Consider the following 56782-nt stretch of genomic DNA (forward strand, 5'->3'; position numbering starts at 1 on the left):
CTCGGTAAACAAATCCATGATCAACGACAAGGCCACCGCCGTCACCACCGCCCCAGCCAATCCCTGCACCGCGCGCGCTGCCAGCAAAAAGCCCTGTGTGCCGGAAAGGCCGCAGGCCAGCGACGCCAGTGTAAAAAGTGCAATCCCGATCAGGAACAAGCGCCGGTGCCCATACAGGTCGCCGAGGCGGCCGCCCAGCAGCAGGAAGCCGCCAAAGGTCAGCATGTAGGCGTTCACCACCCAGGCCAGCGAAGTATCTGAGAAACGCAGGTCGGTCTTGATCGATGGCAGCGCGACGTTGACGATTGTGGTGTCGAGCACGATCATCAGCACGCCAAGGCACAGCACGATCAGCGCCAGCCAGCGACGGTCGTGATGCGCGCCTGCACCGGCGTGATGAATGGAAGGGTTACTCATGGCCAGTCTCTCCAAAGATGGCGGGCTCTGTTCTGCAAGAGGCAACGAGCCACGGATTCAGGGGCCTCGCTAGCTAATCGAACAGCTACTGCCAAAATCGACATGGCCGTTCCACGATGTTTATTCAGCCACGCTGCCAATTCACCAACACGATGCCACTCAGGACCAGCAGCGCGCCGAACACAAATGGCAAGCCGATCGGATCGTCCAGCAACAACACGCCAAAGCTGACGCCGAACAATGGTGTCAGGAATGAAAACACGGTCAATCGCGACGCCAGGTAACGGCGCAGCATCCAGAACCAGGTCAGGAAACTGCCGAAGGCCACGATCAGCGACTGGAACACCAGGCTGGTCCACATGATGCCGCTCAGCGGCGCCACTGCGGCCTGGCCGGTGAGTAGCGCCAGCAGCGGCAAGGTCAGTGCGGCGACAGTCAGTTGATACCACAGCGTCATGCTGGGTGCGGCATTGGACAGCACGCTACGCTTGATCATGATGGTGGTCGCCGCCCAGAACACAGCCGCCAGCACGCCGAGCGCATCGCCGATCAAGGTGCGGCTGAAACCGGCGCCGGCTTCGAAGCCGCCGGCAAACGCCACAGTGATGCCGATAAAGGCCGCCAGCACACCCAGCCATTGGGTCAGGCCGAAACGTTCGCCCGGCACCAGCCAGTGCAAGCCGAGCACGGTGAAAATCGGCGCGGTGTAGACGAACACCGACATGTGCGAAGCGGTGGTGTAATTCAAGCCGATCGACACGCACAGGAATTCACCGGCGAACAGCAGGCCAGTGGCCAAGCCCGGCCAGAAGCTGCCGTCGGTCAGCGAGAATTTGCTGCCGCGCCACCACATCAGGCCGCTCACCAGCAACGCCGCCACCGCCGAACGCAAACCGTTCTGCAAGATTGGCGAAATACTCGGCGCCGCCACCTTAATCGCCACCTGCTGCAATCCCCAACAGGTACACAGGATCAACATCAGGCTCATGGCCAAGCCGTCGAGCGGCTTGCGGGAGGTAGGCATATTGCTATCTTTCGGAAACGGCGCGGCGCTTCATGATTGAAGCGGCGGCGCGCCAATGGTTTGTCATAAATGTCATTTTACTCAGCGCCGATTTGTCCCTATCATCAGCGTGATTGGCCGACGCATTGCAGCCTTAACGGCAAGATGCATCCGATCTGTAAGAGCTTGAATCCCGATTGCAAGGAGTACGCTTGAAAGTAGCCGTCTTTATTCTTCGGAGCACATCAACATCTGGCGGAGTCCATCATTATAGATAAGCCAGCACATGAGTTGTCGCCTAGTCCGACCTTTCCGCATCGCCCCCGCAAACTTTTACTGTTAAGTGTCTCCGCCGGCGCCGGCCACATGCGCGCCGCTGAAGCGCTCAAGGCCCACGCGGCAATCGAATTTCCGGATACCGAAGCGGTACACCTGGATGCCATGGATTTCGTGCCGGCCGGTTTTCGCGCGGTGTACACCGATCTCTACCTGCACCTGGTTAACCGCCATCCGGCGCTGTGGGGCTATGTCTATCAAAAAAGCGACACCGCGCTAAGCAGTTCACCCGGCCAGAAATTACGGCGCGCAATCGAGCGCATCAGCACCCGGCCATTGCGCGCGGCGATCCGGGCGGCGGCGCCGGACGCCATCATCTGCACCCACTTCCTGCCGGCAGAATTGCTGGCGCGGGAAATCGGCAAGCAGCGCGTGACCTGCCCGGTCTGGGTGCAAGTGACCGATTTCGACCTGCACAGCATGTGGCTGCAGCCGCACATGCACGGCTATTTCGCCGCCACCGAAGAAATCGCCTATCGCATGCGCACCCGCGGACTGGCCGCCGATGCGGTGCACGTAACCGGCATTCCCATCATGCCGGGCTTCGGCTATCCGCTGGAACGGCAACGCTGCGCCGCGCTGTTCGGTCTTGATCCGCAGCGCAAGACCATATTGATGATGTCCGGCGGCGCCGGCATCGGCGGCCTCGACAAGACCGTGCAGCGGCTGCTGACGTTACCCGGAGATTTCCAGCTGGTGGCGCTGGCCGGCAAGAATGCGGCAATGCTGGCCAGCCTGCAGGAACTGGCGGCGGCGCATCCGGGCCGGCTGTTCCCGTTCGGCTTCACCAGCCAGGTCGAGCAACTGATGGCCTGCGCCGACCTGGCCATCACCAAGCCAGGCGGCCTGACCACATCCGAATGCCTGGCAATGGGCGTGCCGATGATCATCCATTCGCCGATCCCGGGCCAGGAAGAGCGCAACGCCGATTACCTGCTGGAACAAGGCGCTGCACTGAAAGCCATCGACCTGACCGCGCTTGAATATCGCGTGCGCCAACTGCTGCAGCAGCCGGAGTTGCTGCAGCGCCTGAAACAACGCAGCCTGGCATTGGGAAAACCCGATGCTGGCCGTAGCGTATTACAAACCGTACTGAGCAAACTATGACGACATCTTTCCGCCGCCTGTTCGGCATGCTTTTTTGGGCAGTTCTGACCGCCTTCTTTTTCGCCAACGTCGAAATCCAGATCGAAGGCGCCGCCGGCTGGGCCGCCAACTTGCCGACCTGGCGCATCGAGCATCACTGGCTGCTCGACATCTTCTGGGGCGGCCGCGCCATGACCGGCTACCACGCGTGGATCTTCCCATTCATCGCGCTGATGTTCCACTATCCGATCTGGTTCAACGGCAGCTGGGACTGGCGCGGCGAATGTCGCATCATGGCATCCATCATGACCTTCTGGATCAGCGAAGACTGGCTCTGGTTTGTCCTCAATCCGGCTTACGGGCTGGCGCGCTTCAATCCGGTCGACGTGCCGTGGCACAAGCACTGGCTGGGCGGAGTACCGGTCGATTACTGGATTTATTCGGTGGTGGCAATCGTGTTGCTTTGGCTGGCGGAACGCAAACCGCGTTCGGTGCAAATAGCGCTGAGCCGCAGCTAGCCTGGTGATCGATATGTGAATCTCTGGTTCTGTATAGAAGTAGAGATTCACATAGGTATTGTAAAAACAATTGGAACTTGGTAAATTGCGCTCCCGTTCCAAGTTTGAAATGTTGTTAATGCTGATCAAAAAAAGTGCAAAAAACGCGTCTCTCTCGCAAAAAAATACGTCTCTCCCTTTGGAAAATGGGTCTGATCCGCGCTTGCCGCGCTACCTCCAGGTCCGTGACGATCTGCTGCAAAGAATCACTTTGCGTAGCTGGGCCGCCGATGAAGCGCTGCCGTCCGAAGATAAATTGGCCGCTGAATATGAAATCGCTGTCGGCACCATGCGCAAGGTGCTGGACGCGCTGGTCACCGATGGCGTTGTCGATCGTGTGCGAGGACGCGGCACCTTTGTCGCGCGCGCTGCCGAACGCTCCTCGATGCTGCGTTTCGTGCGCCTCCACGGCAAGACCAAAAATCCGCTGCCGACAGCACAAATCCGTTCGATGACAACCGAGGTGCCACCCGCCGCAGTGGCCGACAAACTCAAACTCAAGCCGCGCGACAAGGCGCTGTATCTGCATCGCACCCGTTCCTTGGACGACGAAATCGTGCTGTCGGAACACATCTGGCTGCCGTTGGCGCGCTTCAGGAAGCTACAAAAATATCTAAAAAGCAACTCTCCGGCGTCCCTGTATCCGGTCTATGAGAGTGAATGCGACGTGCTGGTCTCGCGCGCCATCGACGACCTGACGGCGAAGCCGCTGAACCGCGCCAATGCTGCCGTGTTCAAGCTGAAAACCAAGACCGTGGCGATCTGCGTGGAGCGGCTGATGCTGGATCACGCCGGCGAACCGGTTGAATGGCGCACATCCTTTGTCCCGGCGGAGCGTTTCCAGTACACGGCGGAAGTCCGCTAATCATTAGCACGGCAGAGGATGACGGGGCAGGGGATAACCCGGCTGCACGCCATCCGCGCCAGCGGTCGATTCACGACGTATTCCGGCATTTCGTCGCTTTCCGCTACTCCCGCATCTGCAGCGACCAGATAATCGCTGCAGATCAATCAACGGGAGTACAACATGCTGGCACAAATCATTTCACACACACCACTTTGGGTCTGGGCGCTGCTGGCCTTCCTGGTCTATCGCGGCCTCCTGGCCAGCGTCGACCGTGAAGTCACGCTGAGAAAGATATCCGTCATCCCTCTGGTGATGCTGGCGCTGTCCTGGCAGGGTATGTCGGCGATTTTCGGCATCACGCCGCTGACCGCGCTGTGCTGGTGCGCCAGCGCTGCCGTCGCCGCAGCCCTCAACTGGCGTCTGTTCCGCAGTGACCGTGTGATTCCTTATCCGGAACGCGGCGTGTTGTTCCAGCGCGGCAGCTGGTTGCCGCTGGTGTTGATGATGGGGATTTTCGTGACCAAATACACGGTTGCCGTGCTGATCGCGGTCCAGCCGCAGCTGGCGCACGAAAGCGCTTTCGTCGCAACGGTGTGCGCACTGTATGGCATATTCAACGGCATGTTCATCGGCCGCCTGCTGCGCGTCATTACGCTGTATCGCGAAGCTGAAATGAGCGGCGCTGCCTATCGCGGGCAAGTTGGCGGCTGATCCGTAGCTGGCCAAGTCAAAAAAAATGCCGACCGGATAAGCGGTCGGCAAACACATCCCCCATAGGATGCAAAACTACTCAAATCTACGTGGGGCAACGCTCTCAGCAGCAGCGTCCCACCCGGCCATTGCCGCCATAACGGGCTTCCTGGCGCTCCTTGAAAAACTCTTCGTAACTCATCATCGGTTCACCGGGATGGGTGTTCTCCATGTGCGTGACGTAAGTGCCGTACTCAGGCAAACCCACCATCAACCGCATGGTTTGCCCGAGATAGCGTCCCGCTTTCGACAGTTCTTCCAGCATGCTTGGCCTTTCAGGCTGACGGCAGGGCGCTTGCCGGCAGCGATTCGAATGGCGTTTCCTTGGTGCTCGGCTTGTTGACTGCGCGCGCCGCCAGCACCGTCTTGATGCCAAACCCGAGGATGCTGAGCAGCACCAGGATGAAGAAACCAGCCAGGCCAGCATCCAGGTAATCGTTGAAAATCACCTGCTGCATCTGCGCGACCGACTTGGCCGGCGCCAGCAATTTGCCGTCCGCCAGCGCCGCCTGGTATTTCTCGGCATGCGCCAGGAAGCCGACGCGCGGATTGGCGTCGAACATCTTTTGCCAGCCGGCAGTCAGCGTGCAGATCAGGATCCAGATGGTCGGCAGGATGGTGACCCAGGCGAAGCGGTCGCGCTTCATCTTGAACAGGACGCAAGTCGCCAGGATCAGCGCAATCCCCGCCAACATCTGGTTGGAAATGCCGAACAGCGGCCACAGCGTGTTGATGCCGCCCAGCGGATCGACCACGCCCTGGTACAGGAAATAACCCCAGCCGGCGACGCACAATGCGGTTGCGATCAGGCTGGCCGGCACCGAATCGATCTTGCGCATGGAAGGCACGAAGGTGCCGAGCAGGTCTTGCAGCATGAAGCGGCCGGCGCGGGTGCCGGCATCCACCGCGGTCAGGATGAACAGCGCCTCAAACAGGATCGCAAAGTGGTACCAGAACGCCATCATGACTTGTCCACCGCCGATGCTCGACAGGATGTGCGCCATGCCGACCGCCAGGGTCGGTGCGCCACCGGCGCGTGAAATGATGCTGTGCTCGCCGACATCCTTGGCCACCTGCGCCAGCATTTCCGGCGTCACGTAGAAGCCCCATTGCGACACCGCCTGCGCAGCCGAGTCAACCGTCGTGCCGATCAATGCCGCCGGACTATTCATCGCGAAATACACGCCCGGCTCGATGCAGGAAGCAGCGATCAACGCCATGATGGCGACGAACGATTCCATCAGCATCGCGCCGTAGCCGATGAAGCGCGCGTGGCGCTCGTTTTCCAGCAATTTGGGCGTGGTGCCGGATGCGATCAGCGCGTGAAAACCGGACACTGCGCCGCAAGCGATGGTAATGAACAGGAAAGGAAACAGGCTACCCGACCAGACCGGGCCGGAGCCATCCATGAACTGGGTGAAGGCCGGCATTTTCAGCGTCGGCGCGACGAACACGATGCCCAGCGCCAGGCCGACGATGGTGCCGATCTTGAGAAAGGTCGACAAGTAATCGCGCGGCGCCAGCAGCAACCACACCGGCAGCACCGAAGCGATGAAGCCGTAACCGATCAGCATCCAGGTCAATTCCTTGCCGGTAAAGGTGAACATCGCAGACAGCACCGGATGGTCATGCACATACTGGCCGCCGACAATCGCCAGCATCAGCAGCACAAAGCCGATCAGCGAAATCTCGCCGACCCGGCCCGGGCGCAGGTAGCGGGTGTAGACGCCCATGAACAATGCAATCGGGATGGTCGCCGCCACCGTGAACGTGCCCCACGGCGATTCCGCCAGCGCCTTGACCACGATCAGCGCCAACACCGCCAGGATGATCACCATGATCATGAACGTGCCGAGCAACGCGATCACGCCAGGAATCGGCCCCAACTCAGACTTGATCAGGTCGCCAAGGGAGCGGCCATCGCGGCGGGTCGAGATGAACAGCACCATCAGATCCTGCACCGCGCCGGCAAACACCACGCCGGCCAGGATCCACAGCATGCCTGGCAGATAACCCATCTGCGCCGCCAACACCGGACCGACCAACGGGCCGGCGCCGGCAATCGCCGCAAAATGATGGCCGAACAAGACGTTCTTGTTGGTCGGCACATAATCCAGCCCGTCGTTGTATTTGTACGCGGGCGTCATCCGGGTGGCGTCGAGGCCGAGCACCTTGTCGGAAATATACAGGCTGTAGAAACGGTAGGCGATCAGATAGACGCAGACTGCGGCAATCACGATCCAGATGGCGCTGATGGATTCGCCGCGCTGCAGGCCGATATAGCCAAACGCGAATGCACCGAGCAGGGCCAGCGCAAGCCAGCCCATTTTTGAAAATAGACGATTCATTGTTCTCCTCCCAACCGGGAATGAATTTGTGGAATATTGTTTTTATTGATAGAGGGTGATTTGCCAGGACGCAAAAACTCCCCCAAATGTAGCCGGCCAAGTATTTGGCATATGCGGGTTGGGAACAAGCGAGGAACTACGCAGCATTTCTAGGTAGGACTACGTATACGCAGGCATACGCACGCACACGCACGTGTACGCGGCGCTCGATGCGCGTCCGGCGACCAAGGGATTTTGTGGATTCCGATGCGTTTCCGAGTAAAGTAGCGCCATGAAATTACGGCAAAAAATCATCTTCCTGGCGATCGTCCCGCTGATCCTGGCGTTGTGCGCCATCGCGCTGGCGGTGCGGCACCAGGCGATCTCGCTCGGCCAGCAGCAGCGGGCGACGATCCAGGCCGCTTACCTGGCCAGCAAGGAAGCCGAGCTGAACCACTATGTCGCGCTGGCCACGCGTTCGATCGCGCATCTGTACGATTCCGGCCGCAACGACCAGGCCACGCTGGACCAGGCCAAGGCGATCCTGGCCAAACTGTCGTACGGCGACGATGGTTATTTCTTTGTCTACGACATGCAGGGCAATAACCTGATGCATCCGCGCCAGCCGGAACTGGTTGGGCGCAACCTGTGGGACATGAAAGACGCCAACGGCAGCCTGACCATCCAGCACCTGATCGAACGCGCCCGCAACGGCGGCGGCTTCGAGCGCTATCTGTGGACCAAGCCGTCCAGCCACCATGTCGCTCCCAAGCTCGGCTATGTCGTGCCGCTGCCGAAATGGGGCTGGATGCTCGGCACCGGCATCTATCTGGATGATGTCGACGATGCGCTCAACAAGATCGATACCCAGGTCTCCGGCAATATCCTCAGCACCATGTGGTGGATCGCCGGCATCGCCATCCTCAGCGCGCTGGTGGTCGGCGCTTCCGGGCTGGTGCTGAATATCAGCGAACACCGGGTCGCCGACGCCAAGCTGAAGGTGTTGGCGCAACGCGTGGTGCGCTCGCAGGAGGAGGAACGCGCCAGGCTGTCGCGCGATCTGCACGACGGCATCAGCCAGTGGCTGGTGTCGATCAAGCTGCAGGTCGAGGCCGGCATCGCCAAGCTCGACAACGGCCCGCAGCATGCCGCCGCGGCCAGGACCAACTTCGAGCGCACCGCCGGCCAGCTCAACGATGTGCTGGGCGAAGTGCGCCGCATTTCGCACGACTTGCGGCCCGCCATCCTGGATGACCTGGGCCTGGCGGCAGCGCTCGGCCACCTGGGACAAGAATGGCAGGCGCACGCCGGCACCCCGATCGATTTCAGCGTCTCGGGCAACACCGACGACATGCCCACCGTGGTCAACACGGTGCTGTTCCGCATCGCCCAGGAAGCCCTGACCAATATTGCCCGCCACGCGCAAGCCAAGCAGATCGTCATGCACTTGCAGGACGATGGACAAGCAATTACGCTAACCCTGCACGACGATGGCGTCGGCTTTGACATGGCGCAGATCGACGGCAATCCGAAACGCGGCATCGGCCTGCGCAATATGGCGGAACGGCTGGAAGCGGTCGGCGGTAAACTGGAAGTGAGTTCATCGTCAGCGGGCACCACTGTGCTCGCCACAATTCCCCGATCCCAATTGAAAGCGGCGTAACGCTGCGCCTCACAGAAAAGAATCAATGTCCGATCAACCATCCACCAAAATCATGCTGGTCGACGACCACCCGCTGGTGCGCGACGGCCTGCGCGCACGGCTGGAGGCGGTGCCGCATTTCGACATCGTGGCCGAGGCCGGCAGCGCCGAAGAAGCCTTGCAGCGCGCCGGGCAGCAGCCGATCGACCTGATCCTGATGGATATCAACCTGCGCGGCAGCATCAACGGCATCGACCTGACCGCCCGTTTTCATGTGGACTTCCCGGAAATCGCCGTGCTGATCCTGAGCATGCACGACAAGACCGAGTACCTGATGCAGTCGGTGCAGGCCGGCGCGCGCGGCTATGTACTCAAGGACGCACCTGGCAAGGACATCGTGCACGCGATCGAAACGGTGATTTCAGGGGGGATCTATTACAGCGCCGCGCTGGCGCAAAAACTGGCGCGGCCAATGACGCCGGGCCAGTTGCTGACTGCGCGCGAAAGGCAGGTGCTGCAGCACATCGCGAACGGCGAATCGAACAAGCAGATTGCTCGCGAACTGGACCTGAGCGTGCGCACCGTCGAAGCGCACCGGCTCAACATCAAGCGCAAGCTGGATATCGACGGCCAGGCGGAATTGATCAAGTTTGCGGTGGAAAACAATTTCCGATAAAAGCCGATCCGGCCACGCCGCTCCTGCAACCGGGTTTTATCCCAACCGGCCTTCGGCCGCCAGTTCACGAATCACACGCACCGTGTCGATATCGGCTTCCTGATAGGCGGAACGCCGGAATTCGTCGTAAAACTCCTGTTCGGCCTGGGCCGCCGGCTGCAACTCAACGGCGTCGTCTTCATACTCGAAACGCACAAACAGCATTCCCGACTCCGGTTCTTCGATCGTCATGATCAGGTTGGAACCGCCGATATCCTGCTGTTTCGGCACCTGGTAGCGCACCTGCAACTGCGGCAGGTAGCTGACGATGTCGCGCACGATGACTTTGCCATAGCGCAACTCTCGCGTGACCGACTGCATCGACTGTTCAGACAGCAGGCAGTCGTCGAGATGCTCGACAAACAACATTGGCTGTTCGGCGCGCATGACCAGCCCGCGCCACAATTGCTCGCGCGTCAGGGTGTCGATCAGCGGGTTGAGGGGATCGTTGATTTCGATCAGATGGCTGAATTTCATGGCATGTCCGGCAAATGGGTTGATGGCGAATTGTCCCATATTCGGCGGCCTAGCTGGGGCAAGACGGTAAGCAGGGTCGCAGCACTCCCACACTGTTAAAATACAGCGCTTTGCTCCTTCCGGCTTGTCGCTGTCTGTCACTTATGTCGTCTACCCCCAATTTCGGTCTGAATGCTCCCCAACGGGAAGCCGTCAAGTATCTTGACGGCCCCTGCCTGGTGCTGGCCGGCGCCGGTTCGGGCAAGACACGCGTGATCACGCAGAAAATCCAGCACCTGATCGAAGATTGCGGCTACGACGCCAAACATATCGCGGCGCTGACCTTTACCAACAAGGCCGCCACCGAAATGCAGGAGCGGATCGCCAAGCTGCTGAAGGACCCGAAACAGGCCAAACACATCACGGTCAGCACCTTCCACTCGCTGGGGGTCAAGATCCTGCGCCAGGAAGCGCGTGAACTGGGCCTGAAAGACCGTTTTTCGATCATGGACAGCGACGATTGCTTTTCAATCGTGCAAGACCTGGCGATCACCACCGACAAGCAACTGATCCGCCGCATCCAGACCGCCATGTCGTTATGGAAGAACGGCCTGATCGATCCCGAGCAGGCCATCAATCAGGCCGTTACCGAAGACGAAGCCCAGGCCGCGCGCATCTACCGCAGCTATGTGGCGACGCTGGCGGCCTACCAGGCGGTCGATTTCGATGATCTGATCCGGCTGCCGGTGGAACTGTTCCGCAGCAACGAAACGGTGCGCGACAAATGGCAGCGCCGCCTGCGCTATCTGCTGGTCGATGAATATCAGGACACCAACACTTGCCAGTACGAACTGGTCAAGCTGCTGGTGACCGGGCTCGGCAAGAAACCGATGTTTACCGCGGTGGGCGACGACGACCAGGCGATCTACGCCTGGCGCGGCGCCACCATCGAAAACCTGAAAACCCTGCAGGTCGATTTCCCCGACCTGAAAGTCATCAAGCTGGAACAGAATTACCGTTCCTCCACCCGCATCCTGCAAGCCGCCAACGCGGTGATCGGCAACAACCCCAAGCTGTTCGACAAAAAGCTGTGGTCGGAACACGGCCTGGGTGATCCGATCAAGGTGATGGGCATGGAAGATGACGAGAAAGAGGCGGAGCAGGTGGCGATCATGCTGTCGGCACACCGCTTCGAGCGGCGCGCCAAGTTCTCCGATTACGCCATCCTGTACCGCGGCAACCACCAATCGCGAATTTTTGAAAAAGCGCTGCGGCGCGAACGCATCCCGTACACGATGTCGGGCGGTCAAAGTTTCTTCGACCGCGCCGAAATCAAGGACATCATCAGTTACCTGCGCCTGATCGCCAACGAAGACGACGATCCAGCCTTCATCCGCGCCATCACCACGCCCAAGCGCGGCGTCGGCCAGGCCACGCTGGAAGTGCTGGGCACAGTCGCCGGCCAATGGCAGTGCTCGCTGTTTGAAGCCGTTTTCAAGGGCGGCATTGAAGCCAAGCTGACCGACCGCCAGCTGTATCCGCTGCGCGAATTCTGCCATTTCATCAACCAGCTGGAAGCGCGCGCCAGCCGCGTCGGCCCGGCCGGCAGCGGCGAAAACGCGGCGGCGGTGCTGGACGACATGATGAAGGAAATCAATTACGAGCATTACCTGTACGACAGCTTCGACGACCGTGCCGCCCAAGGCAAATGGCAAAACGTGCTGGACTTCACCAACTGGTTGAAGGAAAAGGGCAACGGCGGCAAGGAAGGCGACGGCGACGAGCGCAATCTGCTGGAACTGACCCAGATGGTGGCGCTGATGTCGATGCTGGAAGGGCGCGACGAAGAACCGGATGCGGTGCGCATGTCGACCCTGCACGCCTCCAAAGGGCTGGAATACCCACACGTTTTCCTGATCGGCGTCGAAGAGGGCATCTTGCCGCACAAGGGCGATCCGGACGCGCCGCCCGAGACCATCGCCGCCCGCATCGAGGAAGAACGGCGCCTGATGTACGTCGGCATCACACGCGCCCAGCGCAGCCTGCATGTCAGCTGGTGCAAGAAGCGCAAGCGCGCCGGCGAATCGATCCATTGCGAGATATCGCGCTTCGTCAAGGAAATGCGGCTCGACGAGGGCGACGCAGTGCCAACCGAAGCCGAACAGATCACGCCGCAGAACCGCCTGGCCAGTTTGAAGGCATTGTTGCAGAAGCCGCGAGCGGCGTGAGATGATAGGCAAGTCAGGACGTACCGCGAATCTTGCGGTCGGCCCAAAATGCATGCCGGTTCCAGCCTGTCCGGAACCGCAACACTTACTTCAGGAGTAGCACACCATGACCATCGACAATATCAAGGCATCACTGCAAAAGCTCCACACCACGCTGGAAAGCAACGGTACAGTCGATAATGAACTGAAGGAACTGCTGCAAAAGCTGGATATCGACATCCAGGACCTGCTCAAAAAAGATGCAGCAGACGCCGCCGCCAAGACGCCCGAACCCGATCTGCGCTCGGAACTGGTGGAACGCGCCCAAGGCATTTCGGCGCGGCTGGCAGTGAAACATCCACATCTGGAGCCGGTATTGCGCGAAATCGCCGATACACTGACCAATATGGGTATCTGATCATCCCGTCAATTTAACTTTGCAGGCTGGATTAGCCCAGCGCGACCTGGCCTGCAACTGCTGCTTCAAACTTCCCGTTTAACCGATTTGGGCACAGCATAATCGCCGCACGATGTGTGGCCATGAAGCCGTGCCTGCGATTGCTTTATTTTATTGGAACGCCATGTGGTTTAAAAATCTCCAAATTTTCCGAATTCCCGCTCCGTGGGCCATCTCAGCAGAACAATTGGAAGCCTTCCTGGCGCCGCAGGCTTTCGCCAAGTGCAGCAGCCTGGAATTGCAAAGCCAGGGCTGGCTGTCGCCGCGCGAGAACGGCATGCTGGTGCATACCGTCAATCGCCAGATGATGATCCTGCTCGGCACCGAAAAGAAACTGCTGCCGGCCACCGTCGTCAACCAGGTCACCAAGGCGCGCGCCGCTGAGATTGAAGAACAGCAAGGCTTTGCGCCAGGTCGCAAGCAACTCAAGGACCTCAAGGAACAAATCACCGACGAGCTGCTGCCGCGCGCGTTCAGCATCCAGCGCAATACCTGGGTCTGGATCGATCCGGTCAACGGTTGGCTGGTGATCGACGCCGCCAGCCCGACCAAAGCCGAGGAAATCCTCAAGCTGCTGCTCGCTTCGGTAGATAAATTGCAGATTTCCGGCCTGCGCACGGCGCATTCGCCGCTGACCTCGATGACCAACTGGCTGGCATCGGACGAAGCGCCACACGGCTTCACGGTCGACCAGGACACCGAACTGCGCGCCACCGGCGAAGGCAAGGCCACCGTCCGCTACGTGCGCCACACCATCGAAGCCGACGACGTCCGTCGCCACATCGCCGCCGGCAAGCAATGCACACGCCTGGCCATGACCTGGGCCGACCACATTTCCTTCGTCCTGACCGAATCGCTGGCCATCAAACGCATCGCGCCGCTAGACGTCCTGAAAGAAGGCAACGACACCAGCAGCAAGAACGACGACGAACGTTTCGATTCCGACATGATGCTGATGACCGGCGAACTAAGCAAGATGCTCAACGACCTGGTATTTGCATTAGGCGGCGAAGCCCAAGCCCTAAGCTAAGTTAGTAACGAGCTTTTAACAGCCGGCAAGGGGCTCTGCAGAAGCGTAGCGAGCCCGTCAATGTCAGCGCGAGGAGCGCAGCCGTACGAAAGTACGGTGAGCATCACAGCGTTGAGATTGCCGGGCGCAGTAGCTTATGCAGAGTCCAACTAGAACGCGCGGATGGTGGTGCCGTCGCTTGAGGTATCGAAACTATCAGGGCTGATCATGACGCGGTTGCGTCCAGCCGATTTGGCCGCGTACAGAGCCATGTCGGCGCGCTGGAATGCTGCGTCGATGGTTTCCCCAGGGCGGAAATCGGTAATCCCGATCGAAGCGGTCAGCACGATGCCTTGGCCGAACTTGCTCCAATCGTAGGCTTCCGTCTCGGCGCAGATGCGGTCTAGCGCAGTCACACCTTCACCGACCGTGGTGCCGGTCAGCACCAGTACGAATTCATCGCCGCCATAACGGGCAAAGTGGTCGCTCAGGCGCATCTCATTGCGCACGATCTCGACGAAGGTCTTGAGCACCATATCGCCGGCCGCATGGCCGAAATTATCATTGACCGACTTGAAGCCGTCCAGATCGAGGATGGCGATGCAGAACGGCGTACCGCCGCGCTGGAAGCGCTTCTGTTCGACCGCCAGGATTTCCATCAGTGAACGGCGGTTCTCGATATTGGTCAGTTCATCGCGCGTAGCCAGTTCCTGCACCCGCTTCATGGCCTGCACCAGCTGCTGGTTCTTTTCGGTCATCTTGCGTTGCATGCGGCTCAGCATGTTGGCCAGGTAGATGCAACGCCCCAGGGTCAGGATGAAGGACAGGCAGACCAGCAGTTGGCTGAAATTGGTGGCGACCGGGAAGCTCAGGTGTGAGCCCGTCACGCTGAAGGCCAGCACCAACGCCAGTGAACCGATCAGCCAGCTGACCACGTACCAGAAGGTGCTCAACCCCAGCACTCCGAAGCCGTAGATGATGAAAAAATTGATCAGGAACAGATAGCCGACATGCGGCGCCATGATCATGAAAGCGGTCTGCATCAGCAGCGCCGTCACCATCTGCGGAAACATCATGCTGGGATATTTGTAGCGGCGATTGACGCCGCTGCGGATCAGCAAATAGAAGATGCCATTGATGATCACCACCACCATGCCATACAGCAGCGCAATCTCCGGCTCGATCACGCCGGCGCGGGAAAATCCCCATAGCAGCAATGTATCCAGCAAGCCGCTCAAGGCGACGCGGGCAACCATGCCAAGCGCCATCGCGTTGAATTCTTTTGAACGTTGCTGTGTCATTTCCCCGATTTCCCGTAGGTTGCCATTTGTTTTTTTAGTTTGATTGGCAACAAGCAGCCACGCGTAACGGACAGCAATTCATTTTTTCAGCGAAATGGATGCGGGACATATTTCCATGCGAAAACATTAGCGCTCTATATTCTGGCATTCGCATGGATGCGGGATTGTTAAGTTATCTATCAAAATTATTGCGCTACAGATATTCTATAGCTTACTGACTATTTAAGTTACAACTTCCATCGATAGTAAACCCGCAGACGGGTGTCCGCATGGCGAAATGAAAACTTTTTTAGAGGCTGTTTTCCCGTTTAAAGGATTAAGGAAGCATGAGAGTCATTATTTTATTGTTAGTTGCCATCGGGATAGGCAGCTGGTACTGGAATCGTCAAAATACCATCGACGAAGAAAGCGTCAACCGCTTTTACGATACCGCCACCGAACACGTCCTGAACGGTCGCAGCAAGGCGCTGTGCGCGATGATGACCAAGGATTTTACCCGTACCGGGGTCAACTCCACCAGCCAGGGACGCATCCAGGAGAACGCCGACAAGGAAGAGTCTTGCGATAAATTCGACAAGATGTTCACCTCGCTGGCCCAGGCCGGACGGCAGACCGGCGGCCAGATGTCGACCAATTACCAGGTCTCGATCGACCATATCGAGATTGCCCCCGACCACAAGAGCGCCGAGGTGAAGGTGTCGACCCAGATCAGCATGGCAATCGGCCCGATCGGCCGGATCGCCGAAACCAGGGACAAGAGCACCGAAACGCTGGTGATCCGCAATGGCAAGCTGCTGTTGCAAAAATCGGAAGGAAGTTCGATCACGCGCACTATCGGCGATCGCTTTTGAGATGAATTGGACTTACAAATAAAAACGCCCGCTTGCGCGGGCGTTTTGTATTCTTGGCGGAGTGGACGGGACTCGCCTACATGCTGCAGGCCGCTGCTGCGCTTGCAAGCGCAGCCCTTCGAGTCCCGCCGGAAGCCGCGCAGGCGGCTTCCTCCACTCCGCAGAGCGATATTCCCGCACACGGGAATATGAAACTGGACGTATAAATAAAAACGCCCGCTTGCGCGGGCATTTGTATTCTTGGCGGAGTGGACGGGACTCGAACCCGCGACCCCCGGCGTGACAGGCCGGTATTCTAACCAACTGAACTACCACTCCTAAACTGCACTTCATTTACGATCGTTTGGCTACTTGGTGGGTGCTGAGAGGCTCGAACTCCCGACCTACGCCTTGTAAGGGCGCCGCTCTACCAACTGAGCTAAGCACCCAAAATGCACACTTAGTCAGCCAAACTTTCTTAGCGTATGTCACTACGCCTGAAGGGGGCAGATTGTACAACGGTTTTTTTAAATAAGCTAGCGCTTCGTCAAATTTTGTTTCGAAAAGTTTTTCGAAGCAGTGTATTTCGATGCGCCGGCCTGTTGATCCGCTCTTGCAACAAGCGCTCATCAACCCGGCAGAATTATATACAAAACCGCCGGTAAAAGACGATTAAAAGAGGATTAATTGCATATTTCCATTCGGAAATCGAAATTCTTATGATTACCGATAATTGATTTTTGCAACGGCGCTTGTCACACTGGGTAGAGGCCGCCACGATACCGGTAATGCCACGCCACGTTCGGAGACTGCAATGAATGCCAAGACCAGGATGGGACTGTATTGCGCGACAGCGGTGCTGATGAGTGGCTGCTCCGGCCTGCTGCCCGGAACCCGGCCGCCGATCGCCACCACCACGCCGGACGCCACCTCGACCGCCTCCACGCTGGACGATTACAAACGTGCGCTGGCGCAGCGCATCGTAGCGGTCAACTCGACCGCGGTTTATGTCGGACGGCCGCAAGCGCTGCTGCGGGCGGTGATCGTGGTCAAATATTATGTCGACGCCGACGGCCAATTGCTGCGCACCGAAATCATCCGCACCAACAAGGACCGCCGGGCGGAAACCAGCGCACTGACCGCCTTGCGTCGCGCAGCGCCCTTCCCCAAACCCGAAAGCAAATTCCTGCGGCGCGGCGAAGTCGAAATCGCCGAAAGCTGGCTGTTCAATGACGACGGCCGTTTCCAGTTACGTTCGATCGCCGAACAGCAGATGGACGAATAGGACAGCGCTGCTGTTGCCGGGCGTCACGACCTGCCTGACTTGCTTCCGCCGCGCTTCTCGCCTACCATCGGTCTACCAGCCGCAACGCCAGGAATGCCACCGTGTGACAACCCGTCACGCAGCGTTCGCACTTGCCACTTGCATTACTCCCACCTTTTTTCTGATGAGATCACAAAACAATGGATATCAAGCCGCCAATCACCATCTCCAGCTTTGACCTAGAACGGATTGAACAATTGCTGGAATCGGCCGCCTATCGCAACCTGCCGGGCCTTGACGCCTTGCAAGAGGAATTGCGCCGCGCTACGGTGGTCGATCCGGAACAAATTCCGCCAGGCGTGATTACGATGAATTCCGCGGTACGCTTCGTCGACGACACGACCCACACCGAATACGGCCTGACGCTGGCTTACCCGAGCCCGTCAAACCCGCCGGATGCCGTGTCGATCCTGGCGCCGGTCGGCAGCGCCTTGCTGGGCCTGTCGGTAGGTCAGTCGATTTCCTGGCAAGGGCCGGGCGGCCGTCCTTTGCAACTGCGGATACTGGAAGTCACCTACCAGCCGGAAGCCAACGGCGAATTCCACCTTTAACAGGAGGCAGGCGACAACTCGCCCCAGCGGGCGGAATCGTTGTCGCCGCTTCCCCTATTCCATCAGCCAGGTATCAGCGCGATTTGCCGGCCAGCGGCCGGATACCGACGCCGATACGCACTACATCCAGACAGGTCACCATGTTAAGCGCAGATTATCAACGCCCTTCCAAGCTTTACCGATATTCGGAACGGCAATGGCTGGAGCGCTCCCTTACACTCGGAGAATTCCGTTTGCGTCCGCCGGCAGAAAGCCTGCAGATCAGCAATCTGCATCATTCGCGCAGCACCGGCGTGCGGCCGATGCCGCAGTTGCTGACCCTGAGCATGAGCAGCAGCGACGATGCGGCCCTGTTTTCCGCATTTGCGCCAGCGGATTGCTGCCTGGTGATTCACGACACCGAGCAATTCGGCGAACTGATCCATCGCGCCGCGCAGCGGATCCTGCCGAACTGGGCCGGCATCGACGCTGCCGTGAGCTATGGCCAGAAAAGTCCGCTGGGAACGGCATTCACCAAGGGCAAACCCGAGGCTTCCCAGCACGAATGGCTGTTCGCCTGGCGCCCGGCGCAACCCACGATTGCGCTGCGGCCAATCGTTCTGCAGATAGGTAACATTGAAAAGATTGCCGAACTACGTGACAAGAAGTAGTACATTATTGCAATATTATTGCTCGCTCCCACAGACGGGGACAAAGCGCCGCCTCCCCTCCCTCTGCGTGATCGGGCAACCTGTCGCCGACCACTGGCCTTTTATTGGCAGACAAACATGAGAGCCTGTATCATCGCCGACATGACCTCGCCGACATCGGCAACCGCTTTCGTGCAAACCACGGAAACGACCTACGCTATTTGAACATGACGAATCAAGGAGTCCCACGATGTATCGATCCACTCTGAAAACCACCCGCAGCGACGTCCGTAGCCTGGTGAAGGACGCCCAGGAGTTATTCCTCGAAGCGGCTGCGACAACTGGCGAGAAAGCCGAAGACCTGCGTGAAAAAGGTTTGGAACTACTGGACGCAGCAGTGTCCAAGGCACAGGACGTGCAAGCTGCAGCAATCGAAACCAGCAAGGAAATTGCAGCAACCACCGATGAATACGTGCAGGAAAACCCATGGCGCGCAATTGCCATTTCGGCCGGCATCGGCTTGCTGGTCGGCCTGGTCATCTCCCGTAAATAATCGCAACATAACCTTCAGGCGCGCATGAATTCACAACAACCCAAGCAAGGCAGTCCGGGTCTGGTGTCCGGCCTGGTTGGCACCGCCAAGAACATGTTTGCGCTGGTGATCAGCCGCATTGAACTGGCCGCGCTGGAATTCTCCGAAATCGGCACTCACCTGCTCAGGCTGATGTTAGCCAGTGCGCTCAGCATTGTCGCGCTCTGGTTTGCACTGGCATTCTGGTGCGCCCTGATAGTGGTGTTGGCCTGGGATGCGCTGGGATGGAAAATCCTGCTGATCCTGGCGGCGCTGTTCACCATCGTGGCAATCGGCTGCGGCGTATATGTGCGCAGCGTGCTGCGCCAGGGTCGCCTCGGCCTGCCGGTCACCATGGCCGAACTGCGCAAAGATCGCGACGCCATACTTTGAGCGGAGAACCTCAGATGAATCGACACCCGCAAGCGGAAAGCCGCCTTTCGACCGCCGAACGCAAGCAGAAACTGCTGCAGGAAGGGGCCGAATTCCGCGCCGCCATGGTGAACTCGCGCGACGTCGTCCGCAACAGCCTGCACAGCCGTTCGCTGCTGGCCAACCTGTTTGGACGCGTCACCGGCGTAGCGTCTTCGGTCTTCGGCAAGCCAGGCAATCTCAATGCCGTCAACCTGCCGGCAATGCTGCCGCTGCTGCTCTCAGGCGCATCCTGGATTGCCAAGCGCGGCACGCGCAAACCTTTACTTGTCGGCAGCGCTGCCCTTGCGGCGATCGGCGCCGCCGTTTATCTCAGCAGTAGAAGTAGCAAGGCAACAAAAGATAGTGAACAGATGTAATCCCCAGCGAGGGATAAGGTATTTTTTCTGATGCTGTCTCATACCAAGATTTGAAAGGAAAGAACATGAACAAATTCAAGATTGGCGCCCTGATGTTGGCCGTCACCATGGCAACCGCAGGTTGCGCCAACATGTCGGAAACGCAACAGAGTACGGCGATGGGAGCCGGCGCAGGTGCTGTACTGGGCGGCCTGGTCGGCGGCATTGCAGGTCCGGGCGGCGCCAAGCGCACTGCTATCGGCGCAGGCATAGGCGCAGCAATCGGCGCGGTTGGCGGCAATATCTGGGGTCAACGCCAGCAAGAACAGAAAATGGCAATGGAACGGGCCACGGCTGGTACCAACGTCCAGGTCACCCAGACTGCCGACAACCGGCTGAAGGTTAACGTCCCGGCCGATACCGGCTTTGCTACCGGACGCGCCGACCTCAATCCGGCCCTGCGCCCGATCCTGGACCAGCTGGCAACTACGCTGGTACAGAGCCCGACCTCCCTGGTGGAAGTCTACGGCCATACGGATAGCACCGGTACGGATGCGATCAACGGCCCACTGTCGCGCCAGCGCGCACAGAATGTCGCCAGCTACCTGACCAGCCGCGGCGTTGCGCCGAACCGCATCACCATGGATGGCCTCGGCTCGACCCAGCCCCTGGTCGCCAATGATACGGCGGCCAACCGTGCGATCAACCGCCGCGTTGAATTGTTCGTCCGCGAACCAGCGCCTCAGCAAGGCCAGTCTCAGGCCTATTGATCTCTGTCTCGCAACCCGAAGTCTTGGGCAAAAAAAAGCCAGTCAATTTCTTGACTGGCTTTTTTTACGACCGGTTGCACTGCATTATTTTGCAGCAGGCTCCGAAGCCGCGCTGGCGGCAGCAGACGCAGCGGCGCTTGCTGAAGCATCAGCGGCAGCCGCCGGTGCAGCCGGAGCCGGCACTTCAGGTTCCTTGAATTTGCCGCCGGATTGATTGGCCATGTAGACCACCGCGCGCGCGACTTCGATATCGTCCAGGTCAGGATTGCCGCCCTTGGCAGGCATTGCCCGCAAGCCGTGCAGTGCATAACCGACTACCTTGTCATAGCCGTCAGCCAGACGTGGCCCCCAGGCAGCGGCATCGCCAACCTTAGGCGCACCAGCAACACCCGCGGCATGGCAGGCAGAGCAAGTCGACTTGAAAACCTCTTCGCCCGACAGCAATTGCTTCGGTGCGTTGACATCCTTGAAGGTGAAGCCGATATCGGCCACCGGTTTGATACGGGTATCGATCGCTTCCGCCGTCTGCCCCTCGGAGCCGGCGCCGACCTTCTTGCCGTTGGTGACGTACTGCACCAGCAAGACGATACAGATGATGGGGACCAGAAAGCCTGCCGCTATGGCAGCGATCAGTTGCTTTGGCGTCTTGATTGCGGATTGATGTTCTTCGTTATGTGCGTCGCTCATGATTTCCCCAGTGCAATTTTCAAAACCGAAAAGCCGGACCATCCGCACAAAAAACCGTTCAAACCGCCAGAACAGCGCACGATCCCTCGCCAAACCCTTGATTATAGTCGCAATAATTACCTTTTGGAACGGGAATCCTTTGCTTTGCATGGACGCGCGCGCAGAAAAACGGTATCCTTCATGCCTCTTCTCAGTTCCTCATACGCGGCTGTAGCTCAGTGGATAGAGTATTGGCCTCCGAAGCCAAGGGTCGCTGGTTCGATTCCAGCCAGCCGCACCAATACAATCAAGGCTCTTTGCTTGCTTGTCATCGTTTTTTCGACCCCCCTGCTAGTTGCAATAAATCCGGAAAATTGTATTTTCGATGCGCGCATAGCAATGCCTGATCAGCATCAAATTACCGTAATTTCTTAGAATAATTAATCCCTCGGCATCACACAATCGATGCCCAAAGATGCTGTGCCGCATACGCGCGCCAAGGCCGCCAGGCTTCGGCACGCTCGGTCAACTGCTTGGCATTGGGTCTGACACCTTCATGCTGCGCGATTGCCTGCATCAGGCCGACGTCCCCGGCTGGAAACGCATCGGTTTCGCGCAATTGGCGGATTGCGATGTACTGCGCAGTCCAATCTCCTATGCCCGGTAGTTCGCGCAACCTGAGGACTGCCTCCTCCAGACTGGCGCGGGTGTCGAACAACTGCGGATCTGCGACCAACGCCGCCGCTACGACGGACAAGGTTGCGGCACGGGTTCTTGGCATGCCCAGCGTTGCCAGATCGGCGGCGGCCACGCGTTCCGGCTGCGGAAAGACATGGGTCAGGCCGGGCCGGTCGGCGGCGAGTTGCGCCAACGGCTCGCCATATTGCTGCACCAGTTTCCCCGCCAGTTTGACTGCGGCAGTCACGGTTATCTGCTGACCGAGGACCGCACGCATCGCCAGCTCGAAACCATCCCAGGCGCCTGGCACCCGCAAGCCGGGACGGACAGCTGTCAGCCTGGACATCAGAGGATCTTCCGCCAACTGCCCGTTGATGACCTCGGGATCGGCCGCCAGGTCGAACACCCTGCGCAAACGGGCGATGATTGCCGAGAGCGACGCCAGCCGCGGAAAGCGGATCGTCACCTCAAGGGCATTGCCGGCGCCCGGCCGCACTGCCACTGTGCCATGTGCACCGTCGAGGCTGATGCTGCGGTAATAGCAGTCGTCGACGATACGCTCCAGGCCGGCAATCGCGCGCGCTTGCAAAAAGCCCAGCATGGCTGGCCAGTCGTAAGGCGGACGATAGCGCAGCAAGAGCGTTACCTCGCCTTGCGGGCCTGCCGATTGCTCCGGTTTCGTTGCGTGTCGCAAAGCACTTGGCGGGCGTTGATATAGTCCCTGGAACACTTCATTGAAGCGGCGCACGCTGCCGAAACCGGCTGCAAACGCAATCTCGGTGAATGGCATCCGCGTCTCATGAATCAGTTGCTTGGCCAACAGTACGCGGCGCGTCTGCGCCACGGTCACCGGCGCGGCGCCCACATGCTGCGCAAACAGGCGTCGCAGCTGTCGTTCACCGACGCCAAGACGTTCGGCCAGGGCCTCCATTCCGCTGTCATCCAGCGCGCCCATCTCGATTAGCGCCAACGCGCGCGACACGGTATTCGATACGCCGGTGTTCGAGACGCCACGCCATGCGCCGGAGTCTGGCGCGGCTTCCGGGCGGCAGCGCAAGCAAGGGCGGAAACCTGCTTCCTGCGCGGCGGCGGCAGTCGGAAGGAACATCACGTTTTCCGATTTTGCGGTGCGCGCCGGACAGATCGGGCGGCAATAAATGCCGGTGGTTTTGACTGCCACGAAAAAACGGCCGTCAAAGCGCACATCGCGGCTGGCCAGCGCCCGGTAGCAAGTATCGTGATCGAGTTCCATGCGGCATGATCGCGCCATTATTTTGCACTGTCTAGCGGTTTTCGGACATGGTCATGACGCCCCGGATGTCTTGATGGCGACGTCCGAAAAGCGCCGGCTCAGCGCATTGATGACGGCAATAATCTGCGTCATTGATATTGCTCATTACGGAGAAACACATGCAAACCCGTTTCGACCTCGCCCGGCAGTTTCGCAACATCAACCTGCAAGGCAATTTCCTGCTCGCCAACGCCTGGGATATCGCCAGCGCCCGCATTTTTGAGGAAGCGGGTTTCGCGGCTATCGGCACCACCAGCGGCGGGATAGCCTATTCGCACGGCTATCGCGATGCCGAGCTGATCGGCCGCGACGACATGCTGCGGCATATTGCGGCAATTGCCGGTGCAGTGAATGTTCCGGTGACTGCCGATATCGAAGCCGGCTACGGCGCATCCGCGCCGGCAGTGGCGGATACTATCCGGCGCGTGATTGAAGCTGGCGCGGTCGGTATCAACCTCGAAGATAACAGCCACGGCGCCACGCCTTCGTCCCTGTTCGACATCACAGAACAATCCGCCCGCATCGGCGCCGCCCGCGAAGCAGCGCGACAAGCCGACTTGCCGCTATGGATCAATGCCCGCATTGATACTTACCTGCTGGGCCTGGGCGATGATGCCGAAAGCCGATTTGCGATGACCGTGGCGCGCGCCAACGCTTACCTGGCGGCCGGCGCCGACATGGTGTTTGTTCCCGCATTGACCGACATCGCGCTCATCAAGCGACTGCGCACGCTCCTGCATGGCCCGCTCAACCTGATGGCCATGCCGGGCGCGCCTGCCGCTGCGGAACTGTTCGGCGCGGGAGCCAGCCGTGTCAGCTTGGGCGTATGTCCTATGTTGGCGGCAATGGGCACAGTCCGCGAAATCGCCGCCGAAGCACGCAACAGCGGCACTTGGCAGGCCATGCAGCGCAGTTTCTATGGTTTTGCCGAAGCAGAAGCGCTGTTTTCGACTCCTGCGGATTAATTGAAATTCGAGGGCAACGGACAGCCGACAACGCAACGCGCGTCGCCGAATACCGGGACGCCTGCATGGCTACTGATTGGGGATGCTGCGCGAACGGTTACGCGCAGCGAATTGACATTACTTGTTGCTGGCCGCAGCACCATTAAGTGCCGGCCACAGTCTCGGGCCGCCATCGCCGTAGCGATCGTCGAAACGCTTCAACAGTGCTTCGCGCACCGCATCGGACAAGCTGGGATATTTATCACCCTGCTCGATCGCGCCGTATTCTTCGCCCGCCTTGGCGAGGTCCGCGGGGATATGGAAATTGTCGACGAAATCCTGCTGCCACTGCTCGGTAACCTTGGCGACGAGCGCCAGGCGCGCGCTGTGATTCAGGACACTGAACTCGTCAGCGCCAGCAGTGATGCGTTGCACCGTCTCCGTCAGGCCCTCCTCTGTCAATGGGGCCTTGGTGAACTCCTTAACGGCATGTGAGCCACTCGTCTTACTCATGTCACTCTCCTCTGTAAAGTGGTGCGATGATGGACGGTCCGCTTGCGCGCCATGTTTCCGGTGGAGGGCAAAGCGAATATTGCGTGAGTCGATTTAGTTCGGATCCAATGTAATCAGTCAGGGCGCGGTGAAAAACCGTTGCTGCATTTCCTCCAGACCCAGGGTGTGCAGTACTTCATTGAGACGCTCGGTCGGCCGTTTGCGAGGCAAATCCCGATAACTGGCAATAATCAATTCATTCTTCATCGAATGCTCCCAGCCGACCAGTTCCGTGACGCTGACCTGATAGCCGTGTGCCTCCAGTTGCAGGCAACGCAGTACATTGGTGACCTGGCTGCCGAACTCACGCGTATGCAGCGGATGGCGCCAGATTTCAGTCAATGCTTCCTTGCCCAGCGATTTGCCCTTGTTCTTTTTCAATACCGAAGCCACTTCGGCCTGGCAGCACGGCACCAGCACCATGAAGCGCGCCTGCTTCTTCAATCCAAATTCAATTGCATCGTCAGTCGCGGTATTACATGCATGCAATGCGGTGACAACATCGATCCTGTCCGGCAGTTGAGAAGACTCAATCGACTCCGCTACCGACAGATTGAGGAACGACATTCCTGGAAACTCCAGCCGTTGCGCCAGTTCCTGCGATTTCTTGACCAGCTCTTCCCGCGTTTCAATACCGAAAATGTGCGATTTGTCGTTGAGCGTCTTGAAAAACAGGTCATACAGGATGAATCCCAGGTACGACTTGCCGGCGCCATGGTCAACAAGTTGCACGCCCGCATTATCGCGCTGGATTTCCTGCAGCAAAGGCTCAATGAATTGATATAGATGATATACCTGCTTAAGCTTGCGACGGCTGTCCTGGTTCAATTTCCCGTCGCGCGTCAGGATGTGCAGCTCCTTGAGCAGCTCGATCGATTGGCCGGGACGAATTTCGTGCTTGGACGACTGCTGGTTGGAGGAGTTGGGCTCTTGCTTGGTACCGTTCATTGCGCTTGCTTTCTGATGACCGGACCTGCCGGTGATCTTCACAAGTATAACGGCTTCGACGGCCGGCGGCCGCTTTAACCGCCGGCAAGCGCCCAAAATATCACGCCGTATGGCTGATACGCCCCATGGTGCAGCAGTAGCGGCCTAATTCAATGTCATTACGCAAGCCCAGTTTTTTCATGGCGGAGCTCTTTTGCAGGCCAACAGTCTTGACGCTCTTGTTAAGCCTGCGCGCAATTTCCCGCAAACTGTTGCCCACCACATACATTTTCAGCACTTCGGCTTCACGCACGGTCGGCAGCTTGCCGTGCGGGCCTTTGCGCAGCAGCCGTTGCACCGATTTTCCGATATACGGCGCACTGCGCGTGCCTTCCTGAATGGCCCTGCCTAACTCGCTAATCTCATCGCTCTTATGAATCAGTCCCCTCACGCCGACAGTGCTGATCTGGTATAGCACCGCGGGTATGTCGAGCATTGTCAGGACGATCAGATCAATTTCCGGGTAATCGTGATTGAGCCGGTTGAGCAAGGCGCAGCCGTCGCCGATGCGGTTGATCGGCATCGAAAACTCCGTGATCAGTATGTCGCACGGCGTGTCTCGCAAGCGCGTTGCCAGCTCGTCAATCGACGAAACGCATGCCACCACCGAACAACCGGGCAAGTCATTGAGGTACTTCTGCGCCCCCGAAATCACTGCGGGTTGATCGTCTGCCAGGATGATCTTGATCATGGAATTATCTCCGGTTAATGAAGGAACAACTTACTTCCATGGAGGCCGCTCCCCCCTTGGTTTGTCAAATTATGTTCGATCACAATTGTTAATAATATAAGTTTATCCCTTAAAAATGTGATCGAAATGATAACATATTGGCAAAATATCTAAAATGAATCCCAGTTACACGCAGCCGGCATTCCTGTTTCACTGATTTGCAGGTGCCGGCACTTTCCAGCATGACGTTGTTGAAGGAGACATCAACATGAAAATTGTTCTAGCGGATGACCACCCCGTGTTTGTCGCCGGAGTGCGAGCTTATTTTGACAACGTGCCGGATTGCGGCGTGGTGGCCAGCGTGACCAGTTCGGACGCGCTCATCAAGTGCCTCGATTCAACCCCCTGCGACCTTGTCATCACCGAATTCTCGATGCCCATGAACCGCATCAGCGATGGCCTCCATCTGCTGTCCTACATACAGCGCCATTACCCGCAAAAATGGCTGATGGTGCTCACCATGAATGCCATGCCGGTCGTCTTGCATCAGCTCATCCAGAGCGGCGCCAATGCCTTGCTGCACAAGAGCGATGAAATTCCCGAAATCAGCAAGGCAATCCGCCATCTCGGCAACAACACGCCCTACATCGGGCCATCGTTCCGGGCCTTGTTGGCGCAGGGAATCGACCCACAAGCCAAAAGCCGCATTCCCAGCCCACGCGAGACGGAAGTATTGCGCTTGTACGCTGCAGGTAACACCCTGCGCGAAATCTCCGAACGCCTGAGCAAAAGCGTGAAGACCGTCAGCCTGCAAAAAACCGCGGCGATGAAAAAACTGGGTTTGCGCAACGACATCGAACTGGGCCGCTACTACGCCACCGTCAGCGGCGATAACGTCCAGCCGCCGGAACACGTCGGCTGGTTTCTTTCGACGGATGCAAGCGATGCGGTCGATGTCAGGCATTAGATGGTGAAAAGCCGGTGACAAGCCAGGGACAAGCGCCGTTTTCCGGCACCTTGAGCTGATTGCGTCGGAAAACCGACCGCGCGAATCGGATTTACGGGAAAATCGTCGGCAGGATGATGCGGTTGCGCTCGCGCGCGTGGCGGCGTGGCACAATATGAGAAATATCATTTACTGTCGCCATGCCCATACAAGTCATACAGAACCGCCGCCTCTATCAGCAAATTGCCGACCAACTGCGCGACATGATAGATCGCGGCGAGTACGGCCCTGGCGGCAACCTGCCGCCCGAGCGCGAACTGGCCAAGCAGTTTGGCGTTAGCCGCACTTCGGTAAGGGAAGCACTGATTGCGCTGGAAGTGATCGGTATCGTCAGTGTGCGGGTTGGCAACGGCGTGGTGGTCCTGCCGCGCGAGGAAACCACGGCTAGTGGCGAAGCCAGCGCCTCGGCGTTACAGCAAGCGGCCAGCCGCAGCGGCTGGGAAATCGATCCGGAGCTTGATCTGGAAATCAGCCGCGAGCTGGATGATGAAATCCCGCCGTTCAAGCTGCTGCAGGCAAGGCGGCTGGTGGAGCCGGAGACGGCGGCATTGGCGGCGGTCAACGCCAGCGATGAGCAACTGCGCAGCATCGCCGAGGCGTTTGCCCGCAATGTCGAAGACAACCGCAACGGTTCCCACACCCATCCCGGCGACCGCCTGTTCCATATCCGCATTGCAGAAGCCAGCGGCAACCCGGCCTACCTGCTGCTGGTCAGCCATCTGCTGGGACGCAAATACGGCATGATGTTCCAGCGCCTGCAAACGCTATATACGTCGAAGGACATGCCGAATCGTTCGGAGCACGAGCACCAGCTGATCCTGGATGCGCTGCAGGCGCGCGATGCGGTGGCGGCGCGACGGGCGATGCGCGCGCATATGGATTCGGTAGTGCGGATATTTTCCCGTTCGGTGCCGGAACCAAGAAGTAATTAAAACCGCGCCGCTGAGCCTCGGCACGATCTCACTGCGCAGCCGTGATGCGCCACAAACAATCCTCAGATATCGACAGGGTCCACTTCCAGCGACCACTTGGCGCGCGTCTTGACCTGTCGCAACACGGCCATCCAATCGGTTAGAAATGCCTGCAAACCCGGACGCGAAGGACATTCAATCAGCAATTGCGCGCGATCGACATTGGCGACCCGGGTCATGGTCATCGGGATCGGATCGTGGATCGTGATGCCTTCATGTTCGATGCAATTTGCTGCGTGCTGCAGGAATTCGATCGCAGTTTCCAGTTCTTTCGCTTCAGCGCGCAGCAGCGCCTGGTAAATATAGGGCGGCAGGCAAGCCTGCTCGCGCTCTTCCAGCAACGAGCTGGCGAAGTGATCGTAATCGTGGGCGATCACCGCCGCGTACAGCGGATGCTGCGGATAGCGGGTCTGGATCAGGACTTCGCTCGGGCTGCCGCCTTCCTTTTGCGCCGCTCGGCCGGCGCGGCCCGCCACCTGCATCAATTGCGCAAACAGGCGCTCGCTGGCGCGGTAATCGTGAGAGAACAGGGCAGTGTCGGGATTGAGGATGCCGACCAGGGTCAGGTTCTTGAAGTCGTGTCCCTTGGCGACCATCTGGGTGCCGATCAGGATATCCACCTCGCCCCGGTGCACGCTATCAAATGCTTCTTGGGCGCTGCCTTTGCGGCGCGTCGAATCGGCATCGATGCGCAACACGCGCGCTTCCGGGAACATCGCCCGCAAACCTTCTTCCAGGCGCTGCGTCCCGCGCCCCAGCGGCTGCAGGTCGACGTTGCCGCAGGTCGGGCAGGATTTCGGAATGCGCAGCTCCAGGCTGCAATGATGGCAGCGTAGCCGATGCTCGGGCTTGTGCAGCACCATGAACGAGGTGCAGCGCGTACAGTTGCTGACCCAGCCGCAGGCATCGCAGGCGATCACCGGGGCATAGCCACGGCGGTTCAGGAACAGCAGCGATTGCTCGCCGCGCTCCAGCCTTTGCTTGAGCGCGCTGATCAAGGTCGAGGTCAGGCCTTCGCTGGGTTTGTCGCGCTCCATGTCGATCCGCCGCACTGCCGGCAACACGGCATCCTTGACGGCCCGTTCGCGTAGCTCCAGCTTCTTGTAACGCCCTGACTGCGCGTGATGCCAGGTTTCCAGCGACGGCGTGGCCGAGCCCAGCACAATCGGAATCCGCAATTGATGGGCGCGCCACACCGCCAGGTCGCGCGCGGAATAGCGCAGGCCTTCCTGCTGTTTGTAGGATGGATCGTGCTCTTCGTCGATGACGATCAGCTTCAGATGCGGCAACGAAGCCAGCACCGCCAGCCGGGTACCGAGGATGATCCGCGCCTGCCCCAGATGCGCCGCCAGCCAGTGGCGCATGCGCTCTCCTTCGGCCAGGCCGCTGTGCAGCGTTGCCACCATGACACCCGGGAAGCGCGCGCGGATGTTGCCCTCCAGCTGCGGCGTCAGGTTGATTTCCGGGACCAGGATCAGGATCTGCGACAGGTTGTCTTCGTCCGTCCCGCTGTGCGCCAGGATTTGCGCCGCAGCCTGCAAATAGACTTCAGTCTTGCCGCTGCCGGTGATGCCATACAGCAGCGTCGGCGCAAAGCCACTGGCGCCGGCGATGGCATCGGCGGCATGCTGCTGCGCCGGATTCAGTTGGGCGACGTCGATCGGCGTGGCATCGTGCACGCCGCCGGTTTGCTGCAGCTTCTTCAAGCCGCGATCCAGGGCCACCGTCGTCAGCGCCCGCAGGTTTTTCGGCAAGCCGGGCAACGCCACCTCACCCAGCGGCCGCTGATAGTAATCGGCGGCAAAGCGGCACAAGGCCAGCCATTGCGCCGACAACGGCGGCAACTGGTGGCGCACGGCTTGCACATCTTTCAATTTTGCAGGCGGGACATCGCTCTCGGCACTGGTGCCGACGATCAGCCCGACCACTTCGCGGCGGCCGAACGACAACTGCACCAGCTGTCCAATTTGGGGCGTGGGTTCGCTATCGTCGCGGGCCTGCCAGCGATAGTCGAAGCTGCTGTCCAGGGGCGTGTCGAGGACGATTTGGAGGATGCTTTGTTTCACGAACTTAATGTGGTTCCCGAGGAAATGGGCTAACTATCGGTTTCATAAGTGCTTTTACAGCTGTCCACAATATCTGTGGATAACTTTGTGGACAAGGTTGCCGAAACAAAGTAACAGCATGTATTTGCGGCCGATTTCGTCGCTTGCTCAAACTAACGGCAAAATAAATACACTTTAAAATCAGATACTTACCATATCTACCTGCATCTGAAAAAAAATCATTATTTTGAAAAAAATGGCCTTGCAGAAACTAAAAAATGTGCATAACTAAATTCGCAGCGTCCCAAAAAAGTGCGACTTAAGGTAACAATCATCTCAGCGAATTGCCTCGCGGAATTGCCGCGCTCCCAAATCCGTTTTTTACTGCTGCCAGCAAAATTATCGTGATGTCAATCGCCAGCCATCATCGACGATTTCCCAAAGGCAATAAAAATGCAGATTTCACTTAATGTAAAACATCAGGAGATGTCCTAACTCACGGTTTCATAAGCGCTTTTCAAATTATCCACAATGTCTGTGGATAACTTTGTGGGTAAGTTGCTCTTGACAGGCTGCAGACGCATATCTGATGCGGGTTTCAATAAATTGCCTAAACTAAAAGCAGAAAATTAACCCTTTTAAATCAATTACTTATAAAACAGATCGCGGCGACAAATAATAAATATAGATATAAATAATTACCGTACTGCAGCAGATTTAATTTGTGCATAACTAGAGCCGGTCGATAGCCAAATCAAACGAAAAATGTGCTATGCGGGATGGTTCGCGACAGCCGGATTGCTGGCATCGAGGTCCGAGACTGTCCGAAAAGGGCACAATTGCGCACCCAAATCGCTCACCGGCCGGGCCACTTCCCCTTATCCGCGCATCTTGCGGCTGATTTCATGCACTGCGTCGACCATCACGGCGACCGATTCCGGTGGCGTGAACTGCGAAATGCCATGTCCAAGGTTGAATACGTGGCCGCTATCGGCCTTTGGCGCGCCATAGGAGTTCAGCAGGCGTTCGACTTCACTGCGGATCTGCTCAGGATTGGCGAACAACACCGCCGGATCGAGATTGCCTTGCAGCGCTACGCGATGGCCGACGCGGGCGCGCGCGTCAGCCAGGTTGACGGTCCAATCCAGGCCGACGGCATCGGCGCCGATGTCGGCGATCTGCTCCAGCCACAGGCCGCCGCCCTTGGTGAAGACGATAGCCGGGATCGGCACGCCGTCTTTCTCGCGCTTGAGCTGGCCCATTACCTGGCGCATGTAATTCAGCGAGAATTCCTGGTAGGCGCCATCTGCCAGCGCGCCGCCCCACGAATCGAAAATCATTACGGCCTGGGCGCCGGCATCGATCTGTGCGTTCAGGTAAGCCGCTACCGCCGCTGCGTTAGTGCTGAGCACGTGATGCATCAGGTCGGGACGGTTGTACAGCATGGTCTTGACGGTATGGAATTCGCGCGAACCGGCGCCTTCCACCATGTAGCAGGCCAGCGTCCACGGACTGCCGGCGAAACCGATCAGCGGCACGCGGCCGTTGAGTTCGGTGCGGATTTGCGTGACGGCCTTGAATACGTAGTCGAGCTTGCCCAGATCGGGCGCCTGCAGCGCCATCACGTCTTTTTCATGGCGCAGCGGGCGCTCGAACTTGGGACCTTCGCCATCGGCGAAATACAAACCCAGGCCCATTGCGTCAGGCACGGTCAGGATGTCGGAAAACAGGATCGCGGCATCCAGCGGGAAGCGATCGAGCGGTTGCAGCGTGACTTCGGTGGCGTAATCCGGATTGGTTGCCAACCCCATGAACGAGCCGGCGCGGCTGCGCGTCTTGCGATATTCCGGCAGATAGCGGCCGGCCTGGCGCATCAGCCACAACGGCGTGTATTCGGTCGGCTGGCGCAGCAAGGCGCGCAGGAAGGTGTCGTTCTGGAGCGGAGCAAATTGTGGCATAGGGCGATTATCAGTTGAGGACGTCGGCCTTCGGCGCGCATCGGCGGCGCCTGGGGAGTCCCGCAATTAGTCAAAACACATGTGACAATTCCTTATTATCTCACCCAAACCAATCGCGGCGACAGCTGCCTTGGCCAATGGTTGGTATTAGCTTGCATCGCGTTGCGCGGCGACAAGGTCATCGACGAAAGCCTGCAACACCTCGCCGCGGCTGGATTGGCGCCGCATCACCATGTGCAGGGTGACATCGTAGGACAACAATTGCGGGTTCAGCGCCGCCAGCAACCCTTGCTGCACCAGCGGCGCGGCAAAATGCTGCGGCAGGAAACCCAGGTGCCGGCCGGACAGGATCAGCACCGCCACTGCTTCCATGTTGTCGGCCAGCGCCGTCACCCGCGCCGGCGACAACACGCCGCCCGGGCCGTCGGCTTCCGGCAGTGGATAGCTGCGCCAAACCCAATCATAAGACGCCAGCGCGGCGCTGTCCAAGCTACCCGCCTGGCCGAATAGCGGATGGCCGGCAGCGCAATACGCCACCTGATGTTCGTCATACAGGGGAACGTATTCCAGGTTCGGTAGCCGGTGCCAGAAGTAACCGATGCCGGCATCGAGGCGGCCATTGATCACCTCTTCTTCCAGCTGGCCCGGCGCCAGCACCGCCAGCGACAAGGTGACCGCCTCGTCCCTGGCGCGAAAGCGGGCAATCGCCTGACTCAAGCGCGCATTGGCGCTCATCGCGGCGTGGCCGATCAAACCCAGGTGCAACTGGCCGACCAGCTTGCGGCCGATCTGTCGTGCATCCAGGCAGAAATGGTCGATGTTTTCCAGCAACTGGCGGCTCGACTGGACAAACTGCTCGCCGCGCGGCGTCAGCCGAAAACCGGCACGACCGCGCTCGCACAAACGGAAACCGAGCCGCGTCTCCAGCGTCGCCAGCTGGGTACTGATGGTGGACTGGCTGACGTTGAGCGCGGTCTGGGCAGCCGAAATGCCGCCGGCATCGTGCACCGACAGGAACACACGGATCAGGCGCAGATCAAGATCGGATAACTGGTTGAGCATGATGGAAAGGCAAGCGGTCGATGAAAGCGAGAGTAAATCAACAATACATCTATTTATATCAATGTGAGCGTTACATTACACGCATTTTTCATAAAGTGGTTTGTCGCTAGAGTGGCGCAATACGAAATCGCGTACAGATTTCGCCCTTCCCTTCCCGGAGACGATCATGTCAGACACCCCACTCTATCAACCACTTGGCGGCAACGACATGCCGCGTTTCGGCGGCATCGCCACCATGATGCGGCTGCCGCACGTGACCAGCAGCGCGGACCTGGATGCCTGCTTCGTCGGCGTGCCGTTCGACCTCGGCACCTCGAACCGCTCCGGCACCCGCTTCGGACCACGCCAGATCCGCTCCGAATCGGTGCTGCTGCGCCCCTACAACATGGCGACCCGGGCCGCGCCCTTCGATGCGCTGCGGGTAGCCGATATCGGCGACGTCGCCGTCAATCCGTACAACCTGCTCGATTCGATCAAGCTGATCGAAGCGGCCTACGATGGCATCGTCAGCTCCGGCTGCCGGCCGATTTCGCTGGGTGGCGATCACACCATCGCGCTACCGATCCTGCGCGCGCTGCATCGCAAGTACGGCAAGATCGGCTTGATCCACGTCGATGCCCATGCCGACGTCAACGACACCATGTTCGGCGAAAAAATCGCCCACGGCACGCCGTTCCGGCGCGCGGTCGAAGAGGGCTTGCTGGACTGCCAGCGGGTGGTGCAGATCGGTTTGCGCGGCACCGGCTATACCGCGGAAGATTTCGATTGGTGCCGCGACCAGGGTTTCAAGGTGGTGCAAGTCGAAGACTGCTGGAACAAATCACTGACGCCGTTGATGGAAGAAGTGCGTGCGCGCGTGGCCGGCGGCCCGGTATATCTGAGTTTCGACATCGACGGCATCGATCCGGCTTATGCGCCCGGCACCGGCACCCCGGAAATCGCCGGCCTGACCGTGCCGCAGGCGCTGGAAATCATCCGCGGCGCCTGGGGCCTGGACATCGTTGGCGCCGACCTGGTTGAAGTGTCGCCGCCGTACGATCCGATCGGCACCACCGCCTTGCTCGGCGCCAACCTGGCCTACGAAATGTTGTGTGTGCTGCCGGGCGTACCGCGCCGCTAACGATTACTCATCGTCGCGCCAAGGAATGGTCCATTCCTCGCCGCGCACCGTGGTGATGTATTCCGGCCAGCGATAGCGGTGCGGCACCTTGAAATCCTTCGGCAACAGCGGCGCCTGCCAGGTGCTGCCGCCGATGCCGCCGCCGGTGCGTTGCATGAACTCATCCTTGGCAGCCTGTAGCAGCTGCGGCTGGGTGAACAGATCGACCAACGTCGCGCCGATGGTCTTGGCAGCGGACTGGATCATCGGATCGATGGTTTCGGCGATCCCGCCCAGCGCATTGGCCACCCAGTCGGGATAGACGAAACCGCGCGGCGCCGCCAGCATCGGCCGCGCCACGTACAGACGCACGGTCGGGCAGTGCCAGGTGTAGTCGGTGTAATCGTCGGAGGTGAGGTATTTCTGCCAGGCCGGCATCTGCTTGCGCAGTTCGCGCTCGCAGTCTTCCGGGTCAATCAACTCCTCTGTCACCGCCAGGAATGGCTTGTCCATCGGCTCGTGGCCGAGATTCTTCTGTATCTCGCGAGCGATGCCGATCGCCTTGTCACCCCACTTGGGCGCGCCAGCCAGCACCATGTTGTCGTAGGTGGCGCGTGCCATCACGTGGTTCGGCAAGCCGCCACGCGATTTGCTGACCCAGGTTTTCTTCCACTGGCAAAAAGTCGCCTTGGCGGCGGCTTCGGCGTTGTTGTCCATCACCTGGCTGATGATGTCAGCCTGCTCGATGGAGTCGGTGCGCAGCATGAAATTGATTTGCGAGACATGCGGCGTCAGGTTGTCGGCGGTGGCCTGGCCGGCGCTCAGGATCGCTTCGTTGAAGCTCCACAAACCCGTGGCCGGCAGCATCGAGCGGCGCAGGCTTTCGTTGAGGTTATAGAACAGCACCAATGCATCGCTGGCGCCGGGCGCCCGCGCCGCCAGGTGGTTTTGCGGAATCGGGCTGAACTTGTCGGCTGCGATCCAGTTTTCCGGATCTTCGCAGGTGAAGGTATAGATATAGTTGTAGCCGACGCCGCAGTGGGCGTCCCACACCGTGGTATTACACAGCGGCAGCATGTAGGTCGGATGAAAGCTGACGGCGGCGTCGAGCGTGTCGTAATAGCCCTTGGCGGCGTGGATCGGCTTCGAGGCGCGCAACTTTTCGGCCGGTTCACCAAATACCTTCAACGTGCCGTGGATGCCGAATTTCAGCATCGCCTGTTGCGCCGCCAGCGCACCGCCAAGCGCGCTGATCCCGAGTGCAGAATGCGGATCGGTGTGGCCGGGCGCATATTTGGATAAACCCTGGCGCGGCTCTTTCCTGGTCGACGCCGCCTGGCAATTGCCCGGCACTGCATCGTATTCGGCATAAGTGGCGATGGTGGGACCGTCGCCGTGCTTGAAGGTGGCGACAAAGGCAGTCGGCATGTCGCCGCTGCCGACTTCGACGTCAAACCCGCATTCGCGCAGCTTGGCGACATACCAGGCGCTGGATTTGTATTCGCGGAAAGCCGGCTCGGCGTAATGCCAGATGATCTGATGCCAGTCGGATAACTGCCGGGCGTTATCGCTCACCCAATCCAGTACGCTTTGTTTTGCTGCTGTGGTCATTGTCTTCCCCGGGTATGGTTCGAAAAATATTGATTCGCTGCGGATGCATCCTAATCAGGAACGGCGCCATGCCATAATTAACGGTCATCAGTTTTGTCGATAACGGCGCCCCAGCCTCCCCCATGACTCTCGAAAATCTCCTGGTATTTGTCACCATTGCCGAATGCGGCAGCCTGTCAGCGGCGGCGCGCCGCCTGGGCAAAGCGCAATCGACCGTCAGCACCGCGCTGGCTAACCTGGAAGTGGATATGGACACGCGCCTGTTCGAGCGCGATTTGCACCATCTGGCGTTGACTGCGGACGGCGCGGTCTTGCTGGGCTTTGCCCGTTCGACGCTGACCGCCGCCAACAACCTGGAGCGCAAGGCGCACAGCCTGAGCGCCGGTCATGGCCATCGTCTGCGGTTGGGGATCGACCAGGCGTTACCGGTGGCGCGCAGCCATGGTTTGTGTGCGGAGCTGGAACGGCGCTTCCCGCAGTTGCAACTGGAACTGTTCCGCCCGACCAGCATTGATGCTACCGACCTGATGCGGCGCGGCCTGTTGGATATCGCGATTGCCGTCACGGTTGATCCGATGCCGAGCGACTTCAATGCCAGCACGCTCGGCCAGTTGCAATTCGTGCCAGTGGCGGCTGCTGCCCATCCTTTAAGCAGCTTGCCAATCGTCCACAACAGCGACCTGGCGCAACATCGGCAATTGCTGGCGTCGAGCCGCGACGGCGGCGATGCCTCGGTTTTCGGCCGCTACAGCGAAATCACCTGGCGTATTGAAAGCCCGGAATTGCTGCTGGATTTGCTTAAACGGGGAATGGGCTGGGCCTTCCTGCCACTGCATGCGATGCAGGAAAACGGCGCGCTAGCCGATCTGAAAATATTGGCGCACGAGTACCGTGAGCCGGCTTTCCTGAAAAGCATAGACCTGATCTGGAGCAAGCAGGATCAGCAAAGCGAAGCTGCCCGCTGGCTGTGCAGCGACCTCGAATGGGCCCGTTCGGTGGTGCCGGCCTGATTGCACTTTTGCGAAGAAGTGAGTGCTGGCACCCGGGATTAGCCACTATTTATCGATATCTACTCTTGAACTCGCGCGGACTCACACCCTTGGCGGCGCGGAACTGGCGGTTGAAATGCGCCAGGTTGCGGTACCCCGCCTGCTGCGCAATCGCGCCGATTGACTTGTCGGTCTGGATCAATAACTGGCAAGCGCTGCCGACCCGCAGTTGCGCCAGGTAGGCGGTCACCGTCAATTGCGTATGCCGCTTGAAGAAGCGATGAAAAGCCCCGACCGACAACGCCGCGCGTTCGGCCAGCAACTGCACCGGGATTTCCGTCTGGAAGTGTGCATGCATGTAATCGAGTACCCGCGCCATGCGCTGGCGTTGCGCATCCAGCGCGATCGGCGCCGAGGCAATCGACGCCAGCGGCTGCGCCCGCTCATCCTGGGCCAGCAGCAACAGCAGTTCCAGCAATAGCGGCAAACGCTGCGCCGGCGACAAATTCTCCATCCGCAGCATCAGCGGTCGGACCGCTTCGGCGGCCGTGGCGGAAAACTGCAAACCCCGGTCGGCGCGCTTGCCCAATTGCAGCAGGCCCGCCAGTTCCGGCAGGCTGGTTTGCAGTTGCACCAGCCAGTCGCGCGAAAACCAGACTACCACCGCCAGCATCTGACGCGTCGGATCGATGCGTTCGCTGGCCGACCAGGTATGCGGCAAGTTCGGCCCGAGCAAGATCAAATCGCCATCGGCAAAGTCGGCCAGATGGTCACCCACATAACGCTGCCCGCGCGCATTGACGGTCAAGGTCAGTTCGAACTCGGGATGGTAATGCCAGAGGAACGGCAACTCCGGCAACTCGCGCCACAGCAGTTGCCAGGAGTGCCCGGGAGACAGGGTGAGATGCTCGTATTGCGGTCGCATTCTGATCTTTGAAGAGGCTGATAGATCAGAATAGTATCAATAAGCGGCATTTCCAGCGAAATCGGTGTTCCGTTGCGGATTGAGAATGGGGCTGCAGTCCACGAATCCCCTGCCCCAATCAAAAACGAATACGGAGATGACTATGAACCAGCCCTACGCCGTCGCCAAGCAACACCTCGGCAACCCGTCCGTGCTCTATCCCGAGCAAGAACAGCTACGCGATATCCGCAAAAATTTGCCGCTCAGGGTGTTGTCAGCGGCAGATTTCCAGCACTGGCAAACCAGCGGCTATGTGATCGTCAAGCAGGCAATCCCGGCCGAGCAGGTGCAACGCACCGTCGATTTCCTGTGGGAATTCCAGGAAATGGATGCGCACGACCCGCAAACCTGGAACCGGGCGCAGTTGCGCGACCATGAAATGAAAGAGTTGAACGGCTCCGGTATGGTCGAGGCTTATCATCATCAAACCTTTTGGGACAACCGCCAGACGCCGCGCGTCGTCGACGCCTTCGTCGATATCTGGGACCGCGAAGACCTGTGGGTCACCATCGACCGCGCCAACCTGAACACCCCGAACCAGGGCGCACGGCGCTTCGGCGGCTTCATCCACTGGGATGCCGACACCACGCTGGAGCCGCTCCCGGTTAACGTCCAGGGCGTGCTGGCGCTCTCCGATACGACGCCCGAAGGCGGCGGCTTCCAATGCATCCCCGAATTGTTCGAACACTTTGTCGAATGGCGCCGCACTGCGCCCAAGGATCGCAACCCGTGGCGTCCGGAATTGGAATCGCTGCCATGGCAGCCACGCTTCATTCCGATGCAGGCCGGCGATTTGCTGATCTTCAACAGCCTGCTGGCGCACGGCATCCGTCCGAATACCTCGGCCGACCAGGTACGGCTGGCGCAGTACATCGCCTTTACACCGGCGCAGGAAGAAGTAGCGGAATTACGCGACTGGCGGCTGGCAAGCTGGCGCCAACGGACGCCGCCGGAAAGCTACGCCTTCCCTGGCGATCCACGCGAGTGGGAAAAGACCCGCTATCCGCTGGCGCAGTTGAGTGAGTTGGGTGAAAAGATTCTTGGCTTGAAACGCTGGTAGACGATAATCTGAAACCAACCGACTCGGCGTCCCCGACTGGGCGCGCGTCATTCCCGCGAAAGCGGGAATCGATTTTAAGTATCCTGTTCAGCAACTTGGATTCCCGCGTTCGCGGGAATGACGAATTTGGGCCGAGGCTACTCGCTCGGCGTCATCGCCAAACCGCTATTGCGTTCGATCGACGCCGACCACAATGTCAGGCCCAGCGCCAGCACCACCAGCAGCACGCCAACGTAAGGCAGCGTGGTCAGTTGGAAACCGGCGCTGATCGCCATGCCGCCGAACCAGGCGCCACTGGCGTTGCCGAGATTGAAGGCGCCCTGGTTCAAGGTCGAAGCCAGGTTAGGCGCGGCGCTGGCGCGCTCCACCACCAGCATCTGCAACGGCGGCACGATGGCAAACGCCAGCACACCCCAGATGAAAATCGTGATCACTGCCGGCAACGGCGCGCGCATGGTCAACGTAAATACCGTCAGGATCACCGCCAACGCCACCAGGAAAGCGATCAGCGAAGGCAGCAAGCGCCAGTCGGCCAACTTGCCGCCGAGCGCGCTGCCGACCGTCAGACCCAAGCCGAATACCAGCAGCACCAATGTCACCGAGTGCGGCGTCAAACCGGTGACATCTTCCAGGATCGGCGTGATGTAAGTGAACACGGCAAACAGACTGGCCGACGCCAGCGCGCTGATCGCCAGCACCATCACCACCTGCTTGTCCTTGAGCACGGCAAATTCCTGGAGCAGACTGGTCTTCTGCATCTCGATTTTCTTCGGCAGCCACAAGGCCAGCGCAATCGCCGCCAGCACACCGATCACGGTCACCGCCCAGAACGTCGAGCGCCAGCCCAGTTGTTGCCCAAGCGCCGTGCCGAACGGCACGCCCAGCACGTTAGCCAATGTCAAACCGGCAAACATCAGGGCAATCGCCTGCGCGCGCCGGTTCGGCGCCACCAGTCCGGCCGCCACCACCGAGCCGATGCCGAAGAAAGCGCCATGGCAAAACGCCGTCACCACCCGCGCCACCATCAGCACTGCGTAATTCGGCGACAACGCACACATCACGTTGCCGATAATGAACAAGCCGATCAGGCTCAGCAACGCCAGCCGGCGCGGCATGTTGGCCGTCGCGATGGCAACGATCGGCGCGCCGATGGTCACCCCCAACGCATAACCAGTCACCAGCATCCCCGCCGCCGGAATCGTCACCCCCAGATCGCGCGCCACATCGGGCAGCAGACCCATGATGACGAACTCGGTTGTGCCGATGCCGAACGCGGCAACAGCAAGGGCTAGTAATGGCAAAGACAACATGATGGGCATCCGGAAATGGAACCGCCGGAATAGCTTGAACGGCGTGGCGGTCTGAGGCGCGCACCGGAGGGATGGTGCGAAGCAACATTATATCAAGCAGTGTTATTTTTTGTTAGCGCTACCAGAATTCGACTAAAAAATGGCGGCGATGAAGGCTAAAGTGTTGGATTTCTGCGATAGGAACGCCAACTACCGGCCGTCAGGACAAGCTGTCCAATCGCCACGCCCCAGCACCCTGCAAGTTCAACTCGCTACTGTGAAACGCCGCCAAACTGCTGCGATGGCCAACACTCACCAGCATGACTTGCGGCAGCTCCTTGCGCAGCAGGCTGTACATCGCGTGTTCCAGGCCTTCGTCCATGGCGGAGCTGGCTTCGTCGAGGAAGACGAGTTGCGGGCGGTGTAGCAGGACACGGCCCATCGCCAGGCGTTGCTGTTCGCCTAGAGACAGGATGTTGGTCCATTCATTTTCCACGTCCAGTTGCGTTGCCAGGTGGCCGAGTTGTATCTGTTCCAGAATTGCGCGGACTGCATCGTCGTCCGCCTGGGCGGGTTCGGCCAACGGGTAATACAAGGCGGAGCGTAGGGTTCCTAGCGGCAGATAGGGCTTCTGCGGCAGGAACAGGGATTGCTGGCCGGCTGGATAGATGATGTTGCCGCTGGCGTATGGCCACAGGCCGGCGATGGCGCGCAGTAGCGTGGTTTTGCCGACGCCGGATGGGCCGCGCACCAACAGCGCGGCGCCGGGCGCGAGGGTGAGATCGAGATTCGCGGTAAGTGTCACGCCGGTCGGACTGTTCACGTTTAGCGATTCGACGGCGAAATCCTCGCCTTGATGTGTGATCTGCGGCATGGTCAGTTGGTCGGCGGCGTCGACTGTATCGAGGAAACCAGTGAGGCGGTTGACGACCGCGCGATAGCTGGCGAACTCGTCGTATGAAGTCCGGAAAAAGGACAAGGAATCCTGTACCTGGCCGAAGGCTTGCGCGGTCTGCATCAGGTCGCCCAGCGTGATCTGTTTGCTGAAGAAGCGTGGCGCTTGCACCACCATCGGGAACACGACGGCAAGCTGGTCAACGCCAAGATTGAACCCCTGGAATTTCAATGAGCGGAATACGATCGCCCAGGTGTTTCCGATGACGCTGGAAAAGCGCTTGAGCAAGGTCCGATGCTCTACCGCTTCGCCGCGAAAGAAGGCGATGTTTTCGCCGTACTCGCGTAGTCGAATCAACGCGTAACGAAAATCCGCATTCAGCTTTTCATTCAGGAAATTCAACTTGATCAACGGCCGTCCCAATTTCACTGCGAAGACGGTGGCGATCAGCACGTAGACATAGACCAGGAAAGTCATTGCTCGCGGAATCGCTACGCCAAACACCGTCAGCGTACCCGACAATGCCCACAAGATCAGCGTGAAGGAAAACAGTGATACCACGGCGCTGATCAATCCGAGGAACAGCGCGAGGGAAGTGCTGATGAAGCTTGCGACATCCTGCTGGATCCGCTGGTCGGGGTTATCGGTGCGGCTTGGCAGATGCTGGCTGCGGTAATAGGCTTGCTTATCGAGCCAGCGCGACATCAAGGTTTCGGTCAGCCAGACGCGCCAATGAATCTGGAACGCCTGGCTGATGTAGAAATTCGTTAATGCACGCGTCACATGAATGGCGGCCAGGACGCAAAACACCGCCAGCAGCGACCAGAATGTCGCGGCATTGAAATCCTGCATTGCGGTGTAAATGCCGTTGTTCCAGAAAGTAAACAGGATTTCCATCCGCACCGAGAACAAGGTCATCAGGATCAGCAACGACAATATCGCCAACGGCCACAAGCTGCGGGCCGGTGAAAACCAGGCCCAGGTCACCCGTAAAAACTGCCGTCCCCAATCCGTGAATTTTCCAAGCAGGGCTGCCAGGCAAGCGACGGCCAGCCAGCTGATGATGAACGCCTTGCCAAGCCAGATAGCACTGTCTAGCAGTTGATGATGCCAATCCATGTTGTTTCCGCCGTTTCGATGAAAGGGACGTTGATGCAGTTAATGCAATAACTAGTCCATTAGACCGACGGCGACGACAAGTATGCTTTCTGGCTGTGTAATTTCAGTAACCAGATGTTACTGTTTCAAAAACGCCTCGCCTGTCACTAAAGACGAACGAGGCGCTTGAAGTTTGCAAACCCTTGCGGGGACCGCCGTTACGGCGGAATCAGCCTTATCTCAGATGCCGCCCATGCACAGGTATTTGATGACCTGGTAATCCTCGATTCCATACTTCGACCCTTCGCGACCCAGGCCCGATTGCTTGACGCCGCCGAACGGTGCGACTTCGTTCGAAATCAGGCCGGTGTTGATGCCGACCATGCCGCTTTCCAGGCCTTCTGCGACGCGCCAGATGCGGCCGATATCGCGCGAGTAGAAATAGCTGGCGAGGCCGAATTCGGTGTCGTTGGCCAGTGCGATCGCTTCGTCGTCGGTCTTGAAGCGGAACAGCGGCGCCATCGGGCCGAAGGTTTCCTCACGGGCTACCAGCATGTCGGATGTGACGTCGGCCAGCACGGTCGGCTCGAAGAAGCTGTGTCCGAGCGCATGGCGCTTGCCGCCGGCAAGGATGCGCGCACCTTTTGAGACGGCATCGGCGATGTGCTGTTCGACCTTGGCGACGGCTTTATCGTCGATCAGCGGGCCTTGTGTGACGCCTTCCTGCTGGCCGTTGCCGACCTTGAGCTTGGCCACCGCGGCCACCAGTTTTGCGGCGAAAGCATCGTAGACGCTGTCCTGTACATACAGACGGTTCGCGCACACGCAAGTCTGTCCGGCGTTGCGATATTTGGAGGCCATCGCGCCTTCCACGGCGGCATCCAGATCGGCGTCGTCGAATACGATGAACGGCGCGTTGCCGCCCAGTTCCAGCGACAATTTCTTGATCGTCGGAGCGCACTGCTCCATCAGCAATCGACCGACGCCGGTCGAGCCGGTGAAGGTCAGCTTGCGCACGATCGGATTGCTGGTCATTTCCGCGCCGATTTCACGCGCCGAACCGGTCACTACGCTGAACACGCCGGCCGGAATGCCGGCACGCTCTGCCAGCACCGCCAGCGCCAGCGCCGAGAACGGCGTCGATTCGGCCGGCTTGAGCACCATGCTGCAGCCGGCGGCGAGCGCCGGACCGGCTTTGCGGGTGATCATCGCAGCAGGGAAATTCCACGGCGTGATCGCGGCGCAGACACCGATCGATTCCTTGATCACGACGATGCGCGAGCTCGGCGACGGCGACGGAATGGTATCGCCGCCGGCACGCTTGCCCTCTTCCGCAAACCATTCGATGAATGACGCTGCATAGGCGACCTCGCCCTTGGCTTCGGCCAGCGGCTTGCCTTGCTCGACCGTCATGATCAATCCCAGGTCATCGACATTGGCCAGTATCAGGTCGTTCCATTTGCGCAGGATGATGCTGCGTTCCTTGGCGGTCTTGCGGCGCCATTGACGCCAGGCGTCATTGGCGGCGGAAATCGCGCGCTTGGTTTCAGCCGCGCCCATCAACGGCACGCTGCCGATGGTTTCGCCTGTGGCGGGATTGGTCACCGCGTGGGTCTTGCCGCTGTCGGCGTTGCACCACTCGCCGTTGACATAGGCTTGCTGGCGGAACAATGAAGGATCTTTTAATTGGATCATGGATAACTCCTGTAGGGGCATTGATGCCGCGCATACGGCGAGATGCGATATGCGCGGCGAAAACGGTAGCTGGTCGATTCAGCCTAGATCTTGGCGAGCGCCTTGTTGCGGCCGCGTATCCATTCCAGCGCCAACAGCAGGCAGGTGGAGAAGACGATCAGGATGGTGGCCAGCGCGGCGATGGTCGGGCTGATGTTTTCCTTGATGCCGGTAAACATCTGGCGTGGCAACGTGGCTTGGCCGGGACCGGCAACAAACAAGGTTACCACCACATCGTCAAACGAGGTGGCGAAGGCAAATAACGCGCCGGAAATCAAACCCGGCGCAATCACCGGCAAGGTGATCCGAAAAAAAGTCGAGAGCGGATTGGCGCCGAGGCTGAGGCTGGCCCGCACCAGATTCTGATTGAAGCCCTGCAGCGTCGCCAGCACGGTGGTCACCACGAACGGCGCGCCAAGCGCAGCGTGCGCCAGGATCAGGCCGGTATAACTGTCGGACAAGCCGATCTGCGCGAAGAACAGATAGACGCCGACGCCGACCACCACCACCGGCACCACCATCGGCGAGATCAGCACCGCCATCAGCAAACCCTTGCCGCGGAAATCGGCCTTGTTCAAGCCGACCGCCGCCAGCGTCCCGAGGACGGTTGCCAGCACAGTTGCCAACGGCGCCACGATGAAACTGTTCTTGGCGGCGCTGACCCACTCTTCCGATTGCACCAGGTTCTGGTACCAGCGCAACGAGAAGCCCTGGATCGGATACACCAGGAAGGTGCTGTCGCTGAACGACAGCGGAATGATGACCAGGATCGGCAACAGCAGGAACACCAGCACCAGCAAATTGAAGCCGCGCGAGGCAAAGAACCAGACGCGTTCGATCAACGAAACATAGGGAGGAAATTGCGGAAACAGTTTCATTTTCTTATCCCATCGCTACATCGTTTTTGGTAAAGCGGCGATACACGCCGTACAGCACCAGTGTCGCCGCAAACAGCAAGGCGCCGAGCGCGCAAGCCATGCCCCAGTTGATGGTGACATTGGTGAAATAGGCGATGTAATAACTGACCATCTGTTCGTTCGGTCCGCCCAGCAACGCCGGCGTGATGTAATAACCGACCGCCAAAATGAACACCAGCAAAGCGCCGGCGCCGATGCCCGGATAGGTCTGCGGCACGTACACCCGCCAGAACGCGGCGAACGGATGGCTGCCGAGCGAAACTGCGGCGCGCAGATAGGTTGGCGGAATCGATTTCATCACGCTATACAGCGGCAGGATCATGAACGGCAGCAGGATATGCGTCATCGCGATATAGACGCCGATGCGATTGAATAGCAGCTCCAGCGGCGCCTGCGTCAACCCGGTCGCCATCAGCGCCTTGTTGACCAGCCCTTCGGATTGCAGCAACACGATCCACGCCGCGACCCGTACCAGGATCGAGGTCCAGAAAGGAATCAGCACCAGGATCATGAACAGGTTGGCGCGCCGTTCCGACATGGTCGACAGCCAGTACGCCAGCGGATAGCCGATCACCAGGCAAGCCAGGGTAGCGACCAGGCCCATCCAGAATGTGCGGCCAAAAATCTTTTGATATACCGACGCATCAGGATCGGCTTTTTCAATGTGTCCGAACGCGTCCTGTTTCAGATCGAGCGCGGCCAGCAGATAGTATGGGGAATACGGCGCGCCGTTTTTGGCGATCACTTGCCAGTACGGCAGTTGGCCCCACTGGTCATCGATATCGATCAATGCTTGTTTCACCTGCGCGGCCGGCAGCGGCTTTCCATCGGCATCCAGCAGCGGCAGTGCGCGCGCGGTTTTCATGATGATCGAACGGGCGCCGGAGATTTCAGAGTTCAGGCGGCGCGCCAGTGAACCGGCGGAACTGTCTTCCCTGGCTTGCAGCAGATCGGTCGCCAGGCCGACAAACGCGGCATCAGGTGGACTGCTCTTGCGGTCCCAATCGGACAGTGCGGCGACGGTGTGCGGCAAGGTGGCGGCGATTTCCGGGTTTTCCACGGCGCGCTTGAGCAGCATCGCGATCGGTACCAGAAAAGTCAGCAACAGGAAAATCGCCAGCGGCGCAATCAGGGCCAGCGCGGCGGCGCGTTTACGGAATTGCGCCTGGCGTAACTCGCGCTTAAGTTGCGAATTCTGCGGCGCTGCGGGCGGCGCCGTCATCGCAGGACTGATGCCGGCGGCAGATGCAATGGAAGTCATAGTGATCCGGGAGTTACCAAAATTGTGAGTCGCAAGAAACTGCCGCAAGCCGGCGGGACGCAATCCCAAAGCCGGCCTGCGGTACTACCTGTCTATTACTTGGCAGCCCAAGCAGTGAAGCGTTGCTCCAGTTCTTCGCCGTGATCGGTCCAGAACGACAAACTCAGTTGCAGCGCATCTTTGGCGTTGGTCGGCGATGTCGGCAAGTTGGCCAACACTTTTGGATCCAGCAGCTTGAGCGCCTGGTTGTTCACAGGGCCATAAGAAATATTGCTGGCGTAGGCTTTTTGCGATTCAGGCTTGCTGGCGAAGGCGATGAATTTCTCGGCGTCAGCCTTGTTCGGCGAACCCTTTGGAATTACCCAGAAATCGAGCGTGTAGATACTGCCGACCCAGCTCACCTTGAGGTTCTTGCCTTCCCGTTGCGCGGCGTCGATGCGGCCATTGAATGCGGTCGACATCACGACATCGCCAGCCACCAGGAATTGCGGCGGTTGCGCGCCGGCCTCCCACCACTGGATGTTCGGCTTCAGTTCATCCAGCTTCTTGAATGCGCGGTCGACGCCGGCCTTGGTGCCCAGCACCTTGTAGATATCCTTCGGCGCTACGCCATCGGCCATCAGTGCGAATTCCAGCGTGTATTGAGCGCCCTTCTTCATCGCGCGCTTGCCGGGGAATTTCTTGGTATCCCAGAAATCAGCCCAGGTCTTCGGCGCGACTTTCAGCTTGTCGGCATCGTAGGCCAGCACGGTCGACCAGACGAAAGCGCCGACACCGCACTCATGAACCGCGGCAGGGCTGAAATCAGCCTTGTTGCCGATCTTGCTGAAATCGATTTTTTCCAGCAAGCCCTCTTCGCAAGCACGGCCGATATCGCCGGCGTCCACTTCCACCACATCCCAGCTGACCTTCTTGGCTTCAACCATGGCCTTGACCTTGGCCAGTTCACCGTTGAATTCCACCACCGTGATCTTGTCGCCGCTAGCCTTGGCATACGGATCGATATAAGCCACCTTCTGAGCCGCGCCATTAGCGCCGCCAAAATTAACCACAGTCAGCGCAGCAGCCTGAGCCATGCCAACCAACGCAAGCGACAATACGATACCGCTCAATACAGGTTTGAAAACAGAATTCATCACATCTCCCAAAGATGAAAAACACAGAAAATCAACAGCACTCGAAATGACGTATCGGGGGTTCAAAACCATGACCTCAGCTACGCTGACTTGGCTCAATGTCTGGTCGAGAAGCGCAGCTGTACGGAGGTACAGCGAGCATCGCAGGCCTGAAACCGAGTCGCGCAGCAGGTCTTGGCGGCCCTCTTCTTAGATAAAAAGACGTAGGTGCTTTGGATCTATGTCCAGTGCCACCTGGCTACCTTCGGACAAACCGGCCAGCGCCGGATCGTTCAAGGACAGCTTGACGAAACAATCGTCCTGTTGCGGAATCGCGCAACGCACGCGCACGTGGTCGCCAAAATAAATCAGGCTGGTGACGCTGACGCACAAGGCGTTCGGTGCGTTGCTGTCGAGCGGCAGCAAATGAATGCGCTCGGGCCGGATGCATGCCACTACTTGTTGATTGACTTCCGCCAGGTTGGCGTTGACGCCGCTCAGCAAAGCGCCATGTGGCAAACGCAGCGTGGCATTGCCGCCGTCGGTTGCTGTAAGCAAGCCATTGATGCGGTTGTTGTCGCCGATGAAGCCAGCCACGAACTGGTTTTCCGGATATTCGTAAAGGCGATCAACGACTGCCAGTTGCTGGATGATGCCCTGGTCGAAAACAGCGACGCGATCCGACATCGTCAGCGCTTCGCTTTGATCGTGCGTAACGTAGACGAAAGTGACGCCGAGGCGCTTGTGCAAGGCTTTCAATTCGAGCTGCATGTGCTCGCGCAGTTGCTTGTCCAGCGCGCCCAACGGCTCATCCATCAACACCAGCTTGGGATCGAACACCAATGCCCGCGCCAGCGCGATCCGCTGCTGCTGACCGCCGGACAATTGCGCCGGATAGCGGTCGCCGAACTTGCCCATCTGGACCATGTCGAGCGCCTTCTTGACCTTCTCGGCGCGCTCGCTGCCGTTGATATTACGTACCCGCAACGGATAGGCGACATTCTGCGCGACCGTCATGTGCGGAAACAGCGCGTAGTTCTGGAACACCATACCGATGTTGCGCTTGTGCGGCGGCACTTTGTTGAGCAACTGACCATCGAGGCGAATCTCGCCGCCAGTCGGGAATTCGAATCCAGCCAGCATCATCAGGCAGGTGGTCTTGCCGGAGCCGGACGGTCCCAGCAAGGTCAGGAACTCGCCGCGCTGGATATCCAGGTTGAGGTTCTTGACGACCAGATTCTCACCGTCGTAGGTTTTCTTGACCCCGGAAAACTGCACCAGGATATCCGCCGTGCCTTTGCCGGTGTCGACCGGGCTTACAGCCGACTTTACGGCTGACGCCAGATGGGGGGCGATATTTTCTTGCTTCAACTTGTTCTCCTGCCAAATATGTAGAGCCTGCAGCAACATCCGGACCAGCCGCATGCGGCCGGGACAAATTTTGCCAGAACCTCATCATGCCAACGACACTGCAGCTTTCATCACATGCATACGCAATGAAAGCTGCGTTGGCCACCTCGGGGATCACCTGCTGGTGATCTCATATTATTATTTATACAATTCGTCCTGCAACCGGCTTTCAGGCAGCAGCGACAGTCCGCATCGCCTTGCTCAGGATCGCCAGCGCTTCATCCATCAACGCATCTTCGATAGTCAGCGGGAACAGGAAGCGGATGGCGTTACTGTAGACCCCGCAGCTCAGCAACAGCAAGCCGTTTTTGAGCGCTTCAGCCTGTACTTTCTTGGTGAAATCGGCATCCGGCTGCTTGCTGCCCGGCTGCGTGAATTCCACCGCCACCATCGCCCCCAGGCCACGGATATCGGCGATCTGCGGCACATCGGCACGCAAGTCTTCCAGCACCTGCTTGAGTTTGCCGCCGAGCAGGTTGGCGCGCTCGACCAGCTTTTCTTCTTCGATCACGTCCAGCACTGCCAGCGCCGATGCGACTGCCAGCGGATTGCCGGCGTAGGTGCCGCCGAGGCCGCCCGGCGCCGCCGCATCCATGATTTCAGCGCGGCCGCAGACAGCCGACAGCGGCATGCCGCCGGCCAGGCTCTTGGCCATTGTCATCAAATCAGGAATCACACCCGAGTGTTCAACCGCGAACAGCTTGCCGGTACGGGCAAAGCCGGTTTGCACTTCGTCGACCACCAACAGGATGCCGTGCTCGTCGCACAGTTTGCGCAAGGCTTGCATGAAGGCCGGCGGCGCAGCATAGAAACCGCCCTCGCCTTGCACCGGTTCCAGGATGATGGCGGCGACGCGCTTCGGATCGACGTCGGCCTTGAACAGGCTTTGCAGCGCCCCCAGCGAATTGTCGATGCTGACGCCGTGCAACTCAACCGGGAACGGCACGTGATAGACCTCGGCCGGGAACGGGCCGAAACCGACCTTGTACGGCACCACTTTGCCAGTCAGCGCCATGCCCATCATGGTGCGGCCATGGAACGCGCCGGAAAACGCGATGACCGCGCTGCGGCCGGTGGCGGCCCGGGCGATCTTGACAGCGTTTTCGACAGCTTCAGCGCCGGTCGAGAAGAACGTGGTTTTTTTGGCATGATCGCCCGGCGTGATCGCATTGATGCGCTCAGCCAATTCGACATAGCTGGCGTACGGCACGATCTGGTAGGCGGTGTGGGTGAATTTACCGAGTTGTTCCTGGATTGCCGCCACCAGCTTTGGATGGCGATGGCCGGTGTTCAACACGGCGATACCGGCAGCGAAGTCGATGAAGCGACGGCCTTCGACATCCCAGATTTCTGAATTCAGCGCATGCGAAGCATAGAAATCGCACATCACGCCGACGCCGCGCGGGGTCGCGGCATTCTTGCGTTGGTGCAGTTCAGCATTGGTGGCAGATTTTGTTGTGTTTGAGGCAGCGGTGGCTGCTGCCGCGTGGTATCCGTCGTTCTTCATAATGGCTCCTAGATGAGATATGCGTTTTTTGTATGTGCATAAGCTTTGACTCATACTAAGGCCGTCGTGGATCTATAATATAGTGCCACTTTCAGTTTTTTAATGGAGCCACTTTGCGCATCGCCTCGCTCACCGATTTCCTGCTGATGCGCATCGAGCGCGGTGCCGACGGCCGCATTGCAAAACCACGCGGCGGCGCCAAGACAACTGCGGGCAACGGCAGCGCAACGGCGCCCCTCAACCGGCAGATCTACCAGGCCATCCGCGAAGCCATCCTGTCGCAACTGCTGCCGTCCGGCCTGCAACTGCCATCATCGCGCGACCTGGCCGGCGAATTGGGCATCTCCCGCAACACGGTGACCTACGCCTACGAGCAGTTGATAGCCGAAGGGTATCTGGAAACCCGGGCCGGCTCCGGCACCTTCATCGCCGACACCACACCCGATCAGATTCCCGAGGCGCGCCTCAACACGCTGCCGCTGACCGATCCCAGCGGCCAGTCGGAATTGTCGGCGCACGGCGCGCAACTGATCCAGCAGGCCGGCGTCAGCGATCTGCAATGGGGCGCCTTCATGCCAGGCGTACCGGACGTGACGCTGTTTCCCAACAAAATATGGAGCCGCCTGCAAAACAAACATTGGCGGCGTTCGCGCGCCGAACTGCTGACCTACGGTGAGGCCGGCGGCTACCTGCCGCTGCGCGAAGCGATCGCCGAATACCTGCGCATGGCGCGCTCCGTCAACTGCAACGCCAGCCAGGTCATCATCACCACCGGCATCCATCAATCGCTGGACATCGTGGTCAAACTGCTTGGCGAACACGGCGACAGTGCCTGGGTTGAAGATCCGTGTTACTGGGGCACGCGCAGCGTGCTCAACTCGCTTGGCATCAAGCCGGTGGCGATCCCGGTCGACGCTGAAGGCATGCGCATGCGGCTCGCCAACCTGCGCCAGCCGCCGCGCTTCATCTGCGCCACGCCGTCGCACCAATATCCGCTCGGCATGGTGATGAGCCTGTCGCGGCGACGCATGCTGCTCGAATACGCGGCAACCCGCAAGGTGTGGATCATCGAGGATGACTACGACAGCGAATTCCGCTACGGCAGTCGGCCGCTGGCATCGCTGCAAGGCATGGATACCAACGACCGCGTGCTGTACATGGGCACCTTCAGCAAAACCATGTTTCCCAGCCTGCGGATCGGCTTCCTGGTGGTGCCGGAGTCACTGGCGAATGCGTTTGCGATCGGCGTCTCCGAGCTGTATCGCGGCAGCCAGGTATTCCTCCAGGCGATCATGGCCGACTTCATGACTGAAGGCCATTTCGCTTCGCATATCCGGCGCATGCGCGTGTTGTACGCCGAGCGCCTGCAACTGCTGCAAGCCGCCATCGAGCGCCATTTCGGCGATGGCATCACGCTCACCGGCGGCGAAGCCGGCCTGCACCTGGCGCTCGGCCTGCCGCCGCAATGCGACGACATCGCAGTCAGCCGCGCAGCGCGCGAAGTCGGCATCGTGGCGCGGCCGCTGTCGCGCTATTTCATGAACAGCGATACCGCGCGCAACGGTTTGCTGCTGGGTTACGCCTGCGTGCCGAGCGAACAAATCGGGCCAGCTTTCGACAAGCTGGCGGCGATCATCAAAACGCACTGGAAGTAAGCGGCAAACACGATTGCATAAGCATCAAAAAACATCTCTAAATTTAGCCAGGGGAATTTCATGAAGAAGTTTATTTTTACGCTCGTTTTAACGCTCAGCGCAGCAGCCACCTCGGTATCGGCCCAAACCACACCAACGCGGCTGGATGAGGTCATCAAGTCAGGCACCCTGCGCGTCTGCATGACCGGCGACTACAAACCGTTCACCTTCCTGAAAGCCGATAACAGTTTCGAAGGCATTGATGTCGACCTGGCGCATTCACTGGCCAAGGCGCTCGGCGTCGAAGCGCGCTTCGTCAAGACCAGTTGGACCAATCTGACCAATGACTTCCTGGAGAAATGCGATATCGCGATGGGCGGGGTATCGGTGACGCTTGAGCGCCAGAAGAAAGTATCGTTTTCGGCGCCGCACATGGTGGATGGCAAGGCCGCCATTGCGCGCTGCGCCGATGTCGGCAAATTCCAGTCGCTGGCGGCAATCGATCAGCCAAGCACGCGCGCCATCGTCAATCCGGGTGGAACCAACGAGCGCTTTGCGCGCGCCAACTACAAGCAGGCGCAACTGATCCTGCATCCGGACAACGTCACCATCTTCGAGCAGATCGTGCAAGGCAAGGCAGATGTCATGGTGACCGATGCCAGCGAAACCATGTGGCAGGCGAAACTGCATCCGCAACTCTGTTCGATCCACCCGGATCAGCCGCTGCAGTTCTCGGAAAAGGCGTTCATGCTGCCGCGCGGCGATGCGCCGTTCAAGGAATTTGTCGATACCTGGATGCACCAGTTGAAGGCTACCGGCGAGTACGACCGGGTATTCAACCAGTGGCTGAAATAATCGCTAACCCTGCTTGCTGGCCGCATTCTGCGCGGCCTTGCTCTTCTTGATCGATTTCAAATGCGCAGCGACCGCAGTCGCCAACTGGCGCGCCCACAGCGCAACGCCGCTGGCCGATGGATGGTAGCCGTCGGAAGCCATCAAGTCGCGATCATTGATGTCAATCAGCATCGGCACCCGCGTCACCCGTACACTCCTCAGGTCGGCAGGCAGGTTGGCAAGCAGATGCTCGACCGTTTCATCCAGCGCCTTGGCTTTCATGCCGAGCACGTAGCGCAGCGGTTCGGGCAGCGCCGGGAAGGCGTGGATCGGTGGAATTCCGGAAATCACCATCAGGCGCGGCGACACGTGCGCCTGCAAATCGCGCATCAACTGCAACAGCTCGGCGCGGTAGCGGCGGCAGGAGCGGAACGAAGTGGTATCGTTGACGCCGAATGCAATCAGCACGATGTCGACTTTTTGCGAAGCCACCTGCGGCAGCATGCTCTTGACCGCCATGCTGATCGTCGCGCCGTTCTGGCCGACCGCCTGCCAGGTAATCGTGCGCTGCAGGCGCGCTGCCAGGGCGGCGGCAAACTGGCCGGTGATCGCCTCGTAATGGGTGGCGACACCTACCCCGGCCACCGGCGATTCGCCAATGGTCAGCAGGGCCAGCGGCCGCTGCGGCGCCTCGCCGGGATCGGCAACAATGCGCGCCTGGCCGATGGTCGGCCCCATGGCTTCCGGCAGGCGCGGCGTAACGCGGCGCGCGCGACGGCCTTGCACAATCAACCATGGCAATAGTGGTAATGCGATCAATTCCGGCAACCAGCGGCGCACTTCGTGTCTCCTTAGAGCCTGTTATTGTTCGACAGCACTTCTATTTTGCCAAACGGCAGGCAAATATAGTAGTCCTCTTCTCTGAATTTATTCTATCTTCAAACCTTTTAATTCGGGCTTGGGATCTGGCGGCGTCAGCTTCAGGTCTTGCAAGGTCTCCAGCAGGATACTGGCAATCGCCAGGTTGCGGTGCGGCTTGGAGTTGGCCGGAATTACATACCACGGCGCATGATCGGCATCGGTGGCATTGATCGCCTTGCCAAACAGCTCCTGGTACTTGTCCCAGAACTTGCGCTCCTCCAGATCCTGCATGTCGAATTTCCAGTGCTTGGCAGGATCGTCGATGCGTTCCTGCAAACGGCTGCGCTGCTCATCCTTGGAAATATGCAGCAGGCATTTGATGATGGTGGTGCCGGTTTCCGCCAGCATCTTTTCGAAATCGCGGATCTGCGCGTAGCGGCGTTCGCATTCGGCCTCATCGATCCAGTCATGCACACGCGTGACAAGCACATCTTCATAGTGGCTGCGGTTGAACACCACGATCTCGCCCAACTGCGGCACCTGCTGATGAATCCGCCACAAGTAGTCATGGGCGCGCTCAATGGTGCTCGGCGCCTTGAAATTGGCGATCTGGATGCCCTGCGGATTAACCAGGTTGAACACGCCCTTGACGGTGCCGTCCTTGCCGCTGGTATCGATACCCTGCAAGACCACGAGTATTTTATGTTTCTGGCCGGCGTAGAGCATTTCCTGCTGGACTGCAATCTGCGCCGCCAACTCCGCTACCAGTTCTTTATCCTTAGCCTTGTCGCCACTGGAAAGCGGCTTCTCATCGGCATCGGCATCCTTGATCTTGGTTTGTTTGCCCGCACGAAATTGCTTGGTTGCTTTCATTGCTTTCTCCGGTCGATCCGTATCGAACTTACAGGTATTTGGGAACAGCTTGCCACTTACAAAATGCCGTGCAGATTTCCCAGCGCATGCTCAATTTTCAGGCAGCGATCCATCACCACCAGTATGCCGTTGGCGCGCGCCTTCGCCGCCGCCGCTTCGTTGACGATGCCGAGCTGCATCCAGACACAGCGCGCATCGATCATGATCGCCTCGCCGACGATCGGAGGAATGTCCTCGGCCTTGCGAAAACAATCGACAATGTCGATCTTCTGGCCATCCGCCGCCAATGCTTTCGCAGCCTCGAACAAATTGGCATAGCAAGGCTCTCCGAGGATGTGAGCGCCTACATGCATTGGGTTGACCGGAATAATTCGGTAGCCGCGTTCCTGCATGTAGCGGGCCACGCCGAAGCTTGGACGATCCGGTTTGGTAGACAGGCCAACGATGGCAATCACCGGGTTGGCAGGATTAGGAACGGGGGCGGAAGTGTTTGGCATGGAGATGGAAATGATCCGGCTGTCTGCATAAATGGAATTCCCGACGATTCCGGGAAACTGTTTATGATCTTACCGCGAGAACATGATTTATTGCTGGATTGCGGAATCCTTTCCCACCCTGCCCCACCGGCGCGGAATTGGCGACACCATCGTTATCGCCAACCGCTGCATCGATGCGGCCACAAGTGCCCGTCCTATTTGAGTAAATAACAGAGCATGTAGGGTGGCCAGGTTTTATTGGCCATGCGTTGTGACACCCGCCTCAGATCAATCAACAGAGAAATTTACGGGCAACAAAAAAGCAGCCGAAGCTGCTTTTTCTTGATGCAATCCGACATATCGAACTACCGGATCAGCGTCCTTTTTGACGCAACTTTGCAATCGCCGCCAACTGCGCAATCGCTGCCGACAACTCGGACTGTGCTTTTGCGTAATCGATCACGGATTCCTTGTTGCTCAACGCTTCTTCAGCTCGGCGCTTGGCTTCGCTTGCCTTCGCTTCGTCCAGGTCGGCGCCGCGGATCGCGGTGTCGGCCAGCACGGTAACGTGGTGCGGCTGCACTTCCAGCAAACCGCCGGCAACGAACACGAACTCGTCGTTTGCCTGGCCTGGCACCTTGATGCGTACGGCACCCGGCTTGATGCGCGTGATCAGCGGCGTGTGACGAGGATAAATCCCCAACTCACCCGACTCACCCGGCAACGCGACGAATTCGGCTTCGCCGGAGAAGATCATCTCTTCCGCGGAAACAACGTCTACGAGAATAGTGTTTGCCATCTTAAACCCTTTGTTGTCCATGAAGTCACTAACGGAAAGCGTCGGAGCCACTCAACTGCGGCAGCCCCGATGCTCACCGATTAGCCGATCTTCTTGGCCTTTTCGATTGCTTCTTCGATCGTGCCGACCATGTAGAACGCTTGTTCCGGCAGGTGATCGAGTTCGCCGCTGGCGATCATCTTGAAGCCCTTGATCGTGTCCTTCAGCGAAACGTATTTACCTGGCGAACCGGTAAACACTTCAGCAACGTGGAAAGGCTGCGACAGGAAACGCTGCATCTTACGTGCACGCGCAACCAGCAACTTGTCTTCAGGAGCCAGTTCGTCCATACCCAGAATCGCGATAATGTCGCGCAATTCCTTGTAGCGCTGCAAAGTACCTTGCACAGCGCGGGCAGTTTCGTAGTGCTCTTGACCAACCACTTGCGGATCCAGCTGACGCGAAGTCGAATCCAGCGGATCAACCGCAGGATAGATACCCAGCGAAGCGATATCACGCGACAACACAACGGTGGAGTCCAAGTGAGCAAAGGTGGTAGCAGGCGACGGGTCGGTCAAGTCATCCGCAGGAACGTAGACGGCCTGGATCGATGTGATCGAACCGGTTTTTGTCGATGTAATACGTTCTTGCAGTTGGCCCATTTCCGAAGCCAGCGTTGGCTGGTAACCCACGGCGGAAGGCATACGGCCCAGCAGCGCGGAAACTTCAGTACCGGCCAGTGTGTAACGGTAGATGTTATCGACGAAGAACAACACGTCTTTACCTTCATCACGGAAGCCTTCAGCGATCGTCAGGCCGGTCAGCGCAACGCGCAGACGGTTACCTGGCGGTTCATTCATCTGACCGTAGACCATCGCCACTTTGGAGTTTTCCGGATTTTCCAGATCAACCACTTTAGCGTCAGCCATTTCGTGATAGAAGTCGTTACCTTCACGAGTACGCTCACCAACACCGGCAAACACGGACAAGCC

The 56782-nt window shown here is 59.1% G+C and carries 54 protein-coding genes and 3 tRNA genes (2 of these 57 cut by a window edge); 26 read left to right on the forward strand and 31 right to left on the reverse strand.

Translation table 11 applies throughout. The features are described from left to right. Both ACIPF8_RS09365 and ACIPF8_RS09370 read right to left on the reverse strand, forming a co-directional pair. Nucleotides 1-417, reverse strand: the beginning of a protein-coding gene (locus ACIPF8_RS09365) for an MFS transporter (RefSeq protein WP_400419994.1). 1035 nt of this gene lie to the left of the window's left edge; the window shows 417 of its 1452 coding nt (coding positions 1-417); it begins with the start codon at nt 415-417; its stop codon lies beyond the left edge, outside the window. 124 nt (nt 418-541) lie between these two features. Then, complete coding sequence (locus ACIPF8_RS09370) at nt 542-1441, reverse strand: DMT family transporter (RefSeq protein WP_400419997.1); 900 nt, start codon at nt 1439-1441, stop codon at nt 542-544. A 345-nt stretch (nt 1442-1786) separates the two neighbouring features. On the opposite strand from ACIPF8_RS09370, the gene ACIPF8_RS09375 reads away from it, so the two are divergent. The 4 genes from ACIPF8_RS09375 (at nt 1787) to ACIPF8_RS09390 (ending at nt 4957) form a co-directional block, all read left to right on the forward strand. Then, nucleotides 1787-2863 (forward strand): glycosyltransferase, encoded by a 1077-nt coding sequence (locus ACIPF8_RS09375; protein WP_400420000.1) that lies wholly within the window; start codon nt 1787-1789, stop codon nt 2861-2863. After that, nucleotides 2860-3360: a hypothetical protein gene (locus ACIPF8_RS09380; RefSeq protein WP_400420002.1), complete on the forward strand. Its 501-nt coding sequence runs from the start codon at nt 2860-2862 to the stop codon at nt 3358-3360. Before ACIPF8_RS09375 ends, ACIPF8_RS09380 begins: the two co-directional genes overlap by 4 nt. A gap of 202 nt (nt 3361-3562) precedes the next feature. After that, nucleotides 3563-4264 carry a GntR family transcriptional regulator gene (locus ACIPF8_RS09385; RefSeq protein ID WP_400420005.1) on the forward strand — a complete coding sequence of 234 codons (702 nt, stop codon included), beginning with the start codon at nt 3563-3565 and terminating at the stop codon, nt 4262-4264. A 141-nt stretch (nt 4265-4405) separates the two neighbouring features. Further along, nucleotides 4406-4957, forward strand: a complete 552-nt coding sequence (locus ACIPF8_RS09390; protein ID WP_400420542.1) for a DUF6622 family protein — start codon at nt 4406-4408, stop codon at nt 4955-4957. Between the two features lie 103 nt (nt 4958-5060). Here the strand turns inward: ACIPF8_RS09390 and ACIPF8_RS09395 are convergent, their stop codons facing one another. Together ACIPF8_RS09395 and ACIPF8_RS09400 are read right to left on the reverse strand one after the other, a co-directional pair. Continuing rightward, nucleotides 5061-5261: a YbdD/YjiX family protein gene (locus tag ACIPF8_RS09395; RefSeq protein ID WP_041742732.1), complete on the reverse strand. Its 201-nt coding sequence runs from the start codon at nt 5259-5261 to the stop codon at nt 5061-5063. Nucleotides 5262-5271: 10 nt separating this feature from the next. Further along, on the reverse strand, nt 5272-7344 hold the full coding sequence (locus ACIPF8_RS09400; RefSeq protein ID WP_400420007.1) for a carbon starvation CstA family protein: 2073 nt from the start codon (nt 7342-7344) through the stop codon (nt 5272-5274). A 271-nt stretch (nt 7345-7615) separates the two neighbouring features. Between ACIPF8_RS09400 and ACIPF8_RS09405 the strand changes: the two genes are divergently transcribed. Continuing rightward, nucleotides 7616-8986 carry a cache domain-containing protein gene (locus tag ACIPF8_RS09405; RefSeq protein WP_400420009.1) on the forward strand — a complete coding sequence of 457 codons (1371 nt, stop codon included), beginning with the start codon at nt 7616-7618 and terminating at the stop codon, nt 8984-8986. Between the two features lie 25 nt (nt 8987-9011). Further along, the gene (locus ACIPF8_RS09410; protein ID WP_400420012.1) at nt 9012-9641 is read left to right on the forward strand and encodes a response regulator; all 630 of its coding nucleotides are present in this window, start codon (nt 9012-9014) and stop codon (nt 9639-9641) included. Between the two features lie 36 nt (nt 9642-9677). Here ACIPF8_RS09410 and ACIPF8_RS09415 read toward each other — a convergent pair whose 3' ends face one another. Continuing rightward, nucleotides 9678-10157: an SRPBCC family protein gene (locus ACIPF8_RS09415; RefSeq protein ID WP_400420014.1), complete on the reverse strand. Its 480-nt coding sequence runs from the start codon at nt 10155-10157 to the stop codon at nt 9678-9680. A gap of 143 nt (nt 10158-10300) precedes the next feature. On the opposite strand from ACIPF8_RS09415, the gene ACIPF8_RS09420 reads away from it, so the two are divergent. From ACIPF8_RS09420 to ACIPF8_RS09430, 3 genes are all read left to right on the forward strand, one after another. Continuing rightward, entirely contained in the window at nt 10301-12364 is a 2064-nt protein-coding gene (locus tag ACIPF8_RS09420; RefSeq protein ID WP_400420017.1) for a UvrD-helicase domain-containing protein, read from the forward strand. Nucleotides 12365-12470: 106 nt separating this feature from the next. Continuing rightward, on the forward strand, nt 12471-12761 hold the full coding sequence (locus ACIPF8_RS09425; RefSeq protein ID WP_400420019.1) for a DUF4404 family protein: 291 nt from the start codon (nt 12471-12473) through the stop codon (nt 12759-12761). A 163-nt stretch (nt 12762-12924) separates the two neighbouring features. Beyond that, on the forward strand, nt 12925-13830 hold the full coding sequence (locus ACIPF8_RS09430) for a recombination-associated protein RdgC (protein ID WP_061534999.1): 906 nt from the start codon (nt 12925-12927) through the stop codon (nt 13828-13830). A 149-nt stretch (nt 13831-13979) separates the two neighbouring features. Here ACIPF8_RS09430 and ACIPF8_RS09435 read toward each other — a convergent pair whose 3' ends face one another. Next, entirely contained in the window at nt 13980-15110 is a 1131-nt protein-coding gene (locus ACIPF8_RS09435) for a GGDEF domain-containing protein (RefSeq protein ID WP_400420022.1), read from the reverse strand. A gap of 326 nt (nt 15111-15436) precedes the next feature. Here ACIPF8_RS09435 and ACIPF8_RS09440 point away from each other — a divergent pair, with 326 nt between their 5' ends. Continuing rightward, nucleotides 15437-15961, forward strand: coding sequence for a hypothetical protein (locus ACIPF8_RS09440; RefSeq protein ID WP_400420025.1), 525 nt, complete (start codon nt 15437-15439; stop codon nt 15959-15961). Between the two features lie 241 nt (nt 15962-16202). Here the strand turns inward: ACIPF8_RS09440 and ACIPF8_RS09445 are convergent. Both ACIPF8_RS09445 and ACIPF8_RS09450 read right to left on the reverse strand, forming a co-directional pair. Continuing rightward, nucleotides 16203-16279, reverse strand: a tRNA-Asp gene (locus tag ACIPF8_RS09445). Between the two features lie 34 nt (nt 16280-16313). Then, nucleotides 16314-16389: transfer RNA gene (locus tag ACIPF8_RS09450), tRNA-Val, on the reverse strand. 365 nt (nt 16390-16754) lie between these two features. On the opposite strand from ACIPF8_RS09450, the gene ACIPF8_RS09455 reads away from it, so the two are divergent. The 7 genes from ACIPF8_RS09455 to ACIPF8_RS09485 all read left to right on the forward strand — a co-directional run bounded on the left by ACIPF8_RS09455 (nt 16755) and on the right by ACIPF8_RS09485 (nt 20555). Then, nucleotides 16755-17225, forward strand: coding sequence for an energy transducer TonB (locus ACIPF8_RS09455; RefSeq protein ID WP_400420028.1), 471 nt, complete (start codon nt 16755-16757; stop codon nt 17223-17225). 179 nt (nt 17226-17404) lie between these two features. Continuing rightward, a complete protein-coding gene (gene rnk, locus ACIPF8_RS09460) occupies nt 17405-17815 on the forward strand; it encodes a nucleoside diphosphate kinase regulator (protein ID WP_400420031.1) in 411 nt (136 codons plus the stop codon). Between the two features lie 140 nt (nt 17816-17955). Beyond that, nucleotides 17956-18465, forward strand: coding sequence for a hypothetical protein (locus tag ACIPF8_RS09465; RefSeq protein ID WP_400420033.1), 510 nt, complete (start codon nt 17956-17958; stop codon nt 18463-18465). Between the two features lie 229 nt (nt 18466-18694). Continuing rightward, the gene (locus ACIPF8_RS09470; RefSeq protein WP_400420036.1) at nt 18695-18997 is read left to right on the forward strand and encodes a YqjD family protein; all 303 of its coding nucleotides are present in this window, start codon (nt 18695-18697) and stop codon (nt 18995-18997) included. A gap of 24 nt (nt 18998-19021) precedes the next feature. Continuing rightward, nucleotides 19022-19408, forward strand: a complete 387-nt coding sequence (locus ACIPF8_RS09475) for a phage holin family protein (RefSeq protein WP_400420039.1) — start codon at nt 19022-19024, stop codon at nt 19406-19408. A 14-nt stretch (nt 19409-19422) separates the two neighbouring features. Continuing rightward, the gene (locus ACIPF8_RS09480; RefSeq protein ID WP_400420042.1) at nt 19423-19806 is read left to right on the forward strand and encodes a hypothetical protein; all 384 of its coding nucleotides are present in this window, start codon (nt 19423-19425) and stop codon (nt 19804-19806) included. A 65-nt stretch (nt 19807-19871) separates the two neighbouring features. Next, nucleotides 19872-20555: an OmpA family protein gene (locus tag ACIPF8_RS09485; RefSeq protein WP_400420045.1), complete on the forward strand. Its 684-nt coding sequence runs from the start codon at nt 19872-19874 to the stop codon at nt 20553-20555. Between the two features lie 84 nt (nt 20556-20639). On the opposite strand, the gene ACIPF8_RS09490 is transcribed toward ACIPF8_RS09485, so the two are convergent. Continuing rightward, complete coding sequence (locus ACIPF8_RS09490; protein ID WP_400420048.1) at nt 20640-21242, reverse strand: c-type cytochrome; 603 nt, start codon at nt 21240-21242, stop codon at nt 20640-20642. A gap of 204 nt (nt 21243-21446) precedes the next feature. Between ACIPF8_RS09490 and ACIPF8_RS09495 the strand changes: the two genes are divergently transcribed. Then, nucleotides 21447-21522: transfer RNA gene (locus ACIPF8_RS09495), tRNA-Arg, on the forward strand. Nucleotides 21523-21675: 153 nt separating this feature from the next. Here the strand turns inward: ACIPF8_RS09495 and ACIPF8_RS09500 are convergent. Next, complete coding sequence (locus ACIPF8_RS09500; protein WP_400420049.1) at nt 21676-23151, reverse strand: AlkA N-terminal domain-containing protein; 1476 nt, start codon at nt 23149-23151, stop codon at nt 21676-21678. A gap of 158 nt (nt 23152-23309) precedes the next feature. On the opposite strand from ACIPF8_RS09500, the gene ACIPF8_RS09505 reads away from it, so the two are divergent. Beyond that, a complete protein-coding gene (locus tag ACIPF8_RS09505) occupies nt 23310-24155 on the forward strand; it encodes an isocitrate lyase/phosphoenolpyruvate mutase family protein (RefSeq protein WP_400420052.1) in 846 nt (281 codons plus the stop codon). Between the two features lie 117 nt (nt 24156-24272). Here the strand turns inward: ACIPF8_RS09505 and ACIPF8_RS09510 are convergent, their stop codons facing one another. From ACIPF8_RS09510 to ACIPF8_RS09520, 3 genes are all read right to left on the reverse strand, one after another. Beyond that, the gene (locus ACIPF8_RS09510) at nt 24273-24647 is read right to left on the reverse strand and encodes a hypothetical protein (RefSeq protein ID WP_400420055.1); all 375 of its coding nucleotides are present in this window, start codon (nt 24645-24647) and stop codon (nt 24273-24275) included. A 117-nt stretch (nt 24648-24764) separates the two neighbouring features. Further along, nucleotides 24765-25634, reverse strand: coding sequence for a class I SAM-dependent methyltransferase (locus ACIPF8_RS09515; protein ID WP_400420057.1), 870 nt, complete (start codon nt 25632-25634; stop codon nt 24765-24767). Between the two features lie 100 nt (nt 25635-25734). After that, complete coding sequence (locus ACIPF8_RS09520) at nt 25735-26364, reverse strand: response regulator (RefSeq protein WP_400420060.1); 630 nt, start codon at nt 26362-26364, stop codon at nt 25735-25737. Nucleotides 26365-26611: 247 nt separating this feature from the next. Here ACIPF8_RS09520 and ACIPF8_RS09525 point away from each other — a divergent pair, with 247 nt between their 5' ends. Beyond that, entirely contained in the window at nt 26612-27310 is a 699-nt protein-coding gene (locus tag ACIPF8_RS09525; protein ID WP_400420063.1) for a response regulator, read from the forward strand. 179 nt (nt 27311-27489) lie between these two features. Continuing rightward, a complete protein-coding gene (locus ACIPF8_RS09530; protein WP_400420066.1) occupies nt 27490-28281 on the forward strand; it encodes a FadR/GntR family transcriptional regulator in 792 nt (263 codons plus the stop codon). Nucleotides 28282-28343: 62 nt separating this feature from the next. Here the strand turns inward: ACIPF8_RS09530 and ACIPF8_RS09535 are convergent, their stop codons facing one another. From ACIPF8_RS09535 to ACIPF8_RS09545, 3 genes are all read right to left on the reverse strand, one after another. After that, complete coding sequence (locus tag ACIPF8_RS09535; RefSeq protein ID WP_400420069.1) at nt 28344-30386, reverse strand: primosomal protein N'; 2043 nt, start codon at nt 30384-30386, stop codon at nt 28344-28346. A gap of 857 nt (nt 30387-31243) precedes the next feature. Next, a complete protein-coding gene (hemE, locus tag ACIPF8_RS09540; RefSeq protein ID WP_400420072.1) occupies nt 31244-32323 on the reverse strand; it encodes a uroporphyrinogen decarboxylase in 1080 nt (359 codons plus the stop codon). A 147-nt stretch (nt 32324-32470) separates the two neighbouring features. Next, complete coding sequence (locus ACIPF8_RS09545) at nt 32471-33385, reverse strand: LysR family transcriptional regulator (RefSeq protein WP_400420075.1); 915 nt, start codon at nt 33383-33385, stop codon at nt 32471-32473. Between the two features lie 166 nt (nt 33386-33551). Between ACIPF8_RS09545 and speB the strand changes: the two genes are divergently transcribed. After that, on the forward strand, nt 33552-34505 hold the full coding sequence (gene speB, locus ACIPF8_RS09550) for an agmatinase (RefSeq protein ID WP_400420078.1): 954 nt from the start codon (nt 33552-33554) through the stop codon (nt 34503-34505). Between the two features lie 3 nt (nt 34506-34508). Here the strand turns inward: speB and ACIPF8_RS09555 are convergent, their stop codons facing one another. Then, complete coding sequence (locus tag ACIPF8_RS09555) at nt 34509-36095, reverse strand: amidohydrolase (RefSeq protein WP_400420080.1); 1587 nt, start codon at nt 36093-36095, stop codon at nt 34509-34511. Nucleotides 36096-36217: 122 nt separating this feature from the next. Here ACIPF8_RS09555 and ACIPF8_RS09560 point away from each other — a divergent pair, with 122 nt between their 5' ends. Further along, on the forward strand, nt 36218-37105 hold the full coding sequence (locus ACIPF8_RS09560; RefSeq protein ID WP_061535020.1) for a LysR family transcriptional regulator: 888 nt from the start codon (nt 36218-36220) through the stop codon (nt 37103-37105). A 49-nt stretch (nt 37106-37154) separates the two neighbouring features. Here the strand turns inward: ACIPF8_RS09560 and ACIPF8_RS09565 are convergent, their stop codons facing one another. Continuing rightward, nucleotides 37155-38009, reverse strand: coding sequence for a helix-turn-helix domain-containing protein (locus tag ACIPF8_RS09565; RefSeq protein WP_400420083.1), 855 nt, complete (start codon nt 38007-38009; stop codon nt 37155-37157). 142 nt (nt 38010-38151) lie between these two features. Here ACIPF8_RS09565 and ACIPF8_RS09570 point away from each other — a divergent pair, with 142 nt between their 5' ends. Further along, nucleotides 38152-39108: a phytanoyl-CoA dioxygenase family protein gene (locus ACIPF8_RS09570; protein ID WP_400420086.1), complete on the forward strand. Its 957-nt coding sequence runs from the start codon at nt 38152-38154 to the stop codon at nt 39106-39108. Between the two features lie 137 nt (nt 39109-39245). Here ACIPF8_RS09570 and ACIPF8_RS09575 read toward each other — a convergent pair whose 3' ends face one another. The 8 genes from ACIPF8_RS09575 to gabT form a co-directional block, all read right to left on the reverse strand. Continuing rightward, nucleotides 39246-40415, reverse strand: coding sequence for an MFS transporter (locus ACIPF8_RS09575; protein ID WP_061535501.1), 1170 nt, complete (start codon nt 40413-40415; stop codon nt 39246-39248). A gap of 202 nt (nt 40416-40617) precedes the next feature. After that, nucleotides 40618-42411: an ABC transporter ATP-binding protein/permease gene (locus tag ACIPF8_RS09580; protein WP_400420089.1), complete on the reverse strand. Its 1794-nt coding sequence runs from the start codon at nt 42409-42411 to the stop codon at nt 40618-40620. Between the two features lie 219 nt (nt 42412-42630). Further along, nucleotides 42631-44085, reverse strand: coding sequence for an NADP-dependent succinate-semialdehyde dehydrogenase (gene gabD / locus ACIPF8_RS09585; protein WP_400420092.1), 1455 nt, complete (start codon nt 44083-44085; stop codon nt 42631-42633). An 83-nt stretch (nt 44086-44168) separates the two neighbouring features. Next, the gene (locus ACIPF8_RS09590; protein WP_400420095.1) at nt 44169-45002 is read right to left on the reverse strand and encodes an ABC transporter permease; all 834 of its coding nucleotides are present in this window, start codon (nt 45000-45002) and stop codon (nt 44169-44171) included. A 4-nt stretch (nt 45003-45006) separates the two neighbouring features. Further along, complete coding sequence (locus ACIPF8_RS09595; RefSeq protein ID WP_400420544.1) at nt 45007-46263, reverse strand: ABC transporter permease; 1257 nt, start codon at nt 46261-46263, stop codon at nt 45007-45009. Nucleotides 46264-46397: 134 nt separating this feature from the next. Beyond that, nucleotides 46398-47438 carry an ABC transporter substrate-binding protein gene (locus tag ACIPF8_RS09600; RefSeq protein ID WP_400420098.1) on the reverse strand — a complete coding sequence of 347 codons (1041 nt, stop codon included), beginning with the start codon at nt 47436-47438 and terminating at the stop codon, nt 46398-46400. 189 nt (nt 47439-47627) lie between these two features. Then, entirely contained in the window at nt 47628-48788 is a 1161-nt protein-coding gene (locus ACIPF8_RS09605; RefSeq protein ID WP_400420100.1) for an ABC transporter ATP-binding protein, read from the reverse strand. A 208-nt stretch (nt 48789-48996) separates the two neighbouring features. Next, complete coding sequence (gene gabT, locus ACIPF8_RS09610; RefSeq protein ID WP_400420103.1) at nt 48997-50334, reverse strand: 4-aminobutyrate--2-oxoglutarate transaminase; 1338 nt, start codon at nt 50332-50334, stop codon at nt 48997-48999. Nucleotides 50335-50447: 113 nt separating this feature from the next. Between gabT and ACIPF8_RS09615 the strand changes: the two genes are divergently transcribed. Then, nucleotides 50448-51989 carry a PLP-dependent aminotransferase family protein gene (locus ACIPF8_RS09615; protein WP_400420106.1) on the forward strand — a complete coding sequence of 514 codons (1542 nt, stop codon included), beginning with the start codon at nt 50448-50450 and terminating at the stop codon, nt 51987-51989. A gap of 60 nt (nt 51990-52049) precedes the next feature. Continuing rightward, nucleotides 52050-52823: a transporter substrate-binding domain-containing protein gene (locus tag ACIPF8_RS09620; RefSeq protein ID WP_400420109.1), complete on the forward strand. Its 774-nt coding sequence runs from the start codon at nt 52050-52052 to the stop codon at nt 52821-52823. A gap of 3 nt (nt 52824-52826) precedes the next feature. Here the strand turns inward: ACIPF8_RS09620 and ACIPF8_RS09625 are convergent, their stop codons facing one another. The 5 genes from ACIPF8_RS09625 to atpD all read right to left on the reverse strand — a co-directional run. Then, on the reverse strand, nt 52827-53642 hold the full coding sequence (locus ACIPF8_RS09625; RefSeq protein ID WP_400420112.1) for an SGNH/GDSL hydrolase family protein: 816 nt from the start codon (nt 53640-53642) through the stop codon (nt 52827-52829). Nucleotides 53643-53729: 87 nt separating this feature from the next. Beyond that, nucleotides 53730-54536 (reverse strand): polyphosphate kinase 2 family protein, encoded by an 807-nt coding sequence (locus ACIPF8_RS09630; RefSeq protein WP_400420115.1) that lies wholly within the window; start codon nt 54534-54536, stop codon nt 53730-53732. A gap of 56 nt (nt 54537-54592) precedes the next feature. Beyond that, nucleotides 54593-55033: a CoA-binding protein gene (locus tag ACIPF8_RS09635; RefSeq protein WP_400420118.1), complete on the reverse strand. Its 441-nt coding sequence runs from the start codon at nt 55031-55033 to the stop codon at nt 54593-54595. Between the two features lie 352 nt (nt 55034-55385). Beyond that, nucleotides 55386-55811 carry a F0F1 ATP synthase subunit epsilon gene (locus ACIPF8_RS09640; RefSeq protein WP_400420121.1) on the reverse strand — a complete coding sequence of 142 codons (426 nt, stop codon included), beginning with the start codon at nt 55809-55811 and terminating at the stop codon, nt 55386-55388. Between the two features lie 80 nt (nt 55812-55891). After that, nucleotides 55892-56782 carry the 3' portion of a F0F1 ATP synthase subunit beta gene (atpD, locus tag ACIPF8_RS09645; protein WP_400420124.1) on the reverse strand. The gene runs 510 nt beyond the window's last position, so only the last 891 of its 1401 coding nucleotides appear in the window; its start codon lies beyond the right edge, outside the window — the gene reads right to left on this strand; it ends in the stop codon at nt 55892-55894.

This window comes from Collimonas sp. NPDC087041, assembly GCF_044745265.1.
In the GTDB taxonomy this organism is placed as follows: domain Bacteria; phylum Pseudomonadota; class Gammaproteobacteria; order Burkholderiales; family Burkholderiaceae_D; genus Collimonas.

What these genes read in the sequence shown, in the direction of transcription:
- ACIPF8_RS09370 (WP_400419997.1), bottom strand. Translation starts at nt 1,441, where the DNA reads ATGCCTACCTCCCGCAAGCCGCTCGACGGCTTGGCCATGAGCCTGATG.
- ACIPF8_RS09375 (WP_400420000.1), top strand. Translation starts at nt 1,787, where the DNA reads ATGCGCGCCGCTGAAGCGCTCAAGGCCCACGCGGCAATCGAATTTCCG.
- ACIPF8_RS09380 (WP_400420002.1), top strand. Translation starts at nt 2,860, where the DNA reads ATGACGACATCTTTCCGCCGCCTGTTCGGCATGCTTTTTTGGGCAGTT.
- ACIPF8_RS09395 (WP_041742732.1), bottom strand. Translation starts at nt 5,261, where the DNA reads ATGCTGGAAGAACTGTCGAAAGCGGGACGCTATCTCGGGCAAACCATG.
- ACIPF8_RS09400 (WP_400420007.1), bottom strand. Translation starts at nt 7,344, where the DNA reads ATGAATCGTCTATTTTCAAAAATGGGCTGGCTTGCGCTGGCCCTGCTC.
- ACIPF8_RS09405 (WP_400420009.1), top strand. Translation starts at nt 7,616, where the DNA reads ATGAAATTACGGCAAAAAATCATCTTCCTGGCGATCGTCCCGCTGATC.
- ACIPF8_RS09410 (WP_400420012.1), top strand. Translation starts at nt 9,012, where the DNA reads ATGTCCGATCAACCATCCACCAAAATCATGCTGGTCGACGACCACCCG.
- ACIPF8_RS09415 (WP_400420014.1), bottom strand. Translation starts at nt 10,157, where the DNA reads ATGAAATTCAGCCATCTGATCGAAATCAACGATCCCCTCAACCCGCTG.
- ACIPF8_RS09420 (WP_400420017.1), top strand. Translation starts at nt 10,301, where the DNA reads ATGTCGTCTACCCCCAATTTCGGTCTGAATGCTCCCCAACGGGAAGCC.
- ACIPF8_RS09425 (WP_400420019.1), top strand. Translation starts at nt 12,471, where the DNA reads ATGACCATCGACAATATCAAGGCATCACTGCAAAAGCTCCACACCACG.
- ACIPF8_RS09430 (WP_061534999.1), top strand. Translation starts at nt 12,925, where the DNA reads ATGTGGTTTAAAAATCTCCAAATTTTCCGAATTCCCGCTCCGTGGGCC.
- ACIPF8_RS09435 (WP_400420022.1), bottom strand. Translation starts at nt 15,110, where the DNA reads ATGACACAGCAACGTTCAAAAGAATTCAACGCGATGGCGCTTGGCATG.
- ACIPF8_RS09440 (WP_400420025.1), top strand. Translation starts at nt 15,437, where the DNA reads ATGAGAGTCATTATTTTATTGTTAGTTGCCATCGGGATAGGCAGCTGG.
- ACIPF8_RS09455 (WP_400420028.1), top strand. Translation starts at nt 16,755, where the DNA reads ATGAATGCCAAGACCAGGATGGGACTGTATTGCGCGACAGCGGTGCTG.
- rnk (WP_400420031.1), top strand. Translation starts at nt 17,405, where the DNA reads ATGGATATCAAGCCGCCAATCACCATCTCCAGCTTTGACCTAGAACGG.
- ACIPF8_RS09465 (WP_400420033.1), top strand. Translation starts at nt 17,956, where the DNA reads ATGTTAAGCGCAGATTATCAACGCCCTTCCAAGCTTTACCGATATTCG.
- ACIPF8_RS09470 (WP_400420036.1), top strand. Translation starts at nt 18,695, where the DNA reads ATGTATCGATCCACTCTGAAAACCACCCGCAGCGACGTCCGTAGCCTG.
- ACIPF8_RS09475 (WP_400420039.1), top strand. Translation starts at nt 19,022, where the DNA reads ATGAATTCACAACAACCCAAGCAAGGCAGTCCGGGTCTGGTGTCCGGC.
- ACIPF8_RS09480 (WP_400420042.1), top strand. Translation starts at nt 19,423, where the DNA reads ATGAATCGACACCCGCAAGCGGAAAGCCGCCTTTCGACCGCCGAACGC.
- ACIPF8_RS09485 (WP_400420045.1), top strand. Translation starts at nt 19,872, where the DNA reads ATGAACAAATTCAAGATTGGCGCCCTGATGTTGGCCGTCACCATGGCA.
- ACIPF8_RS09490 (WP_400420048.1), bottom strand. Translation starts at nt 21,242, where the DNA reads ATGAGCGACGCACATAACGAAGAACATCAATCCGCAATCAAGACGCCA.
- ACIPF8_RS09500 (WP_400420049.1), bottom strand. Translation starts at nt 23,151, where the DNA reads ATGGAACTCGATCACGATACTTGCTACCGGGCGCTGGCCAGCCGCGAT.
- ACIPF8_RS09505 (WP_400420052.1), top strand. Translation starts at nt 23,310, where the DNA reads ATGCAAACCCGTTTCGACCTCGCCCGGCAGTTTCGCAACATCAACCTG.
- ACIPF8_RS09510 (WP_400420055.1), bottom strand. Translation starts at nt 24,647, where the DNA reads ATGAGTAAGACGAGTGGCTCACATGCCGTTAAGGAGTTCACCAAGGCC.
- ACIPF8_RS09515 (WP_400420057.1), bottom strand. Translation starts at nt 25,634, where the DNA reads ATGAACGGTACCAAGCAAGAGCCCAACTCCTCCAACCAGCAGTCGTCC.
- ACIPF8_RS09520 (WP_400420060.1), bottom strand. Translation starts at nt 26,364, where the DNA reads ATGATCAAGATCATCCTGGCAGACGATCAACCCGCAGTGATTTCGGGG.
- ACIPF8_RS09525 (WP_400420063.1), top strand. Translation starts at nt 26,612, where the DNA reads ATGAAAATTGTTCTAGCGGATGACCACCCCGTGTTTGTCGCCGGAGTG.
- ACIPF8_RS09530 (WP_400420066.1), top strand. Translation starts at nt 27,490, where the DNA reads ATGCCCATACAAGTCATACAGAACCGCCGCCTCTATCAGCAAATTGCC.
- hemE (WP_400420072.1), bottom strand. Translation starts at nt 32,323, where the DNA reads ATGCCACAATTTGCTCCGCTCCAGAACGACACCTTCCTGCGCGCCTTG.
- ACIPF8_RS09545 (WP_400420075.1), bottom strand. Translation starts at nt 33,385, where the DNA reads ATGCTCAACCAGTTATCCGATCTTGATCTGCGCCTGATCCGTGTGTTC.
- speB (WP_400420078.1), top strand. Translation starts at nt 33,552, where the DNA reads ATGTCAGACACCCCACTCTATCAACCACTTGGCGGCAACGACATGCCG.
- ACIPF8_RS09555 (WP_400420080.1), bottom strand. Translation starts at nt 36,095, where the DNA reads ATGACCACAGCAGCAAAACAAAGCGTACTGGATTGGGTGAGCGATAAC.
- ACIPF8_RS09560 (WP_061535020.1), top strand. Translation starts at nt 36,218, where the DNA reads ATGACTCTCGAAAATCTCCTGGTATTTGTCACCATTGCCGAATGCGGC.
- ACIPF8_RS09565 (WP_400420083.1), bottom strand. Translation starts at nt 38,009, where the DNA reads ATGCGACCGCAATACGAGCATCTCACCCTGTCTCCCGGGCACTCCTGG.
- ACIPF8_RS09570 (WP_400420086.1), top strand. Translation starts at nt 38,152, where the DNA reads ATGAACCAGCCCTACGCCGTCGCCAAGCAACACCTCGGCAACCCGTCC.
- ACIPF8_RS09580 (WP_400420089.1), bottom strand. Translation starts at nt 42,411, where the DNA reads ATGGATTGGCATCATCAACTGCTAGACAGTGCTATCTGGCTTGGCAAG.
- gabD (WP_400420092.1), bottom strand. Translation starts at nt 44,085, where the DNA reads ATGATCCAATTAAAAGATCCTTCATTGTTCCGCCAGCAAGCCTATGTC.
- ACIPF8_RS09590 (WP_400420095.1), bottom strand. Translation starts at nt 45,002, where the DNA reads ATGAAACTGTTTCCGCAATTTCCTCCCTATGTTTCGTTGATCGAACGC.
- ACIPF8_RS09595 (WP_400420544.1), bottom strand. Translation starts at nt 46,263, where the DNA reads ATGACGGCGCCGCCCGCAGCGCCGCAGAATTCGCAACTTAAGCGCGAG.
- ACIPF8_RS09600 (WP_400420098.1), bottom strand. Translation starts at nt 47,438, where the DNA reads ATGAATTCTGTTTTCAAACCTGTATTGAGCGGTATCGTATTGTCGCTT.
- gabT (WP_400420103.1), bottom strand. Translation starts at nt 50,334, where the DNA reads ATGAAGAACGACGGATACCACGCGGCAGCAGCCACCGCTGCCTCAAAC.
- ACIPF8_RS09620 (WP_400420109.1), top strand. Translation starts at nt 52,050, where the DNA reads ATGAAGAAGTTTATTTTTACGCTCGTTTTAACGCTCAGCGCAGCAGCC.
- ACIPF8_RS09630 (WP_400420115.1), bottom strand. Translation starts at nt 54,536, where the DNA reads ATGAAAGCAACCAAGCAATTTCGTGCGGGCAAACAAACCAAGATCAAG.
- ACIPF8_RS09635 (WP_400420118.1), bottom strand. Translation starts at nt 55,033, where the DNA reads ATGCCAAACACTTCCGCCCCCGTTCCTAATCCTGCCAACCCGGTGATT.
- ACIPF8_RS09640 (WP_400420121.1), bottom strand. Translation starts at nt 55,811, where the DNA reads ATGGCAAACACTATTCTCGTAGACGTTGTTTCCGCGGAAGAGATGATC.